Consider the following 56060-nt stretch of genomic DNA (forward strand, 5'->3'; position numbering starts at 1 on the left):
CAACGTCTCCAGACGCGTCGACGGCGTGAACTTGAAAAATGCGCTTGGCCAGATCAAGGCCCACGGTGGTAATCTGCATGGCGGATGGCTCCTTAGCTCGGGTTGCCTGACAGCAAACCCACTGTGGCACTGTGATGCCGGGAGCGGGAGCCATCCACCTCATCTGCTTTCAGGAAAGGGCGATGCTGGTTTCTACGGCCGAAATGCGGCGCAAAGCTGCCGTTCGCGTGGTGGAAGACGTAGGTCGGCTTCGGGTCAAAGGTTGACGTTCAACGGGCGAACATCCTTGCACTGACGAGGTGACCACCGACCGGCAAATCTTGCTCGCTACTCTCGGTTCCCGGCCAACTGTGCCCGTGCATCCCGGATCGAGGCGGCGTAGGTCACAAGCGGCCGTTTGACGCCGTGGTTGATCAGCATGCGCCTTGTCTGTGGCGAAGCGCCGGCGATGATGAAGCGCACGCCGGCGCGTCTGGCCTTGTGGGCCGCACCCTCGATGACATTGGCCGCCGTCGAATCGAAGAACGGCACCGCCGAGCAGTCGAGGATGAAGTTCTTGCGTTGGTCGGCGATACGGTCAAGCACTGTGCCGACGGTCGAAGCGGCGCCGAAGAAGAACGCGCCCGAGATCCGGTAGACGACGGTATCGGCATCGCTGGCCTCGCTGGAATCATAGGTGCTGGCGCTGTCTGCCACGTCCTCCGGCACCAGCGATTGATCGGCCTCGACCGCAATGCTCTTGGCCATGCGGTCGATGAACAGGATCGAGCCCAGCACGAAGCCGACGACGATGCCTTCGGTGAGATCGCGGAAGACGACGATCAGGAAAGTCGCCAGCAGCACCAGCGCGTCGCCGCGCGACGTGCGCAGCAGTGTGGCGAAGGCCTGCTTCTCGACCATGTTCCAGCACACCACCGCCAGCACGCCGGCCAGCGCTGCCAGAGGGATGTAGCTGGCTAAGGGTGCAGCCACCAACATCAGCACCAGCAGGATCACCGCATGGATCATGCCGGACACCGGCCCGTGCGCGCCGGCCCGCACATTGGTGGCAGTGCGGGCAATGGTGCCGGTGGCGCAGATACCGCCGAACAGGGCCGATGCGATGTTGGCAAAACCTTGCGCCACCAGTTCGCAGTTGGAACGGTGCCGCCGTCCGGTCATGCCGTCGGCGACCACGGCCGACAGCAGCGATTCGATCGCGCCGAGCAGCGCAAAGGCGATGGCATCCGGCAGCACGTCGATCATCCTAGCGAGGCTCACCGACGGGAAGGCCGGCCATTGCAGGCTGCGCGGGATGCCGCCGAAACGGGTGCCGATCGTCTCCGCCGGCAGCGAAAGCAGCGCCACGATGACCGAGGCCAGCCCGATGGCGATCAGCATCGCCGGCCATTTCGGCCGCCAGCGCTTCAGCAAGGCGATGGCCACGATGGTCAGCACCGCCACGAAGGTCGCTGAGAGGTTGATCGTGCCGGCCGCCTCGCCGACCGCCATCAGCTTCGGCACCAATGGCCCGGGTTCCTTGCCGGCAAGCTTCAGCCCGAACAGTTCGACGATCTGGCCGGAAAAGATGATGACGGCGATGCCGGCGGTGAAGCCGACGGTCACCGGATAGGGGATGAACTTGATGTAGGTGCCGAGCCTCAGATAGCCGATGACGAGCAGGAAGATGCCGGCCATCATCGTCGCCAGCAGCAGCCCGTCGACACCGACCCGCGCCGTGGTCGCCGCCACCAGCACGATGAAGGCACCGGCCGGCCCGCCGATCTGGAAGCGGCTGCCGCCGAGCGCCGAGATGATGAAGCCGCCGACGATCGAGGTGTAGAGGCCGCGCTCCGGACTCACGCCCGAGGCAATGGCGATCGCCATCGACAGCGGCAGCGCCACGATGGCGACAGTCAGCCCGGCGATGGCATCGGCCCTGAAGTGCTCGAGCGTGTAGCCCTCGCGCAGCACCGTCACCAGTTTGGGCGTGAACAGTTCAGAGAAAGTTGGCCGTACCGGTTGATGCGTCTTCCGCCGGATCTGATCCATGGACTGCCTTCCGCGTCTCGGAGGCGGCGGGGATCGTCGGCAGGATGTCGGCGGTCGCCGTCGCGACTTTCTTGCGGGCTCAGTTCTGTGGGTTCTGCGGCGCTGGCTTGAGGCGTACGCCCCTGCCGCCGCGCTCGCTGGCCTGGTTCTCGCCGATCAGCTCCACCCCGGCCTCGTCGAGGGCCTGGATGACCTTCATCAGCGTGTCGACCACGCCCCTGACGACGCCGTCGCTCGCTTCCATGCGCTGGATGGTCGGAAGCGAAACTCCGGCGCGCTCGGCCAGCGTCTTCTGATCGATGCCGGCCAGCGCCCTTGCGGCGCGCATCTGCGCGGCGGTGATCATCGGCCAGAACCCTTGTCTGAGTCTGCAGTGTCAATGGATAATATAAGGATCATGATGTTTCAAGCATCATTACAAACAGATGAAACATGGGTCATTCGCTATCCGTCACCGCTTTGCGCCGCTGCAGCACGCGCGCCACGAGCCAGCACAGCATGGCCCAGGCGAAGCCGGCGCACCAGCCGGCCAGCACGTCGGAGGGCCAGTGGACGCCGAGATAGACGCGACTGATGCCGACCAGCACGGTGGTCAGCACCGCGAGGCAGAGCACAAAGATCTTCGTCGTCCGGCCATGCAGGAAGCGGGCCGCCAGCGAGCCGAGCGTCAGATAGGTCACCGCCGACAGCATGGCGTGGCCGCTCGGGAATGAGAACGACGTCTCGTTGACGAGATGCGAGACGAGATCCGGCCGCGGCCGATCGATGCCGGCCTTCAGCAGGCTGGACAACACCTGGCCGCCGGCCACGGCGACGAAGATCAGCAGCGCCGTTGCCGGCCTGCGGATCATCAAGAGATAGACGATCACCGCTGCCGTGATCAGCACCAGCACACTGGCGCTGCCGAGGCTGGTGATGTCGCGCATCGCCCCTTCCAGCCACGGCGGCCCGATCGGGCTGTCGGGTTGGCCCGCCTTGCGGAAGGCGAGCAGGATTTCGGTATCGAAGGCATGCGCCGTGCTCGCCCGCGCCACCTCCATCAATTCCTCGAAACCCCACAGCCCGCCGGCGATCACCAGGCCGGCCAGCAGCACCGGGAATTCGATGCGGTTGAGCAATGCGTGAGCGAAGGTCTTCATCGGGTCCCGCTAGAGTGGTTCATCGTTTCACGGAAACGCCGAACCGCTCTTTCCCTTTGTTTTTGGCGCAATTCCGAACGGAAAACCGTTTCACACTTTTCCTGAAATTGCTCTAGAGGCGCGTTTGCAGATAGGGCCCGAGCATGATCAGCGCCACCGCCGCGACCGCCAGCACGATGCCGGTCGCCTGCAGCGCGTTGACGCGTTCGCCGAAGAACACCAGCGCCACGACATTGACCGACACCAGTTGGATCACCGCCGACAGGCTGAACGACACCGACATGCCGAATTCGCGGATCAATCTCAGCATGATAAGATTGCCCAGCGAATAGAGCGCCAGCGTCACCACGATCTTGCCCAGGCTCGGCGCCAGCCCCCATTGCTTGGCCGCCGTTGCCGCCAAGAGGAAGATCACGGTCGAAATGCCGAGCTGAAGTAATCCGGAAAGACTCACTTTTTGCCCCTGAATGACGTTTGTGGCAGCCCTTGTTTCCGAAGCGTGCCGGGACGTCAAGCAACGTCCATCGCACCAAGGTCCGGCTGGTGATTGAACCCGGCTTAAAATGTCACGAAAGTGTGATCAGCCGACTGTAAGGGTCGAACAGGTACCCATGCTCCAGCCACACCAAAAAGCCAGAGGCAAGTCTCATGACCGACGATCGCTCCCCCGACGCCCGTTTCCGCACCAGCCTGCTCGAGGAAAATGACGGCCCGGCCACCAACCCTACCGACAACCGCACCATGGGAGAGATCATAGCCTCGCGCTTCTCGCGCCGCGGTTTTCTGAAAGGTTCGCTCGCCGTCTCGGCCATTGCCGCCACCGTCAGCCCGCTGGCATTGGTCAGCGCCAACAATGCCCGCGCCGCCGAAGGTTCGGCCTTCTCCTTCGACGAGCTCGAAGCCGGTATCGACGACAAGCATCACGTAGCACCCGGTTACGATGCCGATGTGCTGCTTCGCTGGGGCGACCCGCTGTTTGCCGATTCGCCTGAATTCGACCCGACGAAGCAGTCGGCCGAGGCCCAGCTGAAACAGTTCGGCTACAACAACGACTATGTCGGCTATATCCCGATCGACGGCTCGGCCGAGCACGGCCTGCTGGTCGTCAACCACGAATACACCAACTCGCACCTGATGTTTCCGGGCATCGTGAAAATCGTCGACAAGGACGGCAAGAAGGCGCTCGAAGTCGCACCGCTCAGCAAGGAGCAGGTCGATGTCGAGATGGCAGCACACGGCGGCACCATCGTCGAGATCCGCAAGGACGGCGGCAAATGGCAGGTCGTGCGCGACGGCAAGCTCAACCGCCGCATCAGCTCCAACACCGAAATGGCGCTGTCCGGCCCTGCCGCCGGCCATGACCGCCTCAAGACCAGCGCCGACCCGTCCGGCACCAAGGTCATCGGCACCTTCAACAATTGTGCCGGCGGCGTCACGCCCTGGGGCACCTATGTCATGGCCGAGGAAAACATCCACGGCTATTTCTCCGGCGAACTGCCGGCCGACCACAAGGAAGCCACCAACTACAAGCGCCTCGGCATTCCCGAAGGTGCCTATGAGTGGGGCGCGCACTATGACCGTTTCGACCTCGCCAAGGAACCGAATGAGGCCAATCGCTTTGGCTGGATCGTCGAGGTCGACGTCAACGACCCAGCTTCGACGCCGCGGAAGCGCACCGCCATGGGCCGCTTCAAGCATGAGGGCGCCGAATCGATCGTCGCCAAGGATGGCCGCGTCGTCTTCTATCTCGGCGATGACGAGCGCTTCGACTATGTCTACAAATTCGTCACCAAGGGCACGTTCAACCCGAACGACCGTGCCGCCAACATGAACCTGCTCGACGACGGCACGCTGCATGTCGCCAAGTTCGTTGAGGACGGCTCGGTCGAATGGCTGCCGATCGTCTTCGGCCAGGGCCCGTTGACGGCCGAAAACGGTTTTGCCGATCAGGCCGACGTGCTGATCGAGACGCGCCGCGCCGCCGACCTGCTCGGCGCCACCAAGATGGACCGCCCCGAGGACATCCAGCCCAATGCCGGCAACGGCAAGGTCTATGTCATGCTGACCAACAATTCCAAGCGCAAGGCAGAGCAGGTCGACGCCGCCAACCCGCGCGCCGAGAATGCCTTCGGCCACATCATCGAGATCGTCGAGGACGGCGGCGACTTCACCTCCACCAAGGGCAAGTGGGAAGTGCTGCTGAAATGCGGCGATCCCGCGGTGGCCGAAGTCGGCGCCACCTTCTCGACGGCGACGACAGCCAATGGCTGGTTCGGCATGCCGGACAATTGCGCCGTCGATTCGGCCGGGCGCTTGTGGGTCGCCACCGACGGCCAGGGCCCGAAGGCCACCGGCCGCACCGACGGCCTGTGGGCGGTCGACACCGAAGGCACCGCGCGCGCGACGTCAAAGCTGTTCTTCCGCGTGCCGATCGGCGCCGAAATGTGCGGCCCGCTGTTCGCGCCGGACGACCAGACCGCTTTCGTCGCCGTCCAGCATCCGGGCGACGGCGGCGAGGACTGGGAGCCCTTTGGCCGGCCGTCCTACTATGAGGACCTGTCGACCCGCTGGCCCGACTTCAAACCCGACATGCCGGTGCGGCCGTCGGTGGTCGCCATCACCAAGCAGGGCGGCGGCAAGATCGCGGTCTGACACGGCCAGTCTGGAGAGATTGGACAATCGAGGAGGGATTTCGGCAACCCGAAATCCCTCCCTTTCTATTTAGGGATCTATCAAGCCTCGGGAAAGATTGGCAATTTAAGCGTGGCGCCCTAGGTCTTTATCAGGAGATCGCCATGCCGAAATCCATTTATGATCGTGGCCTGCTCAAGCCTGCTGATATCGCCAGGCTGCAACGCGTCTTTGACGAAGCCTGCCAGCGGCGCGAAGCCCATCCCGAGTCAGCCGAGGCGCGGGAAATCGCCCTGACCCTGCTTGCACTGCACAACGCCGGCATGGTCGAGGAGGACATGCTAATGGAAGCCGTTGGTTTCCGGCGGCTTGATTCAAAGTCGGCTTGATGTCCACGGGAACAGCCGCTCACGCGCCCCTATGCAGCATGTTGGACCACGGCCATATTCATCGTGCTTCTCAGCCGGAAGCCAATCGACTCGTATAGTCTTATGGCCGCAGCGTTGGTGACATAGGCATGGAGATAGGGAACTTCGCCGCGCGCCATGATCTGGTTTGCCACGAACAGGGACAGCAGCCTGCCCAGGCCGCGGCCGCGAAAGTCCGGATGCGAGCACACGCCACTGAGTTCGGTATAGCCAGGTTGCTTCATGCGGTCGCCGGCCATCGCCGCAAGTCTGCCGTCGATCTTCACGCCCCAGAAATCGCCGAGGCTCAACGCCTCAGCCGTGAACGGGCCAGGCTTGGTGACCGATGCCAGGGCGAGCATGTCGGCGGCGTCGTTTCGCGTCAGGCGTTGCACACGCTCGTCGGACACGATCGGCAACGGCTGTTCGGCTGTCATCTGCACCAGGCACGCGGTCGAAACCGCAGAAAGCTCCGCAGGCAAGACGATTGCATCCGCCTGGACCAGGATGGTGCTCTCGAGTGGGGGAATGAGCCTACTGAGCGCCTGCTGGCTTTCCACGTCGTCCGCGGCAGTGCCGGCGAAAGGAACAATTGATGGCCAGTATCGCCTAGCGAGGTTGTCGCCTTGCGCGAAAGCCTTATGTCGTGTCGCGAGCGCGCTCCATATAGGGCGGTCAAGCAGGTGCTTCATTGCACGACTGCCCCGGCCTTCTCGACACGACGGTCGATGGGAGCCGCCGCAAGCCCGTCTTCGATGGCGGCCAGTTGATCCAGAAGCGGCCCCGAAAGATCTGCACACAAATCCGCGACGGCTTTCTCGATGCGTGGCCAGACGTCGCGCTTCGCAACATCGACCAGCCGTCGACCGTCCCGGGTGAGCGAGACAATCCTGCGCCGCTGGTCGTTGTTTGACTGGCCGACTTCGACCAACCCCAATTCGGCCAGAAGCGAGACGCTTCGCGTGACGCCCGGCTGCGCAATCCCAAGAGACTGCGCCAGTTCACCGACCGGCAGCGGCCCGAGCCTGTCGAGCGCGGCAAGGAGCGGATACTGGCTCGACTGAACCGGGACATCCAGGCGATCGAGCACTCGCTGCGTATCCGCCTGCAACTGCTCGCCTAAACGCTTCAACCTGCTGCCCAGGCACAAGAAGCCAAGAGATCGAATGACGTCTTCCATGATCAATCCGTCTAGACGAAACAATAACATGTTATATAATAATGCATGGAAAGTCAAAGGCCTCTGCCGTAGGGCGCAACTCGAGCGAGTGATGGCCCAGGGAATAAGGCCGCTGCCATCCGCCGCCTTTTGGCCGAGATTGCCCTGCAGATGGCGCCGATTGCGCCCTCTATGGCGCATGCGCGATATGATCGATAAATCAGGTCGCGTCAGTGCGACTGATTCGAGGCCCGTGGGCTGGCGGGTCTTCCTTTTCGACACGCGGACCGGCCATGCCCTCCTTGCGCATCATCATCGACAGGTTTCTTGAAGGCGCAGCACCCAAGGTTCCGCGCCAGGAGCTGACGCATGTCGAGCGCCTGGCGCTGGTTCGCCGGCATGGCGATTTCTCGCTCGCCTACTCGACCGCCGTGCAGCAGAAACTGTCCTATTTCGGCGACAGCGACGGCTACATCGCCTTCGGTACCAAGATGAAGCACCATTTCGCGCTCGGCGACCCGGTGGTCCATCCGCCTGACCGGCTCGCCTACATCAGACGTTTCGTCGAAGCCGCCGGTGGCCCCTGGTTCGTGCAGATCGGTGCCGAGACCGCGCGCGTGCTGGCCTCGCTCGGCTATCAGGTCAACCGCTTGGGTATCGACACCAGGCTGCCGCTGCCCGACCATGATTTCTCGGGCAAGCGCAACGAAACGGTGCGTTACTCCGAGCGTTGGTTGCTGAAAAAGGGCTATTCCTTCGAGGAAGACAGGCGCAGCATCTTCCTCGACGAGATCGCCAGGCTTTCCGAGAACTGGCGCGGCGAGCGCATCGTCAAGCGCTGGGAGATGGGCTTCCTCAACCGGCCGTTCGCCGACCATCTCGGCATCGACATGCGCCGTTTCGTGCTGCGCGGCCCCGATGGCGAGCTCGTCGCCCTGCTCGACTTCGATCCGCTGTTCAGTGGCGGCAAGGTCATCGGCTATACCACGGCCTTCAAGCGCAAGCATGTCGACGCCACCCCGCATGCCGAGATCGGCCTGACCAAATTCGCCGTCGACCGCTTTCGCGAGGAAGGCATTTCCGTCGTCACGCTGGGCCTGTCGCCGCTGGTCGACATCGAAGCCAGCGGCTTTGCCGAATCGAACTTCTGGCGCGGCACCTTCCAGCGCGCCTACGGTTCCGCATGGGTCAATCGCTCGAAGTTCAATTTGCAGGGCCAGGCGGCGTTCAAGCGCCGCTTCCACGGCCAGGAGCAGCCGACCTATATCGCCTTCCGCAAGGGGACATTTGTCGAAATGCTGGGGCTACTGCGGCTGGTGAAGGCAATCTGAACCGGCCGACCGGTCAGTTCCTTAGCCGGTAGCCCGTCCTGAAGATCCAGGCGACGATCGCTATGCAGATGAGCAGAAAGACGACAGTCATGCCGAGGCTGATGCCGACCGAGACATCCGACTTGCCGTAAAAGCTCCAGCGGAACCCGCTGATCAGATAGACGACCGGATTGAACAGCGTCACCGTGCGCCAGATGTCGGGCAGCATGTTGATCGAATAGAAGCTGCCGCCAAGGAAGGTCAGCGGCGTGATGATCAGCAGCGGCACCAGCTGCAGCTGCTCGAAGCTCTTGGCCCAGATGCCGATGATGAAGCCGAACAGGCTGAAGGTCACCGCGGTCAGCACCAGGAAGGCGAGCATCCACACCGGATGTTCGATGTGGAGCGGCACGAACAGCGACGCCGTCGCCAGGATGATCAGGCCAAGGATGATCGACTTGGTCGCCGCACCGCCGACATAGGCAATGACGATCTCAAGATAGGAGACCGGCGCCGACAGCAGCTCGTAGATCGAGCCGACGAATTTCGGGAAATAAATGGCGAAGGAGGCATTCGAGATCGACTGCGTCAAAAGCGACAGCATGATCAGCCCGGGCACGATGAAAGCGCCGTAGCTGATGCCGTCGATCTCGGTGATGCGCGAGCCGATGGCCGAGCCGAAGACGACGAAATAGAGCGATGTCGAGATGACCGGCGAGATGATGCTCTGCAGCACGGTGCGAAAGGCGCGCGCCATTTCCACCCGGTAGATTGCCCATACTGCACGAAGATTCATGGCCGCGCGCAGGTTCATGGCTCTTGCCTCAAAAGATTGACGAATATCTCCTCGAGCGAGCTGTTTTGCGTGTCCATGTCGCGGAAATGGATGCCGGCGGCCTCGAGGTCGCGCAGAAGCGAGGCGACGCCTGGCCGATCGCTCTGGTTGTCATAGGTGTAGGTCAGCTGCTGGCCGTCCGGCGACAGCTCGAGCGCATAGCGCGAGAGCTTTTCGGGGACGGTGGCGAGCGGGCTGCGCAGCTCCACCAACAGCCGCTTGCGGCCGAGTTTGCGCATCAATTCGGCCTTGTCGTCGACCAGGATGATCTCGCCGCGGTTGATGACGCCGACGCGGTCGGCCATCGCCTCGGCCTCCTCGATGTAATGCGTGGTCAGGATGATGGTGACGCCATCCTCGCGCAGCCGGCGCACCATCTCCCACATGTCCTGGCGCAGCTCGACGTCGACGCCGGCCGTCGGCTCGTCGAGGAACAGCACGCGCGGCTCGTGCGACAGCGCCTTGGCGATCATCAGCCGGCGCTTCATGCCGCCCGACAGCGTGATCGCCTTGGCGTCCTTCTTGTCCCACAGCGAGAGGTCGCGCAGAACCTTCTCGACGAATGCCGGGTTGGCCGGCTTGCCGAACAGGCCACGGCTGTAATTGACCGTCGCCCACACGCTCTCGAAGGCATCGATGGTCAGTTCCTGCGGCACCAGCCCGATCAGGCTGCGCGCGGCGCGATAGTTCCGGTTGATATCGTTCCCGTCCACGGTGACGGTACCGGACGAGCGGTTGACGATGCCGCAGACGATCGAGATCAGTGTCGTCTTGCCGGCACCGTTCGGCCCGAGCAGCGCGAAGATCTCGCCGCGCTCGATGTCGAGGTTGATTTCCTTCAGTGCCTGGAAACCGGTGGCGTAGGTCTTGGTGACCCCGGAAATCGATATGATTGATGGCATGGCTGAAAACGGCTGCCTGAAACGCGTTGTTGAGCGGAATCCGGTGAATGTCGGTGCGCGCGGCCGGAAGTCAATGCCGCTCCTGACAGTTCTGGCCATTGACAGTGTGTACAACTGACGATTTGCAGCCGGATGCTGCGACAACGCGCCCCGCGTGACGCCAAGCCACTTTGACCCGGTCGGGCTTGCGCCCTATTCTGCAACAACAAGCAGCAGCCGGAGCCCGCCATGGACCCGCTCATTCTGTCGCGCATCCAGTTCGGCGCGAATATCTCGTTCCACATTCTGTTTCCGGCGATCACCATTGCACTTGGCTGGGTGCTGCTGTTCTTCAAGTTGCGTTACAACGCGACCGGCGATTCCGCCTGGATGCGCGCCTATTTCACCTGGGTGAAGGTGTTCGCCTTATCCTTCGCCATGGGCGTGGTTTCAGGCGTCACCATGAGCTTCCAGTTCGGCACCAACTGGCCGGGCTATATGGAAACTGTCGGCAACATCGCCGGCCCGCTGCTCGCCTATGAGATCCTGACCGCCTTTTTCCTCGAGGCGGCCTTCCTCGGCATCATGCTGTTCGGCTTCCGCCGCGTCTCCAACCGTATCCACACCTTGGCCACGGTGCTGGTCGCCGGCGGCACGACGGTCTCGGCCTTCTGGATCATCGCGCTGAATTCCTGGATGCAGACGCCGGCCGGCTTCGAGATGCGCGACGGCGTGGCGCATGCCGTCGACTGGTGGGCGATCGTCTTCAACCCGTCCATGCCTTACCGGCTCGTCCACATGCTGCTTGCCTCGGGCCTGACGGTGTCCTTCCTGATCGCTGGCCTGTCGGCGCTGCGCTATCTCTACGGCGACCGTTCGGAATCGATGTGGAAGGCGTTGCGCACCGGCGTCTTCACCGCCGCGATCCTGATCCCGATCCAGATATTCGCCGGCGACCAGCACGGTTTGAACACGCTGGAGCATCAGCCGCAGAAGATCGCCGCCATGGAGGCCAACTGGAACACCGGCCCCAACGTGCCGCTGGTGCTGTTCGCGTGGCCCGACGAGGCAGCCAGGGAGAACAGGTTCGAGCTCGCCATTCCCGACGGCGCCAGCGTCGTGCTGCGCCACAGCACCAGCGGCGTCGTGCCGGGCCTCAACGACTATCCCGGCAACCATCCGCCGGTCTTCCCGGTGTTCTGGGGCTTTCGCATCATGGTCGGCACCGGCGTCCTGATGCTGATCGTTTCCTGGTCGGCAGCCTTCTTCCTCAAGCGCCGCCACAGCCTGCCAAAACCGCTGGCGCTGCTGATGGTGCCCATGACCATCTCCGGATGGGTGGCGACGCTCGCCGGCTGGTACACGACAGAGATCGGCCGCCAGCCCTGGCTGGTCACCGGCGTGCTGAAGACCGCCGACGCCGTCGGCCCGGTCGCCGGCAGCCATGTCGCGCTGACGCTTGCCGTCTATCTCATCCTTTATGTGCTGCTTCTGATCGCCTATCTCGGCGTGCTGGTGCACCTGGCGCTGAAGGCGGCCAAGGATGGCGACGCCTCGCCGCTGCCCGGCGTCATGAACGCGGCATTGTCGCAGCCGGCTGCGGGAGAGTGACATGACCTTCGACTGGCCAACCTTGCTCCCCCTGATCTTCGCCGGCCTGATGGGCCTCGCCATCCTGATCTACGTCATCCTCGATGGTTTCGATCTCGGCATCGGCATCCTGTTCGCGGCCGCCGAAGACGCCGAGCAGGACACGATGATCGCGGCGATCGGCCCGTTCTGGGACGCCAACGAAACCTGGCTGGTGCTGGCCGTCGGCCTGCTGCTGGTCGCCTTCCCGCTGGCCCACGGCACCATCCTGACGGCGCTCTACATTCCGGTGTTCCTGCTGCTGCTCGGCCTGATCCTGCGCGGCGTCGCCTTCGATTTCCGCGCCAAGGTGCCGGCCGGCAGGAAGCGTCGCTGGAACCGCATCTTCTTCCTCGGCTCGATCATCGCCTCGCTGGCGCAGGGCTATATGCTGGGCGTCTATGTGCTCGGTCTCGATGTCGGCTTCGGCGGCGTGGCCTTCGGCGCGCTGGTGGCGCTCTGCCTCGCCGCCGCCTATGCGGCGATGGGGGCCGCCTGGCTGATCTACAAGACCGAAGGCGAAATGCAGAAGAAGGCGGTGCGCTGGCTGCGTACGGCGCTGGTGCTCGCCGCACTCGGCATGGCGGCGGTGTCGCTGGCCACGCCCTTCGCCAGCCCGCGTATCTTCGACAAATGGTTCGTCTGGCCGCAAATGCTCTATCTGTCGCCGCTACCGATCTTGTCGGCGCTGCTGTTCGTCTGGCTGTGGCGGCAGACCTTCCGTCTGCCCAGGCCGGACGACCGCCATGCGCTGACGCCGTTCCTGACCCTGGCCGCCATCTTCGCGCTCGGCTTTGCCGGTTTGGCCTGGTCGTTCTACCCGTTCGTCGTGCCCGACAAGCTGACCATCTGGCAGGCGGCGTCGGCGCCCGAAAGCCTCGCCATCATCCTCGCCGGCACGGTCGTCGTGCTGCCGATCATCATCTTCTATTCCTTCTACGCATACCGCGTGTTTGGCGGCAAGGCGACGGACCTGACGTATGATTGAGACGACAAAGGCTGGAGTCAGGGGCGGCGCATCAATACCTTCGTCATCCTAGGGTCTCCGCGACGTCGCTTCGCTCCTGCTCCGCCCTAGGATGACGAAGGGAAGGAAGGAGGGCATCGCTGCCCGCCCCCCAACCCTCAGTTACTGGCCGAAAGCACCAGCACCGGCTTTTCGCTATAAAGCTTCGGGAACATCGCCTTCAAATTCGCCACCTTGGGCAGGTCGTTGTAGACGATGTAGGGATAGGTCGGGTTCAGCGTCAGAAAATCCTGGTGGTAGTTCTCCGCCGGATAGAAGGCCTTACCGGTCTCCAGCGTGGTGACGATCGGCTTCGAAAACACCTTGGCCTTGTCGAGTTGGGCGATGTAGCTCTCGGCGATCTTCTTCTGCGCGTCGTTCTCGGCAAAGATGGTCGAGCGGTACTGGGTGCCGCTGTCCGGGCCTTGATAGTTAAGCTGCGTCGGATTGTGCGCCACCGAGAAATACACCTGCAACAGCTGGCCATAGGTTACCTTGGACGGGTCGTAGGTGATCTCGACCGATTCCGCGTGCCCGGTGCGGCCGGTGCCGACCGTCTCGTAGACGGCGTTCTCCTGGCTGCCGCCGGCATAGCCGGAAACGGCGCGGCTCACGCCCTTGACGTGCTGGAACACGCCCTGCACGCCCCAGAAACAGCCGCCGGCGAAGACCGCCTTCTCGGTGCCGCTGCTGGCCTTCTCGTCCAGTGCCGGCGGCGGGATCACCACCGCGTCCTCGGCCGAGACGGCCGGGCCCTGCCACAGCGCGGCCCCCGCTGCCGCGAGGATGAGGGCGGCCAGCGCGCCCCTGGCGAAATTGGCCGATCGCCGCGCGGCTTTTTTGTGAATGCCGGTCATGTCTGATCTCCCATGATGGTGTCCTATTATATGGCGGATCGCACCGCCCTTGTCTCACATTGCCGTGCGCCGCATTCCGGCTCGGCCCAAAAAGGCACCGTCCCTGACCTGGACAGGGAACGGCCATGGCCAGGGACGGCCGGAGGCGAGCCGAAGCTAGCTGGCCGCCCCCATCGCGTCGCAGGCCTTGGTCGCCTCGTCCTTCTTCATGGCGTCGGTTTCCATGGCGGCCTTGTCCATGCAGTCCTTCTTCATCGCATCGGTCGCCATCGCCGGTTTCATTGCGGCCGGTGCCGGCTTCATCGCGTCCGTGGCCATCGCGTTAGCCGGCTTCATCGCATCCTCGGCGCGCGCGATGCCGCCGGCAAACAGCGCCGTCGAGCAGAGCGCGAAGGCGAGTGCCGGCAGCGTCAGGCGAGAGAAATGGGTCATGGTGGTCTCCTCTGGAGGGTTGATGGCGCGAGGGCCGGGAAGTGCGCCGCCGCTCCATGCGGCGTCGCAAATTGCTAGTTGGTGGCGGCGGCCAGGATCGGCCCGCCGGGCGACTGCACCAGCACGGCGGTGCTCAGATCGCCGGAATCGGCGGGCAGGGAAAACGCCGTCGCCTCGCCCGTCCAGTTGCCGAGCTTCTTCAGCGCATGCACGACATTGGCGTGCGGCAAGGTGCGGCCGGTGTTTTCGCCGCGCGCCACCGGCACCTCGATGACGCCCTGGCGGTAGCGCACCAGCCAGACATCGGCGCGCCCGGCGGGCGCCTTGCCGGCGCCGATGGCGATCTTGCCGTTGGCGAGCGACAGCGAAGGGCCGTTTATGCGGCCGCTGCTGGCAATCAGCTGCTCGATCTCGCCGGGACGCGCACCGACCGCATCGGCATCGCCATTGACCACCACTTGCGGCGTGAACGGGCCGGATCGGCCGAGCGCCGGCTCATAGTTCACCTGGCGCTGCGTGAATTCTTCTCTGCCGAACGTGTCCTTCCAGCCGAGATAGTCCCAGTAGGTGACGTTGAACGACAGCGCCAGCACGCCGGACCGGTCCTTGACCTTGATCAGATTGGCATTGGCCGGCGGGCAGGAAGAGCAGCCCTGGCTGGTGAACAGCTCGACCACGGTCAGCGGCTGGGCAGAGACGGCACCCGTTGCGGCAAGCGCCAGCAGCACCGCACCGGCGCCAAGCCGCATCGCGCCCCTTATCGCCTTTGATCCAGTCATCTTGGGTCTCCGTTGCAAGCTGGGGCCATGACAACGGTTTCGCCGGCGCGGGGCGCTTCGTTACATCGTTCACCGCTTCGTGATCGGCGTTCTTTCCTTCTCCCCTTGTGGGAGAAGGTGGATCGGCGCGCAGCGCCGAGACGGATGAGGGGTGCTGGACGGAACGCAACGGCTGGTTAATCTGACGCCATGCCGCATCAGCCCGTTCCACCAGCCAAACGCAGCTTTGCCCGTTCACTTCGGCGCGAAATGACGGAAGCGGAAGGCAGGCTATGGCACGAACTGCGGGATCGCAGGCTCGACCGGATAAAATTTCGGCGTCAGATGCCAGTCGGAAGATACGTCGCCGATTTCGTCTGCTTCGAAGCCGGCCTGATCATCGAGATCGACGGCAGCCAGCACGCGAACTCTGATTCTGACCGGACCCGCGAAGCTGAGCTAAGGGCGAGGGGCTTTCGCGTGCTGCGCTTTTGGAATGACGATGTCCTGAAGGATTTGAACGCCGTCTGCGATACAATCATCGCCTGTGTGAGGGACATGAGCTTGCAGCCGTGGCGGTGATGGAGAGCCGCTAGCGCCAAGCTGGAACACCCCTCATCCGTCTCGGCGCTGCGCGCCGATCCACCTTCTCCCACATGGGGAGAAGGGAAGATCGGGCAGCGCCCCCTACTGCGTCAGCACCGTATCCGAAGGCCGCTGGTTGAAGTCGCACTTGCCGATCACGGTGTAGAAGAAGTCGGCGTTGGAAACCGCGGCCGGCACGGGATTGCCGCCGTCCTCCCAGGCCTGGTAGCCCGGCTCGCCGCAGGGCACGGCGGTGAAGATGTCGACGGTCTGGCCGGTTGCGATCTCGGGCATGTCGGTCGGGCTTGTGCCGATATAGAGCCGGTTGGAGGTGGCCGGATCGTTCGACTTCAGGATCTTCGGCGAGCCGGACGGCACGTCCATCTGCAGATAGAGGCTGCTCATCTGGCTGACGTCGACCACGGCGCCGGCGCCATTGGCGGGATACATCGTATCGACACAACCCTATTTGGTGCCACTCGAGTCCGTCTGGATGGCCGTTCCGGCGGGCAGGCTCTTCTGGAGGTCCTTCGTCTTGCCGACCACGCAGACCTGTTTCTGGACCGTCGTGGTGACGTCGGCGCCGCCCGAATTGGTGATGGTGTTCACAAGGGTTGTGCCGTAGCCCTTCGGATCGCCGGTGTTGCCATAGGTATAGGTGATCGTCATCAGCGGCTTGGCGGTGGTCGCACCGAACTTCGTGCCGTAGAGCGTCATCGTCTTGCCCCAGTAGCCCGACACCTTTGTGACCTTGAACGTGGTCTGCACCAGCGCCGGCCGCTTGCGCACCGCCGAGCCGACGGCGACCTGCACCGTGTCGATCCTGGCAATCTGCATGAAATTGGTCGGCATCGGATAGCTCGCCAATGCGCCGGAAGCGGCATGCCGCGCAGCCCTTCGCTGTCGCTTCGGGCGTTCGTTGTTCGGAAAGCCAAGCAGTTGGCTTTCCGTCCGCTGCGCGGACCACGCCCCACCCCGCTTGCCCCTGCAACCCGCCCCTGCTAAAGGCCGCCGCATGACCACCCCGCTCGACCACATCCGCAATTTCTCCATCGTCGCCCATATCGACCATGGCAAATCCACGCTTGCCGACCGGCTGATCCAGTCCACCGGCGGGCTGGAGCTGCGCGACATGAAGGAGCAGGTGCTGGACTCGATGGACATCGAGCGCGAGCGCGGCATCACCATCAAGGCGCAGACGGTGCGGCTGAAATACCGCGCCAACAATGGCGAGGACTATATCCTCAACCTGATCGACACGCCCGGCCATGTCGACTTCGCCTATGAAGTGTCGCGGTCGCTGGCCGCCTGCGAGGGCTCGCTGCTGGTCGTCGACGCCAGCCAGGGCGTCGAGGCGCAGACGCTGGCCAATGTCTACCAGGCCATCGACAACAACCACGAGATCGTCGTGGTGCTGAACAAGGTCGACCTGCCGGCCGCCGAGCCCGAGCGCATCCGCGAGCAGGTCGAGGAAGTGATCGGCATCGACGCCTCCAACGCCGTGCTGATCTCGGCCAAGACGGGCTTGGGCATTCCCGATGTGCTGGAAGCGATCGTCCACCAATTGCCGCCGCCGCGCGAGGGCGATGTCGCCGCCCCCTTGAAGGCGATGCTGGTCGACAGCTGGTACGACGCCTATCTCGGCGTCATCGTGCTGGTGCGCATCATCGACGGCGTGCTGAAGAAGGGCCAGACCATCCGCATGATGGGCACCGGCGCCAAATATCTGGTCGAGCGCACCGGCGTCTTCACCCCTGCCCGCATCAATGTCGACGAGCTCGGCCCCGGCGAGTTCGGCTTCTTCACCGGCTCGATCAAGGAAGTGGCCGACACCCGCGTCGGCGACACCATCACCCAGGACAGGCGCGCCACCGCGCAGGCCCTGCCCGGCTTCAAGCCGGCGCAGCCGGTGGTGTTCTGCGGCCTGTTCCCGGTCGACGCCGCCGATTTCGAGGATCTGCGCGCCGCGGTCGGCAAGCTGCGCCTCAACGACGCCTCCTTCTCCTATGAAATGGAAACCAGTGCCGCGCTCGGCTTCGGCTATCGCTGCGGCTTCCTTGGCCTGCTGCATCTCGAAATCATCCAGGAGCGGCTGGAGCGCGAGTTCAACCTCGACCTCATCGCCACCGCGCCCAGCGTCGTCTACCGCCTGGCTCTCAATGACGGCACGGTCAAGGAACTGCACAATCCGGCCGACATGCCCGATGTGGTGAAAATCTCGGCCATCGAGGAGCCGTGGATACGCGCCACCATTTTGACGCCCGACGACTATCTCGGCGGCATTCTAAAGCTCTGCCAGGACAGGCGCGGCATCCAGGCCGACCTGTCCTATGTCGGCAAGCGCGCCATGCTGACCTATGATCTGCCGCTCAACGAAGTGGTCTTCGATTTTTATGATCGCCTAAAATCGATCTCCAAGGGCTACGCCTCCTTCGACTATCATCTGACCGACTACAAGGAAGGCGACCTGGTGAAGATGTCGATCCTGGTCAACGAGGAGCCGGTCGACGCGCTGTCGATGCTGGTCCACCGCACGGCGGCGGAAAAGCGCGGCCGCCAGATGTGCGAGAAGCTGAAGGAGCTGATCCCGCACCATCTGTTCAAGATCCCGATCCAGGCCGCGATCGGCGGCAAGGTCATCGCCCGCGAGACCATCTCGGCGCTGCGCAAGGATGTCACCGCCAAGTGCTACGGCGGCGACGTCTCGCGCAAGCGCAAGCTGCTCGACAAGCAGAAAGAGGGCAAGAAGCGGATGCGCCAGTTCGGCAAGGTGGATATCCCGCAGGAGGCTTTTATCCAGGCCTTGAAGATGGGGGATTGAGAGCGGTGCACCTATTTAAAGTGCTTCTCATAAAGCTTCAGAGCGAGCTGTTTGTATTGACTCGAATGGTATTGTTTAAATGGGAACTTACCAAGGTCAGTCAGGCGGGCTTTATAGTAGTCAAAATCACCTGTCTTTCCGTTTTCAATAAGAAGTCGTAGACAAATCAGAAGGCTATTTATTGTAGTCGTGTTTAGCACTCGGCCGTCTATCGACTTATCTGTCGTCCACCTGTCCTTTTGGACAGAGGCTTTCGCCGCAGCAAGAAATATATCTATTTGCGAAGTGCAGAAAGTTACATATGCGTTAAGCGTCTCATAGTCATTGTCGGCAACCATATTACCTTTTTTTGGTTGCTTCCACAAAGAGAAAATCGAATCCGTGCCACCGGTCTTGACGAGTGGTTTGAGTGCATAGCTTACGATCGAAGTTGTTTTTAGTTTGTCCTTGTCAAAGAAGTACCGCTCAATTTGCGAAGAAAGCGGTCCCCCACTTTGATCAAGGGACTCCAACACCCTAGTTGCAATAGACTCTGCCGAAAAGGGTTCCAGGATAGCCGCAATAGCCTGTCTAAGGCTGGACTTAGCGCTTGTTTGCGTCGAGTTAATCTCAAGAAAGAGCTTGGCCTCGAATTTTTCTCTTTCATCAGCATCAGCGGTTTCCGGATAGATAATTCCAGTCACCAGAAGGTTTTGCTTGTTCCGTAGCTTGGCAATTTCTGGATCATCCGCAACCGCTTCATGGCAGGCGTATGTCCGGTGTTGACCGTCTATAATTCCGACTGAGTTAATTCGATCGGGGATCTGGATAATCACAGGTTCGGTTTTGTTTATGATAGTGTGATCAGCAGTCTTACCCTTGGCATCAGTAATATGGCAGTCAGGAGGAAGAGTGACGATTACGTTATTAACAAAAACCCTTTTGTGAGTCTTTAAATACCTTCTTGTCGAGTCAATCTTGGACTTAGAAATCATCCTCTGGTAGAGATTGTACGAACCGCGCCAGCCACCGTTCCTGAGCACATATGCGCAACGTAGCAATACACGAGGGGCAGCGTAAAATGAGACGACTTTATAACCTTTGCTGAAGTTAGAGCTAGACTCAGGCAAAAGGGAACCAGGGTAACTCTCTGTCTTTTTCCCTCCGCCGACCTTTCCGTCCTGTCCTATGTCCTCCTCGTTCAATCCAAGAAAGTCAAGAAGTTCAGGGGCCGCCGATTTCCTAATGCAATCAGACAGGTTCTTAAAATACCTCAGGTCAGGGTAGTCAAGGTAGATGGGATTGGGGACATTTTGCTTCAGTTGAGGGTCGGGCTCATTGAGCGAGCAGTACACGATTACAACTTTAACCTCAGAGGCATCGTAGTCAGAAAGCAGTTTATCACTCAGATCGGCACTCAAGTCGGAGTAGAAGGCAGCAAATTTTTCATGAGAAGCGTCGATTTTGTCGTAAACGATCTTCTTCGGCTTGAGATGTGCGGAGATGTTCGTCGCAGTCGTGTACTCTAGGCAGACGAGTATGTTCTCCAAAACGTACACGTCGTCGAAGTCAGTTTTTTGGCCTTCATATATAAACTCCTTGTCGGAGAGGTCCGGCACCCGGGCGAAACCGCTTTTGCTAAAGACACTGCGGACCAGCTTCCGATGGTCCGACTTGGTCTTGTTCGCTTTCAGTTCTTCAGGTGTTAGCTTTGGTTTTGCCTTTGGCTTTGCCTTCTTCATCTGCCCCTCCCGGAGAAGTCGTGCGACCCAACCATTCTTTGGGGGGTGTCGCTACCTTCTCGCCCCTTTTTGGCTGTCTCACGGCTTTGCCTGCCGGTCGCAACTCGAGACTGCCGGACTCGTATTTCACGATACGATCTTGAGCGATCTGAACGTATTGTTCGCTCTGCTCAATACCGACCCCCACACGGCCGTGCTTGATCGCGGCGATTACGCTCGTTCCAGCGCCAACGAACGGATCCAGTACCTTATCTCCATGATCCGTCAGTGCCAGCACGCAGCGTTCCGCGAGTTCGCTTGGGAATTGGCAAGGATGAACGGTTTTTTCAGGGTGCTTTGCCTTGACGTTCGGGATATTCCAAACCGGATTTTGCAGGAACGCTTCTTGGGGCGAAAATTCCCAAAAATCTGAGGGATTTTTGCCAAGCGGATTGCCGCTCGGTTGATCAGCCTTGTCCGGGCGCTTGCTCCCGTGCCGTTTACCTGGGTACAGCTGAGGAACTCTGACCGGGTCAAGGTGAAATTTGTATTGATCGGATTTGGAGAACCATAGGAGCGTCTCATAACGCCCGGAGAAACGTTGCGTCGCATGAAGACCAAAATTGAAATGCCAGATTATGCGATTTCGTAATTTAAAACCCTGATCAACGAACATCTTGTAGAAAAAAAGATCTAGCGGATAAACTTGTGAGTTGTTTACATAATTACCAACTTGCCAACAAATACTACCGTCATCCCTGATTTTTTTGCAAAGTTTATTAACAATTGGCTTAAGCCACTCAAGGTATTCTTCAAGGCTTCGGCGCTTATCCCTCTCATACTCTTTACCTATATTGTATGGTGGAGAAGTAACCACTAACTGAAACGAATTGTCGTCCAGGTTATCCAATTCCGCCAGCGCGTCGCCATGAACTACCGATGACAGCCGTTGCGCGTCGCTAAAAGCAAAAATTCTTTGGTTCATTTGTCCTTCCAGCGACGAATCAGTGTCGGCAAAGTGACACAAAGCATATCATGTGGCCACTTCCGCTGTTGCGATCAATCTTGTTTATTAACTGGGCCAATGAACGTCGGCTATCGTTTGCTTGCTGTCGGCCCAAAAGGCTCAGATATACGAGCGTAGTCCCGAGCGGACACTCGCCTTTGATTGGGTCCCCACCTTGGCGTATCCTTTCCCCGGCTTGGAGAGACGTCACATGCGCACCATTCTGGACACCGTCGCCGCGATTGGCCTCGCCATCGGCGGCGCTTTCGGCCTGGCCGGCACCTTCGTTTCGAGCGACGCACTCCGCGAAACGCTCTGGACCATCGACGGCGTGGCACTCGTGGTGGCGACCGCGCTGCTGACGATGAAGTACCAGCGGCTGGGCAATGATTGCGTTGCGGCCGGGTTCCTCGCCTTCGTCGCCGGCGAGAGCCTGCTGCTGTCAGGCAATGCGGCGGGGCTCGAGGCCAGCGTTCCCTCCTATGTCGGCGGCATCTCGCTCTGGGCGGCAGCCCTTATCCTGATCAGCGCGCCAAACACCTTTGCCCTGTGGATGCGGCTCACCGGCCTCATTGCCGCCATTCTGTTTGTCGTGTCGGCAAGCATGATCCTCTGGGGCGCGCCGCTGCTGCCCACCTCCGCGCCTTTGCCCGCCGCCGGCTATCCGTTCCTGGTGCTGACCTTCATCGGCTGGATCTGGACGCTGATGAAGCCCGAACGGTGAGCGGGAAAAAATGTCCACGCCGCTCGAACTCCGCAACAGCGTCACCGGCAAAATCTTTCCGGCGATCGGGCCGTTCATCATCGGCGCGATGTTCGGCGTCGGCGCGCTGCAGGGACTGGCGTCGGGCGCCGATGGCGGGCACGTGCTGGTCATCGCGCTGATGGCGGCGGCTTGCCTGGCGCTCGGCGCATCAATCGCGCGCGGCGCCTTCGACACTTCGGTCAAGGTCGTGCTGGACAGTCAAGGTTTCCGCGACCGCCGCGCCGGCGACGTGCTGGTGCCGTGGCACAAGGTGCGCAGCGTGCGCCTCACCTCCGGCAAGGGCTCGGCGATGCTTAATTTCGAGCTCACCGAGGAGCCGCCCGACGCAATCAAATACGCGCCGGCCAATGCGCTGAGCCGGATCCTGCCTTTCGGCAAGACCATCGTGCACATGGAGGTCTCCTCGCTCGATGTCCGTGGCGAGGACATGATCGACGCGATCCGGCGGTTCGCGCCGCATGTGGCGGTGACGCGGTAGGGTGGTGCGCTCTCCCTTCTCCCCTTGTGGGAGAAGGTGGCCGAGCGAAGCTCGGTCGGATGAGGCGTGTTCCGGCTTGGCGTAAATCTTTGTGCAGCCGATGCACGATGACAGCCCGCCAACGCCTCATTTCTTCCAACACCCCTCATCCGTCTCGGCGCTGCGCGCCGATCCACCTTCCCCCACAAGGGGGGAAGGGAAGAACCGTCCCGCCTGTGGCGATTACCCGCCGATCGTGCGAGCTTGCGTCTCCCTCCCCGGAACCCACCATCATGATTCGCCTCACCCTTCTTGCCCTGCTCCTCGCCACCCCGGCGCATGCCGCCGAGATGGCCTTCTTCGTCAAGAACCTGCGTAGCCAAGCGGTGGCGGTCGAGCTGTTCAGCCGCGACCGCGAGACGGTCTGGCCGGGCGGCGACAGCGTGTTCCTGATCCAGCCGGGCTCGCAGAAATCGGTGCCGATCTCCTGCAATTCGGGCGAAAACATCTGCTACGGCGCCTGGGTCAACGGCCAGGACAACATCTCCGCCGGCGTCGGCCCCGACAACGACCAGCTCTGCGACAATTGCTGCTTCATCTGCGTGGAGAAGACGACGGAGACGATTGACCTGGTGCCGTAGTGTAAGCTGCCAATCTCCCCCCTTGTGGGGGAGATGCCCGGCAGGGCAGAGGGGGGCGCTGTCCCGCCAACCTGTCAATCAATACGGCTGCGTCCTGCGGCGATTTTCGGCTGGTTGAACTCAGACGTGGCGATCCTTCGCGCCCCCCTCTGTCCTGCCGGACATCTCCCCCACAAGGGGGGAGATTGGCCGTCATCGCGGCCTTCGCCAATCTCGATCGTCGCAGTAGCCAAATCAGGATTGGATTACCCCAATCCTCGCTTCCTCGCCCCCACATCGCATGCGATGATTCACCCCTCGGCCGTGGGGGCCGATTCTCATTCCAGGGGGTTTTATGTGTTTCGCCTTTCCGCGCCGCATCGTCGTCGCGCTCTCGCTCGCGGCCCTGTTCGCGCCCGCCGCCCATGCCGGCGACGTCACCTTCGAGATCAAGAACAGCCATCCCAACGCCATGCGCCTCGAGCTCTACAGCCAGGACCGCGACTATGTCTGGCCGGGCGATGGCAAGGATTTCTATCTCGACGACGGCGAGACCAAGCAACTGCCGATCTCCTGCGAGGAGGGCGAATCGATCTGCTACGGCGCCTGGGTCGACGGCGACGAGGCGACCTATTGGGGCGTCGGCCCCAACAACAAGGAAAAGTGCGAAGACTGCTGCTACACCTGCAGCGGCGGCGAGACCGAGGAAATCGACCTGGTGGAGTAGGGCGCCAATCTCCGCCTTGAGGGGAGATGGCCGGGCAGGCCAATAATTCGCATAAGAGGGTGGAGTTTGTGGAGTAGACAGCGCTGCGGCCGAGACTGCCGATCTCCCCCCTCGTGGGGGAGATGTCCGGCAGGACAGAGGGGGGCGCCGTAGAGTGCCAACCTCAACAGCCACCGAGCATTGACAATGCCTCACACGCCATTGTCTCCAAGACACCGCGCAAACGCCAGGTCGATGCGAAGGTCATGACATCAGCCGAATTGAAGCTCTGGAATGAGCTTCGCGCGCATCGGCTGATGGGGCTTGGCTTCCGGAGGCAAGTTCCGATCGCCGGGTACATTGTCGACTTCGCTTGCCCGGAGAAGAAACTCGTCGTCGAAGTTGACGGCTCCCAGCATACGGAGGCCGATGCCGTCGCCAGCGACGAAGTGAGGACAATGCGCTTGGGACAGGATGGCTGGACCGTCCTGCGCTTCTGGAACGACGATGTCATCCGCGACATCGACAATGTCTGTCAGCATATTGTGATTGCGGCTGGGCTCGGTGGAGGGTCTTGAGTGAATCGGCTGGCTGGGCTGCAGTCACCGCAAGGTCGGCGGGACAGCGCCCCCCTCTGGCCTGCCGGCCATCTCCCCCACGAGGGGGGAGATTACGCTTGCTTGGCCCAGCGCTCGCCGCTTTATCGGCCGGGCCGTATCGGCTAAGGGCTTCGCAGCAAGAACCCTCGCTGCCCGGACCGCCACCAGAAATGACCGCCAAGCCAAAACCCCTCCCTCTGTTCCTCGGCATCGATACCGGCGGCACCTACACCGATGCCGTGCTGTGGTCGGAAAGCGGCAGCCCGCGCGGCAAGGTGCTGGCCAAGGCCAAGGCGCTGACGACGCGGCATGACCTCGCGGTTGGCATTTCCGGCGCGGTCGACGCGGTACTGCAGAAGGCCGGCACCAATCCTGCGGCGATAAAACTGGTGTCGATGTCGACGACATTGGCCACCAATGCGCTGGTCGAGGGGCAGGGCGGCCGCGTGGCGCTGGTCATGATCGGCTTCTCCGAGACCGATCTTGCCCGCGACGGGCTGAAGACGGCTTTGGGCACCGACCCCGTGGTGTTCTGCCCCGGCGGCCACGATGTCCATGGCAATGCCGCCAAGCTCGATTTGTCCGGGTTGGAAGCGGCCCTCCCCGAGCTCGGCGGCTCGGTGTCGGGCTTTGCCGTCTGCGCCTACTTTGCCACCCGCAACCCGGCGCATGAGATCGCGGCCCGCGAGCTGATCCGCGAGAAGACCGGCCTGCCGGTCACCGCCAGCCACGAGCTGTCGGCAAAACTCGGCGGCCCGCGCCGGGCGCTGACGACGCTGCTCAACGCAAGGCTGATCTCGATGATCGACCGGCTGGTGGCGGCGACCGAAGGCTTTTTGGAGGCGCGCAAGATCGCGGCACCTTTGATGGTGGTGCGCGGCGATGGCGCGCTGGTCTCGGCGGCGTTCGCCCGCCAGCGGCCGATCGAGACCATTCTGTCCGGCCCGGCCGCCAGCCTTGTCGGCGCCCGCCACATGACCGGGCTCGACGACGCGGTCGTCTCCGACATTGGCGGCACCACCACCGACGTCGCCGTGCTCGATGGCGGCCGCCCCAGGCTCGATCCGGAAGGCGCCACCGTCGGCGGCTTCCGCACCATGGTCGAGGCGGTGGCGATGCGCACCTTCGGCCTCGGCGGCGATTCCGAAGTGGCGCTGGAGGACGGCGCGCTCAACCCAAAGATCCTGCTCGGGCCGCGCCGCCTGGTGCCATTGGCGCTGGCCGGCATGGTGCATGGCGAGGCGGTGACCGTCGAACTGGAACGCCAGCTGCGCGCGTCCAACCCCGGCCGCATGGATGGCCGCTTCGCGGTGCGCACCGGTGTGCCCGAGCGGCTGGCGGCGGGACTGACCGGCGCCGAGGCCAAGCTCTACGAACTGATTGGCGCCACCCCGCTGCCGCTCGACAGACTGCTCACCTCGAACGCCCAGAACGCCACGCTGAACCGGCTGGTGTCACGTGGGCTGGTGCATATTTCGGGCTTCACCCCGTCGGATGCCGCCCATGTGCTGGGCAAACAGGCCAATTGGAACGCCGCCCCGGCCCGTCTCGGTGCCGAGCTGTTCGCCCGCAAGCGCGACGGCAGGGGACAGGCAATCGCCGCCACGCCGGAGGCGATTTCCGAGCGCGTGCTGGTGACGCTGACCCGCTGGTCGGCCGAATACATTCTTGAAACCGCCTTTGCCGAGGATGGGCTGGATGGCGCCGCCACCGTGGCGCATGCGCTGGTGCAGCGCGCCGTCGATTCCCATCCCGGCATCGCCCGCCTCAGCGTCGCGCTCGACCGGCCGGTCATCGGCCTCGGCGCCTCGGCGCCGCTGCATTATGCCGGCCTGCCGCCGCTGGTTGGCAATGGCTGCGTGGTGCCCGACGATACCGACGTCGCCAACGCGCTCGGCGCCGTCGTCGGCCAGGTCCGCGTCTCGGCCGAGGCGCGCGTCAGCCAGCCGGTGGAAGGCCTGTTCCGCCTCGCATCGGGTGAAACCGTGCGCGACTTCACCGACGAGGCTTCCGCCGTGGCGGCGGCCGAGGCCGATGTGCGGTCCATCGCCGCCAAACGGGCGAAAGACGCCGGCACCGACAGCGCCGAAATCGAAGTCGCCACCGAATTCAGCGTCTCCACCGTCGAAAGCCAGCGCATGTTCATCGAAGCGCATGTTGTGGCGGTGGCGTCGGGACGGCCAAGGATTGCGGTGTAGCCCTTCTCCCCGTTCACGGGGAGAAGGTGCCCGAAGGGCGGATGAGGGGCAGCGCTAGCCGACGCAGTTTCACTGTATCGCCAGTCCACGTAACGCCGCGCCGCCCCTCATCTGGCTGCCGCCATCTTCTCCCCGTAAACGGGGAGAAGGACGCTCTCACCGCCGGCTTCGCCAACTTGCCTAAATGTTCCCCTTCATCTTAAGCCGAATTGACCCTTGACCCCCGACATGCCAAAGCCCCCAAGCTGGCCGACAGCCGGCCTAGCCTTTCATCTGGAGACGCCCTGATGACCGATCGCGTTGAGATCGCCGGATTGCGGATTGCCCGCGAGCTGCATGACTTCGTCGTCGACGAAGCGCTGCCCGGCACCGGCGTCGCCGCCGATGCGTTCTGGAACGGCTTTTCCGCCATCGTCCATGATCTCGCACCGAAGAACCGGGCGCTGCTGGCAAAGCGCGACGCCATGCAGGAGCAACTCGATGGCTGGTGCCGCGACAATGGCGCGCCGCTCGATATGGAAGCCTATAAGACTTTCCTGAAGGAGATCGGCTATCTCGTCCCTGAGGGACCCGCCTTCAGCGTCTCCACCGACAATGTCGATCCGGAGATCGCGGTGGTCGCCGGGCCGCAGCTGGTCGTGCCGGTGATGAATGCGCGCTATGCGCTCAACGCCGCCAATGCGCGCTGGGGGTCGCTCTATGATGCGCTCTACGGCACCGATGCCGTCCCCGAAACGGGCGGCGCGGAAAAAGGCAAGGGGTTCAACCCCGTGCGCGGCGCCAAGGTGGTTGCCTGGGCCAAGGACTTCCTCGACCAGTCGGTGCCACTCACCTCCGGCAAATGGGCCGGGGTCAACGGCCTGTCGGTGGCGAATGGCGCGCTGAAGCTCAGCGCCGGCGCCGGCGGCACCACGCTGGCCGATCCGAAACAGTTTGCCGGCTATCGCGGCGATGCCGCCACCCCCGAGGCCGTGCTGCTGGTCAAGAATGGCCTGCACATCGAGATCGCCATCGACCGCGCCAACCAGATCGGCCGCACCGACCCGGCGGGGATCGCCGACATCATCCTGGAATCGGCGCTGACCACCATCCAGGATTGCGAGGATTCGGTCGCGGCGGTGGATGCGGAGGACAAGGTCGTCGTCTACCGCAACTGGCTCGGCCTGATGAAGGGCGACCTCGCCGAAGAGATCAGCAAGGGCGGCAAGAGTTTTGTCCGCAAGCTCAATCCGGATCGCGGCTACACATCGCCGAATGGTGGCCAGCTTGCGCTGCCCGGCCGTTCGCTGATGCTGGTGCGCAATGTCGGCCACCTGATGACCAATCCGGCAATTCTCGACCGCGACGGCAACGAGGCGCCGGAGGGCATCATGGACGCGGCGCTGACGGCGCTGATTGCGCTGCACGATGTCGGGCCGAACGGACGGCGGATGAATTCCCGCGCCGGCTCGATGTATGTCGTGAAGCCCAAGATGCACGGGCCGGAGGAGGTCGCCTTCGCCGTCGAGATTTTCGATCGCGTCGAAGCGTTGCTCGGCATGGCCAGGAACACCATCAAGATGGGCATCATGGACGAGGAGCGGCGCACCACCGTCAACCTCAAGGAGGCGATCCGCACGGCAAAAGAGCGCGTGGTGTTCATCAACACCGGCTTCCTCGACCGCACCGGCGACGAGATCCACACTTCGATGGAAGCCGGCCCGATGATCCGCAAGGGCGACATGAAACAGGCCGCCTGGATCTCCGCCTATGAGGCCTGGAACGTCGACACCGGGCTGGAATGCGGCCTGGCCGGCCACGCCCAGATCGGCAAGGGCATGTGGGCGATGCCGGACCTGATGGCGGCGATGCTGGTCGAGAAGATCGCCCACCCGAAGGCCGGCGCCAACACCGCCTGGGTGCCGTCGCCGGCGGCGGCGACGCTGCACGCCACCCACTACCACAAGGTCGACGTGCACGCCGTCCAGGCGGAGCTGAAGAGCCGACCCAAGGCGAAGCTCGACGACATATTATCGGTGCCGGTGGCGGTGCGTCCGAACTGGACGCCGGACGAGATCCAGCGCGAGCTCGACAACAACGCGCAGGGCATTCTGGGTTATGTCGTGCGCTGGGTCGACCAGGGCGTCGGCTGCTCGAAAGTGCCAGATATCAACGACGTCGGACTGATGGAGGATCGCGCCACGCTGCGCATCTCCTCGCAGCACATGGCCAACTGGCTGCGCCACGATGTCTGCTCGAAGATCCAGGTCATGGATGCCCTGCAGCGCATGGCGGCCATCGTCGACCGGCAGAATGTCGGCGATCCGCTCTACCAGCCGATGGCGCCCGACTTCGACAACTCCATCGCCTTCCAGGCCGCCTGCGACCTGGTCTTCAAGGGCAGTGTCCAGCCCAACGGCTACACCGAGCCGGTGCTGCACGCGCGGCGGCTGGAGCTGAAGGCGCGGGGCTGAGAGCAAAACAAAGGCGGCGGGCCGATCGATCCGCCGTCCGCTGTTCAGGCAGCAGCTGTTCGATCAGTTCAGGCCGCCGCGCAGTTTCGCTGAGCCGCCTTACGCCGCTTGCGCCATCCGCTCCGACATCATGCGGTAGGAAATCGCCTCGGCCAGATGGATGCGGCCGACCGTCTCGCTGGCGTCGAGGTCGGCCAGTGTCCGCGCCACTTTCAGCACGCGGTGGTAGGCGCGCGCGGAAAAGCCGAGTTTTTCGCTGGCGTCCTTGAGTAGCGTCAGGCCGGCAGCATCCGGCACGGCGATCTCCTCGATGATCGATGGCGAGCAATGCGCGTTCGTGGTGGCGCTGGTGACGCGTAGCCGCTCGAAGCGCTCGCGCTGGATGGTGCGGGCGCGCGCCACGCGCAGTGCCACAGCCGCACTCTTCTCCGCCTTGTCGGGCCGGATCAAATCGCCGGCCGAAACCGCCGGCACCTCGATGCGGAGATCGATGCGGTCGAGCAGCGGGCCTGATATCCGCGCCTGGTAGTCGGTGCGGCAGCGCTCGCCGCGCAGGCAGCGATAGCCGGGCTCGCCGGCCATGCCGCAGCGGCACGGGTTCATCGCCGCGACCAGCTGGATGCGCGCCGGATAGGTAACGCGGTGGTTGGCGCGCGCGATCATGCAGTCGCCGGTCTCCAGCGGCTGGCGCAGCGCGTCGAGAGTCTGCGGCGTGAATTCGGGAAACTCGTCGAGGAACAGCACGCCGTGATGGGCAAGCGACACCTCACCGGGCCGCGCCCTCAGGCCGCCGCCCACCATCGCCGCCATCGAGGCCGAATGGTGCGGGGCGCGGAACGGCCGCCGGTCGGTCAGCTTGCCTTCGCCGAGCTCGCCGGCCACCGAGGCGATCATCGAGACTTCGAGCAATTCCTTGGGCGCCAGCGGCGGCAGGATCGACGGCAGCCTTTGCGCCAGCATCGATTTGCCCGAACCTGGCGGTCCGACCATCAACATGGATCGTCCGCCGGCAATGGGTCGCCTTTTGACGCGGATCCGTTCAGTTTCGCGCGCGGAGGAACGGCAGCTTTGCGCCTCATGTCGGTCGTTGAGGCGAGCTCTGCCGCCGCCTGAACGCAGACATTCCCGTCGACCACCAGGGAGGTCGCAGTTGCGCAATCTCCGGACGTTCGTCTGGAGCCGGATCAATGATCGCTATGCGTCGAGGAACTGTCCTTTGCCCGCTAGCGGCTGCCTGCACGAATGCGCCATGAGCACGTCTCGCACAATCTGAGGCGAACCAGAGACCAGGCGGCGTGCTTTTGTGGAGCTGCACGGAAGCTGTGGACGATTGCCGGCGATGGAATGCATCACTCGGTGAGGCCAGCTTTGCGCAGGCCGTCCACAATGCGCTCGAAATCGGCAGGGTTCTTGTAGGGCAGGACTTTGCGCCTGTGCTCCAGGGAATAATCGGGATTGATCCGGAACACTTCCTCCCACTCCCCGCGCGCCTCCGCGAAGCGGCCCAAGTGACCATAGCTCGCCGCCAGCAACACACGTGAGATGTCGGTGGCTGGATTGCGGACAAGCCGTCGCGTCAGGGTGACAACGGCCTCCTCGTACCTGCCCACCTGGAACATCGCCTGCGCGTGGAAGTGCAGAAAAATGTCCGGATAATATGGGTTCAGGGCCATTGCCCGCTCGAAACAGACGAGGGCCTCGTCGGACCTGCCCGCATAGTGCAGCGCGTTGCCGAGACTCTCGTGGCCCTCGACAAGATTGGGAGCAAGCGCGATCACGCGTTCAGCCTCGCGGATGGCCACGTCAAACTGTCGCAGGTACACGTTGACGATGCCCAGCGCCCAATGTGCGTACGGATATCGATCGTCGAGCGCGACCGCCCGCGTCGCGGCCTCGATCGCCTGTTCCAGCGATTTCGACGGTGCTTGGCTCCACTGGTTGACGTACGCCAGCCCGTGCGTGACGGCGAGGAACGCGTGGGCCGGGGCGAATTTCGGGTCCAGATCGATGGCGCGTTGCAACAATTGTCGGCCCTGAATGTTCTGCTCTCTCGTCAACCGCCACATCTGTTCACGGCCCCGCAGGAAGCAGTCATAGGCTTCCAGATTTTGGGTCTGCTCGGTCGCGAGCCGCTGCTGGTCCCCGGCCGTCAGCTTGAGTTCCAGAGCGCCGACGATCTGCTGCGTGACGTCATCCTGCACCGCGAAGATATCGGTCAGGTCGCGATCGAAACGCTCCGCCCACTGATGCCCGCCAGTGGTCGCATCGATGAGCTGCGCGGTGATCCTCACCTTGTTCCCTGATTTGCGGACGCTTCCTTCCAGCACGTAGCGCACGTTGAGGCTATGGCCCACCTCCTGCACGTTCACGTTCCGGCCCTTGAAGGTAAACGACGAGTTGCGAGCGATGACAAACAGCTGCGCCAGCTTCGACAGAGCGGTGATGATATCTTCGGAGATGCCGTCGGCGAAGTACTCCTGCTCGGCATCGCCGCTCATGTTGGCGAAGGGCAGCACGGCAATCGAGAGCTCCGGCGGCAATGCGGCCGGCGCACGAGCAACGGCGCCGGCGGTCACTGCTGGCTTTGCCTGCGCGGCGGCGCCGACCTGGAGCGAATAGATTCGGATCGGCTCGGCGATGTTCTTGAGCTGCGTGTTGCCGAGATCGCTGACGGAGAGATCGAGCCTCGCCCTGACCTGGCGATAGGCGTCCTCGGACAGGCAAATGGCGCCGGGGGCCGCGATACTCTCGAGACGCGAGGCGATGTTGACGCCGTCGCCCATCAGGTCGCCATCGCTTTCCTCTACTACGTCCCCCAGATGGATGCCGATCCGGAACTCGATGCGCCGATCCTGCTGAACGCCGGCATTGCGCTCGACCATGCCGTTCTGCACCTCGATGGCGCAGCGCACGGCATCGACAACGCTGCGGAATTCGACCAGCGCTCCGTCTCCGGTGCGCTTGATGACACGGCCGTTGTGCACGGCGATGGTTGGATCGATCAGGTCGCTGCGCAGTGCCCGCAACCTTGCCAGGGTGCGATCTTCGTCCTCGCTGGCGAGCCGGCTGTATCCGACTACGTCCGCGGCCAGAATTGCGGCCAGCTTGCGATTCTCGCTCATAGAGCCGTCCCTCATCTCCACGATAGCAGGAAGACAGAGACAAGGGGAACTTCTGCTCGGAGCGATCTCGGCTGAGATCAAGTCGGTCTTGGTTCATGGAAACGCAGCCGACGTGCTGCCCCAAGAAATGACCGCTCTGACGGGCGTTCGGCCGTTCGATGCGGTCATTCCGAAAGCCCGCTTCAGGTCAGATCACGTCGACGCCCGCAACTGGCTCAAGGTCCGCTTCCAAAAATCCGAGCCTCGGAAGCCGACCGACTGCTAACGGCCCAATTGACGTCATTCCGGATCAGAAGCCGCTTGGCGTGTATCGCCAGTTTTCATCGCGATGGCGGCACGCCGTTTAATTAGCCACAATGTCAGCACGAGCGGCCCACCCGGCCCTCTGGGTGGACTACATCCCAAGGAGCAACCCAGTCGCCTGCAACCCTCAGAGCCACGTTGGCATCATCCTCAATGACCTTGCAGACCGTCATTTCGCCAGCGCTGGTGCCGTAGCGTTCGCCCGCCAATTTGAAACGATCATGGGTGGCGCGGGTAAGCTCGTTTCGTGTGCCAGTCTCCGCCATCAGCTCTTCGATCAGACCGAGGTCCTTCAGGCAGAGCGCGATCGGAAACGATGGATCGTAGTGGCCAGCGAAGATGGATGGAACGTCGTGCTGGAGCACGAAACTATCCGCTGCCCCGCCTTTCATGACCCTCCACCAGATAGCCGGCTCCAGCCCGGCGAGTTTGGCTGTCACCATCGCCTCGCCGATGGCAGCGGCATGGATTTTCCAAAGCTGGTTGTTGACGAGCTTGGCGACGTAGCCATTACCATAGCGGCCGACGCGCCGAAGTTCGCCCATGGCTTCGATCACGAGGCGCACCGCCTCGACATCGCCATCCGTGCCGCCGACGAACATTGGCATGTCGCCCCGGATCGCGGCATCCACCGATCCGGTAACGGGCGCATCGACAGGCCCACCCCCTTTCGCCTGGAATTCGCCCGCCAAGGCACGCATCAGCTTCGGGCTGCTGGTTGTCATATCGATCCAGTATTTGCCTGCACAAGAGGTTGTCAAAAACCCGTTTTCGCCTCTGACCACCTGCTCGATTTCTTTCGGGCCAAACACCATTGTCACCACGACATCGCTGCGGTCGAGTACCTCGGCCGGGCTCGCAGCCCGACTTGCGCCGACGGCGGCAAGCGCGTCCATCGACTGCGGGCGAATGTCATGGACGACCATGTCAAACCCGGCTCGGCGCACATTCAGCGCCGCATTTCGCCCCATCGTCCCAAGGCCGATAAAACCAACGATCATGATGCAATTGTCTCCCTTGACCGCGCCAATGCTCACAAGGCGGCTTACGTTTGACAAGCAAATTGTCCTTATCCCCGGGATAAGGCATGGTTATCCTGCAATGGATATCGAAGTTCGCCTGCTTAGAAGTTTCGTCGCCATATACGAACGCGGCTCATTATCGCGTGCGGCTGAGAAGCTCGCGTGCACACAGGCCGCCATGAGCATGCGGCTGAAGATATTGGAAACCGAGGTTGGTGGGCCGCTGTTCATCAGGCACCACCACCGGATCGAGCCGACATCGAAGGGCAGCGAGCTCTATGCCAAGGCTTTGGGCGTGCTGGCCGCCTATGACGAAATGATATCGACCACACGAAGCCAGAGGCCGCGCACCAAGGTCCGCATCGGCATGCCCGACGACTACGCGTTCAGCTTCCTGTCGCGGGTGATCGTGAATATGCGTGATCGAATGGCCGAGACCGAGTTCGAAATCGTTTGCGATCTGAGTGCGAAACTGGCGGCCGCTTTGCAACGACAGGAGATCGACATAGCGCTGGTGACTTTGGCGGCGAGACCGACATCCGCCCGACAACCGATCATGACCCGATTGAATTGGGTTTTCAGTGCGGATTTCCAGTCGGAAGCCAATGGCACAATTCCCCTCGCTGTCTATCCGGAGGGCTGCGTCTTCCGCCGCACGATGATCTCGGCGCTGGAGGCATCGCAACGCACTTGGCGGGTCGCGGTGCAGAGCAGTAGCCAGGCCGGGATTCTCGCTGCAGTGCAGGCGGGTGTTGCGGTCACATCGATGGCGGTAGGGACTGCGCCGACAGGGTTGGTCGAACTGATCGGCAATGCCCACTTGCCGGAGCTTGATGCGGTTCCCCTTTACCTCCTGAGCCAGGGCGACCAGGCTGGCGCTCTGGTTCGGCGCGTTGAAGACCTTATCCTGGCCGAGTTGGGAAACGAGCCTGCAAATGGCGCTTAGCGGACTTTTTGGGTCGCGATCTCGCCGCGCCGTTTGATTAGCCACAATGTTAGCATCGCAGAGCCGCCGGCGCGAACTGGCGGCGAGCCAAAGTGAACCCTGTCCGACACGTCTGGGTCGAGGCGATTTGCGCGGGGTCGAGCCGCGCCTCTAGTAATGTCGATTTGCACCACGGCGAACTACAGTGGCGGTCGCAGCACCTTGCCGGGGTTCATCATATGTTGGCCATCGAGTGCGCGTTTCACACATTCCATCGCGCTCAGCTTCGTCGGGTCTGCGGTCGCCAGCAGCGAATGGATACGCTTCGAACCGACCCCATGTTCGGCCGAGAACGAGCCGCCGATAGCGCGAATATCCTCGTATAGGACACTCTCGACCGCTGCTGCCGTGCTCTCGGCTAGCGGCCCTTGCCGGTTGAGCACGATATGGAGATTTCCGTCCGCCAAATGACCGAAAAGATAGGGGGATAGATCGGGTTCGATCGCGCAAAAGCCGGCCAGGACCCTACTGACATAGTCGTCGATTTCAGACAGAGGCACGGATACATCGTAGGATGGAGCCGCAGGATGAGTGCGATAGAGGATATCTGTGTCCTCGCGCAGCCGCCACAGGTCATTTTCCTGCCGCCTCGAACCGGCGACAATGCCCGTCGATTCTGGGAAACACTCCAGAACTTGGGCGAATATTCGCTCGAACTCATCGCACAGCGCTTCCTCCCGCCCACCGCCGAGCGACAGCAGAAGGCAGATCGGCTGGTCGAGATCAAAGCCGGGTTCCGACCAGCCATGCGCAGAGGCCGTCAGCTTGATGTAAGACCGCCAGAGCGCCTCGGCGGCCCTCAGATGGCCCGCCTCTGAATTAAGCGCCAGACGAATCGTCTCAAGCGCCGCTCCGACCGTTGGCAGTCCGAACATCGCCGTCGCGGTGGCCCGCGGCATCGGATCGAGCTTCAATACGATGCGGGTTATGATGCCGAGTGTTCCCTCCGCACCGATGAAAAGATGCTTGAGGTCGTAGCCGGCCGAATTCTTCACCACGCGCGTCAGGTCCGAAAAGACCGATCCGTCGGCCAGCACCGCCTCAAGGCCGAGCACCCGGTGACGCATAACGCCGTTGCGGAAGGCCATGACTCCGCCAGCATTGGTCGACACCATGCCGCCAATCGTGGCGGAGCCGCGCGCGGCCAGATCGATGCCCGGTTCGAGGCCTTCGTCCAGCGCCGCGGCCTGCAGCGCTGCGAGGGTGACGCCGGCTTCGACGACCGCCACCCGCTCGACGGGATCGAGCCGCTCGATGCGGTTCATGCGACCAAGCGAAAGAACGACCTCGCCGATCTTCGACACGCTGCCCCCGACGAGGCCGGTTCGCCCACCCTGCGGCACAATGGGGACCGCATGCCGACTGCAGATGCCGACGACCAACGCGACCTCGGCCGTCGATCCCGGCGCAACCACGATGCCAGCGCCGAAATTGAATTGGTTCCAGCCAGGATCGATCGCCGCCACGGCCCCGCCCGTGCGAACGTTCGCCGCGCCGACGATCGCGCGAATCTCTTCAAGTACCGCCTCCGACACCACTGCATTGGAGACTGAGCCTACGTGGAGGGGGCGGTTGCCGGGTCGTGATGTCGGACCATCGCTCATCGCTGGACCGATGATTCAAGCGCGTGAATTAGCCGATCATTTTCGGCCGGAGTGCCGATGGTTACGCGCAAATAACGCTCATATCCTTTTTCGCGCCAAGCCTTGACGATGATGCCATCCCGAAGGAGGGCGGCGGCAAGCTCTGCGCTATCGCGGCCGCAGTCGAAGAACAGGAAATTCGTCTGCGACGGCGCCGCGCGAAGTCCCAACCGGTCGAGCGTAGCGGCGACGCGCGCGCGTTCCGTGCGAATGCCGGCGACCGATGCCTTCATCCAGGCCTCGTCACCGAGCGCCGCGATGGCCGCGATCTGCGCGGCGGCGTTGACGTTGAAAGGTGTCTTCGCGGCTGCAATCACCCTTGCCAGTTCGGCGTTCGAGCAGAGGGCGTAGCCGACGCGCAACCCGGCCAGCCCATAGGCCTTGGAGAATGTGCGCAGCACGACGTAGGCAACGTCGCTTTCGCGCAAAACCTCAATCCCATCTGGACCCTCTGGATCGGCGAACTCGAAATAGGCCTCGTCGAGAACGAAAAGTGTGCCGGGGCGCACCGCATTGAGCAGCCGTTTCAATGCCGGCCGGTCTAGCGCTGGACCAACCGGGTTCCATGGCGACGACAGGAAAACGACGCGTGGCTCGGCCGCGATTGCCCGCTCTAACCCTGTGAAATCGAAATCGAGAACGGCCGTCATCGGAACCTTGACGACCATCGCTCCCGCCGCCAATGGCTCGATCTCGTGCAGGCCAAAGCTCGGGACCACCGTGACGACGGATGCATTGGGGACAAGCATGGCACGTGAGATCGCGGCGATCATCTCCTCCGACCCATTGCCGACGACTATCCGGTCCGGAGCGACCCGGAGCTTTTCGCCAAGCGCGGAACGCAGCGCCGCACAGGCCGCATCGGCGTAACGCCAAGGCTCAAATGACGGCGAGGCGAGCGCGGCGATCACGGCGGGCGAGCAACCGTCCGGATTCTCGTTGCTGGCGAGGCGCGCTATGTCGTCGCGTCCGCTGAGCGAGCGTGCCACCGCGACATTCATGCCCGCATTGTAGGGCGGCAAGGCGGCGATGTACGGGTTGAAGGACAGGCTGGCTTTCAAGACTGTTTCGATCGATTGTTCCACGCTGCCGTTCCGTCTTCGGGAGTTCAATGGGACTGATCGCGGACCCACCGGCCGTCAGATGTCGAGCACGACCGATCCTAGAGGCTTCGAACAGCACAGCAGAACGTCGCCTTCTCCGGGCTCGTCGAGCGGCTCCTCGAAATAGGTGACCTCGCCCGCGATGAGACCAGACTTGCAGGTGCTGCAGATGCCGGCCCGGCAGCTGAAATCAGGCGATAGGCCTTGCTCCTCGGCGAAAGCGAGAAGCGATTCCGCCTTGCCGTCCCACACCGCTTTCAGGCCAGACTTGCGGAATTCCACCGTCACGGCCTCGCCCGGGACTTCGGTGGGCGCGCGCCGGGTGGGAGCACTAGGGGCCACCGGCTCAAGCACAGTCGCCGGTCCAAAAAATTCATAGGCAATGCGATGCTTGGGCACGCCGAGATCGCGCATGGTCCGGTAAACGGCCTGCATAAAGGGCGGCGGCCCGCAAAGATAGACGTCGTAATCGTCGAGTGGCAGCAGGCTTTGTAGCAACTCCCGCGAAATGATGCCCTCGCTATGGTGGTTTCCAGCAGCTATGTCGCGCTCCGTCGGAAAGCGGTAGCAGAAATGCGCATCGACGCCGGTCCGCAAGGCCTTCAGCCCGTTGACCTCATCACGCAGCGCATGCACGTCGCCATTGTCACAGGCGTGGATGAAGAACACCCGGCGCTCGGTTCCGGCGGCAAGCTCATGCAGCATCGATACCATCGGCGTCAGCCCGACGCCGCCGCTGAGCAGCACGACCGGCCGCGTGCTAGATCGGTCGAGGATGAAATCGCCGCGTGGACCCGCGGCGGCCAGCAGGTCGCCGACTTCAACGCTGTCATGCAAATAGCAGGAGCTCAGCCCGTCCGGAAGGCCGGGTTCGAGCGCCGCTTCCCGCTTAACCGTGATGCGGTAGCTGCCCTTGCGGGTGGGCGAACAGGAGACGCTGTAGTTGCGCAACACAAACTTCTGCTCGCCGGCGACCGGGATGCGGAACACCAAGAACTGCCCGGGTTGGAAGGCGCGCCACCCATCCGGGTCCACCGGCTCCAGGTGAAAGGACGTGATGCTGCTGCTTTCGCGCACCTTCGCGACCACTTTCAAGTCACGAAATCCACTTCTGACCACGATATCCGATGCAACGAGTGCATTCATTCCGCAGCTGCCAATTGCTGATCTTCGCCGGCGACCAGCTTGGCGAGGTTGCGACGGAAGCGCAACGGTCCGACATCGATCTTGAGGTCGAGATTCGGCGTGCGCTTGTTTGCCATGCCCTTGTGCACGGCAGTGAGAACGGCGCGGTCCTCTTCGAAAGCGCCGCGAACGGAGGTTGCGAACTGGCGCGAAACCTCTTCGTCATCGGGCGCAAAATTGCGCATCTGGAACCAGTAATATTTGGTCTGGTTTTCATCGACCGGTGTCATGAAATTGTAGCTGTCCATGAGGAACACGTCCTCGTGATATGGCTTGCCCTCGCCACCCGTGCCGGCAGGTAAGAAAATGGCCTTGATGATCGCGTTGCTGGGATAGCGGACCTCGTAATGCTGCTTTCGGTCGCACTTGCCGGCGAATTTAAGGAAAGGCGCGTAAAAGGGCGCCGGTTCGACGTCCAGCATCCAGCGCCAGACAGTGACTCCGTTCTCGCCAACCGTCGTCTCCAGCGGAACGCCCTCGATCGCCTGCACGCCGCCGAACGAGGATTGATGCACCCACGAGACATGCGATGGATCAAGAAGATTGTCTGTCATGTAGAGATAGTTGCAGTCGAGCGTCATCGACTCGCCCTGGTTGACACCCCAGGCCGGATCGCCCCAATGGTCGACCTGGAAAATCGTCGAAGGATCGGCCTTTTCCACCTCTCCCATCCAGATCCAGATTAGCCCATAGCGGACTTCAAGCGGATAGGATTGGACGCGCGCCACGTGCGGGATCTTCTCCGCTCCCGGAACGCGCGTACACGTCCCGGTGCAGTCGAACGTCAGGCCATGATAGCCGCATTCAATGTCGTCGCCCTTGATGCGGCCCATCGAGAGAGGCAGCTTTCGATGAGGACAAGCGTCCTCGAGCGCCGCCAACGACCCGTCGCGCTTGCGGTATAGGACAATACCCTCGCCAAGGATTTTCACCGGGATCAGCTCGCGTCCAACCTCATGGTCCCATGCCGCGACGTACCAAGCGTTTCTCAGAAACATCTGCTTCCTCCATTCGGCCAGTTTCGTCGAAATTACAGCAAACGATAGGTCTGGGAAAACGATTCGAATTGCGAAATAGTTTAGAAAAGCTAAAATGGCCGCTTGAAAGAATTTGGAGGTGTGGGTGAGCAAATTGCCGCCATTGCGCGCAATCCAGGCCTTAGAGGCTGTCGGAAGGCTTGGCAGCGTAAACGAGGCGGCCAACGAACTCGGCGTCTCTCCGGGAGCCGTGAGCCAGCAACTGCGCAAGGCGGAGGAAGCATTGGGCGCCCGTCTTCTGGAGCGCAAAGGTCGAAATGTGGAACTTACAACCTGGGGGCGCCTCTATTACAGCGGGATCGCCGTTGCCTTCGAGGAGTTGAGGAACGCGCAAAACGCCCTTGCCAAGGCGCGCATGAAGAGCGGTCTGGTGGTCAGTTGCCTGCCCTCGCTTGCCATCAAGTGGATCGGTCCGCAGCTGCTGGACTGGCAGATAGCGCATTCGGGGGCCAGTATCCGTCTTGTCGGCACCGAGACCGAGCCGCGCTTGCAAGACGACCAGACGGATTTCCGTATCTCATATGGAGAAAAGCGCCGGGATTTCGAACATTATTCCGAGATGTTCACCGACTGGGTGGTGCCCGCATGCGCCCCTACCCTTCTGGCAAGACATCCGCTTTCCTCCCCAGCTGACGTGTTCGACCTGCCGCTACTCGGCATCGAATGGGACAGGGTCCATCGCTCGCCGCCAGGCTGGGCGGAATGGGCGGCCAGAATCGGCGCGACGTACAAAGGTGGAATGGGCGAAGTCGTCTTCTCGCTGTCGAGCGCAGCCATCGACGCCGCGGTCAACGGGCACGGTTTCGTCCTGGCGCAATTGGGAATGGTCGCCGATGAGCTTGCCTCGGGACGGCTCGTCGTGCCGTTCGACACAAGGATCAGGATGCCGGAACCATATTTCCTGGCCTGGAACCGGGCAGCTCTGGAAAAGCCGCATGGCGCGGAGTTCCGCGCCTGGGTTCTGGCCATTTCGAAGCGGCAACACATCTTGTCGGCGCCGCCTCCCCAATAGTTGGCGGCGGCCGTCCGCTTCGGCGACCGCGCTCAGCCCAGCACGAAGCGGGCGATGATGTTGCGCTGGATTTCGGAGGAACCTTCATAGATGCGGAAGATGCGAGCATCGCGAGCGTAGCGTTCGAGCGGCAGGTCGCGGGTATAGCCATAACCGCCATGGATCTGGATCGCCTTGTCGGTGACGCGGCAGACCATTTCCGAAGCGAAAAGCTTGGCCATCGAAGCCTCGCGCGAATAGCGCTCGCCCGCCTCGCGCTTGCGTGCGGCGGCCATGCCGAGAAGGCGCGAGGCCTCGATGTCGGTCGCCATGTCGGCGAACATCCATTGCAGGCCCTGGAAATCGGCGATCGCTGTTCCGCCAACCTTGCGTTGCTTGGCCCATTCGACCGAGGCGCCAAATGCTGCTTGTGCGATGCCGACGGCGCATGCCGCAATCTCGACGCGGCCGCCGTCGAGAACTTGCAGGGCCGTGCGGAACCCCGAGCCCTCCTGCCCGAGACGGTTTTCTACCGGAACAAAACAGTCGAGCGAAACCTCGAACACATGGCCGCCGCGCAGGCCCATCGTGCGCTCAGGCGAAGCAGTTCTGACACCCCCTGCCTTCCGGTCGACCACGAACGCAGAGATGCCGCGCGCACCCGCCGTCGGATCGGACTTGGCATAGACGACGATGAAGTCGGCCTCGCCGGCATTGGAGATGAAGTGTTTGGTCCCGGTAATGCGATAGCCGTCGCCCTCACGCACGGCTCGAGTGGTCATGTCGGCAGGATTGGACCCTGCGCCGGGCTCGGTTAGGGCGAAGGCGCCGAGGCATTTGCCGGATGCGCCGGTCAGGTGGCGATGGCGTTGGGCTTCGTCGCCGCCATAGAGGATCGAATCCGTGGCCAGCCAGTGGGCCGTGATCATCGAGGCGGTGGAGCCACAAGCGCCGGCAATCAGCGCCACGGCGTCAAACAGCGCGGTCGGGCGCAGGCCGAGACCGCCATAGGCTTCAGGGATGTTCAGGCCCATCAGTCCCATCTCGGCGAGGCTGTCGAGGTGGCATGTCGCGGAACGTCCGGTTTCGTCGATTTCGGCTGCCGCCGGCGCCAGTATCTCGGTGCAATAGCGCCGGATTGCTTCGATCAAAGCTAGATCGTCGTCATTGTGGCTTGCCATGATCAATTCTCCCTGCCGAGTTCGGCGAGGATATCCAGGCGATCCGCGTTGAGCCCCGGCGCCGGCGCTATGCCGCCGCGCGGAACGCCACTGAAACGGGCCGGCTGTTCGGGTACCCGCATGACCCCGAGCAGCGGATGCCTTGTATCCTGCAACAGTCCACGCATTTGAGCATGCGGTGAAGTCAGCGCGTCGGCCATGTCCTGGATCTCGGCGGCGGGCACGCCGGCGGCAACCAGTGCTGTGACCGCCTCCGAGACGGTGAGTGCGGACGACCAGCCTTCGATGGCGGCCCGCAACGCCGGCTCGTTGGCCAGCCGGTCCGAGTCGCTGCGGAAACGTTCGTCACCGGTCAGGTCCGGGCGTCCAATATGCTCAGCCAAAATGCCGAACAGCTTGTTGTTGAGCACGGCCAGCACGAACATGCCGTCGCGCGCCTGGAACGCACCGAAGGGCGCCGAAAGCGCGTGTCGATTGCCGACGCGATGCGGTGCATTACCAGATGCGAGATAACGCGCCACGACAAGCGGCTGGATTGCGATCATCGCGTCGAACATGGCGAGGTCGATATGCCGGCCAGTGCCGGTGCGCTGTCGCTCGACCAGCGCGGCGAGAATCGACCACGAGCCGAAGAGGCCTGCGATCACGTCTGCGATGGATTCGCCGACCAGTGTCGGCGGCCCGTCCGGCGATCCGGTCACCGACATGATCCCGCTCATCGCTTGCAGGACAATGTCATAGGCCGGCCGCACCGCGAGCGCGCCTTCCTGTCCGAAACCGGAGATCGAGGCATAGACGAGCTTCGGATTGATTTCCGACAGTTTTTTCCAGCCGATGCCAAGTTTGTCGGCGACGCCGGGGCGGAAATTCTCCACCACCACGTCCGACTTCGCCGCCAAAGCCTGTGCGATGGCGAGATCGGCCGGCTGGGCCAAATCCAGCGCGATGCTGCGCTTGCCACGGTTGATGGCGAGAAACAGCGCGCTCTCGCCTTCAATGAAGGGGCCAACGTGGCGATAATCGTCGCCTGCAGGCGGCTCCACCTTGATAACGTCGGCGCCGAGGTCGGCCAGTAGTGCGGTGCAGTAGGGACCAGCGAGGACGCGGGTGAAGTCTAGCACACGCATCCCGGCCAGAGGGCGGTTCCCGCTCATTGCCATTTCCGTGCCTGCTGTTCGTTCGTTCCAGTATTGAAAGGCGCGGTCCATCTCATGGGCCGATGCCACGGCAAATGGCGGACGGATATAAACCGACAGCGTCGCAAGCCGGGCGTTGCGCCATATGTATAGACATATCGAAGGCAAAGGCAAGGACCTGCCAAGGAAAAGCTAGCGCTACCGCGATCTTTGCGAAACCGTGACGCCATTGCTCGACAATTCAGAAACGATGATGGAACTGCCCGCCGCTTGGTAGGCTCCAGAGCACATATTGCAGATGCACCCGCGCACGCATTGCTTGCCTGCGATGCACAGTGACGAGTGACCCCGCGCCCCTTTTGTGGCGCGTTGACTCTCTTTCTCAACGCTGCCTATATGTATAGTCATATCGACCTTCCGTAAGAGGAGGCGGTATTCTCAGCAAAAGCGCCCGATCGACCGGGCAGGAACCGAAATGGGAGTTTTCAATGCAGAAGAGGTTTTTCCTCAAGGCGCTGATAGGTGCAGCGTTCCTCGTCGGCGCGACGGCAGGCGCCTATGCGCAAGACGCACTTGCCCGCGTCAAGGAATCCGGCTCGCTCAGGGTTGGAACAGAGACGGCCTTCGCGCCGTTTGATTTCATTGATGCCGGGACGCATGCCGGCCTCAACGTGGATCTCTACAACGAAATCGGCAAGGAACTCGGCGTGAAGATCGAGTGGGTGCTTTTGCCTTGGGAAGGAGTGCTGCCAGGTCTCGAGGCCGGCAAGTTCGATATTGTCGGCGGCCCCGCGACCATAACCAAGGAGCGCATGGCGCGCTATCGTTTCACGCCGCCCATCGCCGAAGCGACGGTCGCGCTCCTGAAGCGCAAGGGCGACGAAACGATCACCAAGCCGGAAGACATCGCCGGCAAGGCGGTCGGCGGCGGCAAGGCATCGGCCCAGCTCGCACAGCTCAAGGCTTTTGCCGACACCCTTCCTGGAAAGGCGGACGTGCGCGAATATCCCGGCAACAACGAGGCCTACGCGGATTTGGCGGCCGGCAGGATCGTGGCAGTCGGCAACTCGTTGCCCAACATTGCCTTCGTCGCGCAACAGCGCCCGGACACATTCGAGGTAGTCCAGCCTCCCTTCGGCACGAAAGCCTATTTCGGCTATCCCGGCCGCAAGGATGAGGACTACAAGAGTCTGATGGACGCAGTCCAAGCGGCCATGCTCAAGATCAAGGGTGATGGCCGTCTTGCCAAGATCCAGGAGAAGTGGTTTGGCGCCGCGTTCGATACCCCTGACCTGGTGGCCGATCCCGCTCTCTGACCGGCTGACGGAACGACCGCGCGCGGCTCTGGAGCAACGCGCGGTTCGAGTTCCTGAGCGCGATCACAAAAGCAAGCCCCGGGGGTAAGCCGCTCCATGTCTTGGAAACTATTCGAACTGCTGATCCAGGCATCGTTCTCTACGATCCTCATCAGCGTTATTTCGATCTCCCTGGGCCTCGCCATTGGTATGATCGTATCCGCTGTAACGCTTTCTCCAAGCCCGGCCCTGTCCATTCCAGGCCGCACCTTCGTCAGTTTTTTCCGTGGCGCGCCGCTGCTGGTCCAGCTCCTGCTGATTTACAATCTTTTGCCGGCGCTCGGCCTCAATGTGCCCAGTATCGTCGCCGCGATCACTGGCCTGACGCTTTGCACGGCCGCCTACCAGGCCGAGAACCTGCGCGGAGGGTTTCAGAGCGTGCCGCGCGGCTTGCTCGAAGCAGCTGATATGGCCGGACTAAGCCCCATGCAGCAATTCTGGCGCATCAGGGCGCCGATCGCCTTTCGTCTAGCCTTTCCGTCACTGGTGAATGAAGCGATCATGATCCTGAAGGCCTCGTCTTTGGTTTCGGTCGTTGGCATTGTCGAACTGACGCGCATGGCGCAGGATCTTGCCGCAAGCACCTACCGACCGATCGAGTTGTTTGCCGCAGCCGGCCTGCTCTACCTCATCATCAACTGGCTGATTGCCTATGGCGGGTCCCTTTTCGAACGCTCCTTCCGCTGGGGGCGACCATGAATTTCGACACAAACCTCATCATACGCAGCCTTCCCGAAATCCTGGGCGCGTTTGGAGTAACCCTTTTGATGTGGGTCGCCGGCGTGATCGGCTCCGCCGTTCTGGGTTTTCTTGTCGCCGTGGGGCGGCGCTACGGGCGGCGCTGGCTTGGCTATCCATTGTGGCTTTATGTCGAGACGATCCGCGGCACGCCCTTCCTGATCCAGCTCTTTTTGCTCTACTACGGAGGGCCGTTCGTCGGCCTGTCGCTTGAGCCCATTCCTGCCGGATTATTTGGCCTCACGATTTATGGCGCCGCTTATTTCAGCGAGATTTTCCGGGGTGGCTTCGAGGCTGTCCCGTTAGGTCATGTCGAGGCAGCGGAATGTGTGGGCTTGAATCGAAATCAGATTATTCGTCGCATTTTCATACCGGAAATGACGATGCTGGTGCTGCCGGCTTCGGTGAACATGGCCATCATCCTGTTGAAAGAAACAGCTGTCCTTTCGATCATCACGGTCCCGGAACTGACGCTGGTGATCAGCGCCATCGGTTCTCAGCAGTATGCTTTCGTTGAATCGCTCTTCCTGCTCGCGCTGTTTTACTGGGGGCTGGTGGAGCTTTCCGGGATGCTCGGGCGCTTTTTGGAAACCCGCCTCTCCAAATACAGGTTCGCAACCGCATGACGACGCCAGCCATTTCCGTAAAGGGACTGATCAAGCGTTTCGGACAGGCGGAGGTGCTGCACGGAATCGATCTCGATATCCCGCAGGGCCAAGTCTCCTGCCTCATTGGCCCTTCCGGTTCAGGCAAGAGCACGCTTCTCAGATGCATGGCTTTCCTGGAGGAAGCGACGGCTGGTCTCATTTTTATCAATGGCGAGCCACTCGGTTTTTCCGAAGGCGCGCAAGGGGTGCCGGTTCGTCTGCCTGCCGCCCGCATTCGCTCGGTGCGCTCGCAGATCGGCATGGTTTTCCAGCAGTTCAATCTGTGGCCGCACATGACCGCGCTCGGAAATGTCAGTGAGGCGCTGAAGACTGTCCATCGTGTCGGCAGACGCGAGGCGGAAGAGCGCGCCATGCTCCAGTTGAAGAAAGTCGGCCTCGAGGATCGTGCCGGCCACTACCCTTCGCAGCTTTCGGGAGGGCAACAGCAGCGCGTCGCCATCGCGCGCGCGCTTGCCCTGGAACCGAAGATTATGCTGTTCGATGAGCCGACTTCATCGCTCGACCCCGAACTCACCGGCGAGGTTCTGAATGTCATGCGCGCATTGGCTGCCGATGGGATGACAATGGTAGTCGTATCGCACGAAATCGGGTTCGCGGCGGCCGTGTGTCAACAAATTGCATTTTTGGATAAAGGCAGGCTTCTGTTGACCGGTACTCCGCAGGAAATCTTCGGCAAACCGCGTCACCCGCGACTCGAGTTGTTCCTGGACACCTATCTAGATCGTGGCGCCGCGATGTTGGTGTAAGTTCGTGGCCGGCCGATTCGCGCTGTATATCAGGGACAAACGCCATGTCCTGACATAACGTTCGGGCTAGAGAGGCATGAACATCGCCGCGAGGGAACAATCCGAAACGAGATCGCTGCATCGACGCATCATGACGGATGTAGAGGGTCGCATTTTGTCAGGCGAATGGCCGCCGGGGTATCGCATCCCGTTCGAACATGAACTCACGGCCTACTACAGCTGTTCCCGGATGACCGTGAGTAAGGCGCTATCGCAGCTCGCAAGGGCAGGGTTGATAGAGCGAAGGCGCAAGACGGGCAGTTTCGTCCGACGGCCGCATTCTCAATCGGCCGTGTTAGAAATCCGCGACATAATGACGGAGGTGCAGGCCCTCGGCCTGCCCTATTGGTTTGAAGTCGTAAGGCGCGACAAGCGTCGGGCCGGCCGGATCGATGTCGAACGACTGCGTCTCACTGAGCCAACTTTGGTCCTGGAGTTGGCATGCAGGCATTTCGCTGGAATGCAGCCATTCTGCTATGAGGAAAGGCTCATCAATCTTGAGGCTGTGCCGGAAGCGGTCGAGGAACCGTTTACGGAACTCGCGCCGGGGCCGTGGCTGGTCAATCGCGTGCCTTGGAGCGACGCTGAACATCGAATCCAGGCAATTGGCGCCACCTCCCGAGCGGCCGCTGCACTTGGTGTTGCCGAAGCGACACCCTGCTTGGTCATTGAACGGCGCACCTGGAGCGCCGAACAGCCGGTGACCCATGTTCGCCTCACCTATCCCGGCGATGGCCACGAACTCGTCGCTCGATTTGCACCGGCTCAAAGCTGATCGATCAGGCGCTCCTGACGAGCACATGGCTCTTCAGGCCCTCTTCCAGATCATGGAGAATTTTGGGCGCCTTGATGCGGTGGACCAGCAATATGAATTTGAACTGAGGGGCGACTTCCTAGGCATCAACCGGCCTATGGACTAGCTAGCATTACGCGGCGTTTAATTAGCCACAATGTTAAGAGATTGTGCCCGCCGGCCGCCGCCACCTCCAGCGCCCGCTTGGCGCTCTCCTGGCCCTTGATGTCGGCGAGGTCGGGCAGGTCGCGCGCCGAGGCGTGGATGCCGGCTTCCGGCCGCGACAGCACTTGCGTGCCGCGAAGATGATTGGCGATCGCAATCAGGCTGCGCGGTGCCAATATGTCGAAATCCTTGCCGGCCCAGGCCGCTTCCGGCCCGCAGGCGAACGGGCAGATCAGGCCCTTGCCTTCGGCATTGGCGCCGATCGCCGCCGGCAGCGCGCCGGCCACAGCGGCGATGGTGCCGTCGAGCGACAATTCGCCGAGCACCACATAGCCGGCCAGCATGTCGCCCGGAATGGCGCCAAGTGCGGCCATCAGGCCGAGTGCGATGGGGAGGTCGTAATGGCTGCCTTCCTTGGGCAGGTCGGCCGGCGCCAGATTGACCGTCACCTTCTTCGACGGCATTGACAGGCCGGAGGCATGGAGTGCCGCCTGCACCCGTTCGCGGCTTTCAGCCACCGCCTTATCGGCCAGGCCAACAATATGCATGTTGACCTTGCCCGGCGCGATCATCACCTGGACATCGACCGGCACGGCCTCGATGCCCTGGAAAGCAACCGTGCGAACCCGCGCCACCATCTTTTTCAACGCCCCCGGACCTGGCTCGCTCGAAGCCGGTGCAATCAGGCCGTGAGCGAGACCAGGCAAGACAAGCACAGATTTCTGGGTTAATCAAGAACATTACAGGAACATACAGTCGTTGTCGTCTTCCGACGAAATGTCACCGCAGCGCGCAGAACGCCATCGGACTGCCTCCGCCCGAGACAGAATTAACCAACATGGAAAGGCGGTTGGGTTTGTCACCGATCCGACTCGCATACGATGTTATGGTTGGAAGTCGGGGGACATCCGCAGCGCGCCAGGCGCAAAAGCGAGGACGACAGGATGCCGACCTTAAGCAATGGCAGTGAGCTCACCGTATGGGAAGAACCCGAAAATCCCAATCCGAGCCCTGACGCGGTGCTTTTCAGCATCACGGAAACCGACGGCGACGTGATCGGACCGATAGGGGCGAAGGCGGATTTCCCATTTGGTGGGATCGACCTGGCTTCAATCGATGTCTTCGACGGTTTCTTCACCATCACCAGCTTCACCCACGAGGGCAGGACCGAGATCTGGACGACGGTGGAAACGCAGGTCTTCGACAACGAAGGCAATTTCATCCGCACCCTGTCCGACCAGGCGGCCTACCTGTCGGCCCGGATCGTCTCGATCAACGCCGACGGCCCCGACACCATCACGGTGACATGGATCGGTGCGAACGAATATTTCGGCGGCGAAAACACACAGTACGGCCAGCATCAGATCATCCTGGAAGGCGGCGCGATTCAGCCCGACACCTTCGTCAATCATGCGCCCACGGTGGCCAATCTGAATGTGTCGGTTTCGCAGGGGCAATTTCTCGACGACATCAAGTTCAGCGCGGCGGATGCCGACTACGATCTCCTGAACTTTGCCGTCCTGGACGGGCCCGACCACGGCACCCTTGAGTCGAGCACGAGTTTCGACGGCAATTACTATCCGTTTCACCAAGGTCACGTCGGCACCAGCCTGCATTATCATGCGGGCTTTCTGAGCGACAATCTGTTCGAATACACGCCCGAGGCCGGCTTCGTCGGCACCGACAGCTTTACGGTTTACGCCACCGATGGCCAGGGCAACAGCAATGTGGCGACGATTACGATCACGGTCACACCCCCGGCCGAATCCATCACACTGACCGACGCCACGAACATCGGGAGCTATGCAAGCCACGATCATGCCGTGCTCGTCGCTGCACTGGGCGGTGGCGACCGCGTCAGCGGCACTCCGTTCAATGATGCGCTCGACGGCGGCGCCGGCCACGACCAGCTGTTCGGCGGCGAAGGCACCGACACGATCATCGGCGGTGCGGGCAGCGATTGGCTGAAGGGGGGTGCCGGCAATGACGAGATGAGCGGCGGTGCCGGTGCGGACGGCATCCGCGGCGACACGGGCGACGATGCCCTCGACGGCGGTGCCGGCACCGACGACCTGCGAGGCGGCGCTGGCGACGACATCCTCAATGGCGGTGCCGGCCGCGACCGGCTGGCCGGCGACGCGGGCAGGGATGTCTTCGTGTTCGACGCGCTTGGGCCGGCGAACCACGACAGTATCGACGACTTCAATGCGCTCGACGATATGTTCCAGCTGGACAGTTCCGTATTCGACGGGCTGTCTGCCGGCCCGCTTTTCGCCGCGGTCTTCGCGCTCGGCAACAAAGCCACCGATGACAGCGACCACATCCTTTACGACGACGCGACAGGCGCTCTGCTGTTCGATGTGGACGGGGTGGGCGGAGCGGCGGCCGTCCAGTTCGCCACCGTGCGCCCAGGCATCTCGCTCACCCCGGACGACTTCTTCGTGGTCTAGAGCAACGGATTTCCGTCAGGAATTGCGTAAAAGCAAGGAGTTAGAGGATCGCTGGGGCGCAGTTGCGTGGAACTATCGCCTCTTGTCCTCGACGCAATCCCAGAACAGGCCAGCAATATCCGCGCCACCGAAGCGCTGCACCTCGCGCACGCCGGTCGGCGAGGTCACGTTGATCTCGGTCATGTAGTCGCCGATGACGTCGATGCCGACGAGGATGAAGCCGCGTTCCTTCAGCGACGGGCCGATGCGAGCGCAGATCTCGCGCTCGCGCTCGGTTAGCTCGGTCTTCTCGGCGCGGCCGCCGACATGCATGTTGGAACGCGAATCGTGCTCGGCCGGCACCCGGTTGATGGCGCCCACCGGTTCGCCGTCGATCAGGATGATGCGCTTGTCGCCCTTGCGCACGTCCTTCAGATAGCGCTGCACGATATAGGGCTCGCGGAACATCTGGCCGAACATTTCGAGCAGCGAGGCGAGGTTACGGTCGGCCTCGTGCAGATGGAAGATGCCGGCGCCGCCATTGCCGTAGAGCGGCTTGACGATGATGTCGCCGAACTCCTTGCGGAAGGCGGCGACCTCCAGAGGATCCTTGGTGATCAGCGTTTCCGGCATCAGGTCCGGGAATTCGGTGACGAAGATCTTTTCCGGGCTGTTGCGCACCCAGGCCGGGTCGTTGACGACCAACGTCCCGGGGTGGACGCGCTCGAGAATGTGCGTGGTTGTGATGTAGTTCATGTCGAAGGGCGGATCCTGGCGGAGCAGGATGACGTCCATCTCCGACAGGTCGGTGCGCACCTTCTCGCCCAGTGAATAGTGGTTGCCCTTCTCGTCGCGGACCTGCATTTTCTCGATGCGGGCAAACACCTTGCCGTCGCGCATCGACAGCCGGTCGGGCGTGTAGTGGAACAGCTGGTGGCCGCGCCGCTGCGCCTCCAGCGATAGCGCAAACGACGTGTCGCCGGCGATCGACACCGTCGAAACATGGTCCATCTGGACGGCGATTTTCAAGGGCATCTTGGGTCTCCGGCGCGATCCTGTCGCCGATATAAGGAACTCAGCGGCTTCTGCCAATCAGCCAGAGCCTATCGGTCGAAGACCAGGCGGGAATAGCCGAGGAAGGAAAGCGCCATGGCGACCAGCGAGGCGATCGCGAGCGCCGCAAGCGGCGGCATCGCCGGCAGGGCAAACAGGATCACGCAATAAACGACATAGTTGATGATGCTGGTGGCGATGCCGACGCCGCCATAGCGAGCGCCCTCCGTTGCGATGCCACGGCTCGACGGCGAGAAGGTCAGATGGCGGTTGAACTGCCAGGTGACGGTCAGCGCAAAGCCGATCGAAAGAACGCGGGCGACAAGCGGGCCAAGCGGCGTAACGGCCAGCAGCAGCCACAATGCCGCCGCGTCGGCGACGAAACCGACGCCGCCGGCAAGAATGAAGCGGTAGAGACGGCTCACGGTTCTACGCCGCCCGGGGAGTCTTGCCCGGTGAGGGTTTCAGGGCAGTCTGCCCAGCGGCCCGTTCACGCCGTTCGACGCGGCCGGACGGCATCGACAGATAGAAGATGCGCTTTTGTTCGGCGCGGCCGCGCGATACCGAATCGAGGATCAGCCCGGTCACAACCGAAAGCATCGACAGAAGCAGCAGTCCGACGGACAGCACCCAGGTCGGCATGCGCGGCACGAGGCCGGTTTGCGCGAATTCGATCAGCACCGGCGTCATCAGAAACAGGCTCGACCCCAGGAAGAACATGGCAAAGGCGCCGAAGAAGCGCAGTGGCTGCGTCTCCTTCATCAGCATGGCGAACATCCACAGGATCCTGGCGCCGTCGCGATACGTCGACAGTTTCGACGACGAGCCCTCCGGCCGGCGGCCATAATCAAGCGCGATCTCGCTGACCGGCAGCTTGAGCTGCGAGGCATGCACCGACATTTCGGTCTCGATCTCGAAGCCGCCGGAAACAGCGGGGAAGCTCTTGACGAAACGCCGGGTGAAGACGCGGTAGCCGGAGAAGATGTCGGTGAAATCCGAACCGAACAACCGCTTGTACAGGCTGTTGAAGATGCGGTTGCCGAAGGCATGGCCGGAGCGGCCGGCATCGTCGGTGACGCCGCGCCTGGTGCCCACCACCATGTCGCAGCGCTCGGTCAAAAGCGTGTTGATCAGCTGCGGCGCGTCCTCCGGCGCGTAGGTGCCGTCGCCGTCGGCCATCAGATAGATGTCGGCCTCGATGTCGGCGAACATGCGCCGCACGACATTGCCCTTGCCCTGGCGCGGCTCGCGGATGACGGTGGCGCCGGCCGCGCGGGCTCGCAGCGCCGTCAGATCGCGCGAATTGTTGTCGTAGACATAGATCGCGGCCGAAGGCAGCGCCTCGCGAAACCGCCGCACCACCTCGGCGATCGTCGGCTCCTCATTGTAGCAAGGCAGGAGCACGGCAATATCGGGCTCGTGGCGGACTTCATGCGGCATTTTCGTCTCCGGATGCCATCTGAGGCCCTGGCCGCGCGCAAAACGCCGGCCTCGCTCAGGCGGCTTTACTATTTATTGAAGCCGTTAAGGCTAGGTTTAAGCCGCATTCCTTCCGACAAAGGTCATAACGATGAGCTCAGGCAAGGCCGGCGCTTCCTCCTGGAAGTCCGATTTGATGCTGGCGCTGCTTGCCATGCTGGTGGCGCTGGCCGTCAATGTCGGCACCGGCTTTCGCGAATTGACCGATGCCGGCGGCGACAATGACAATCTGCTGCGTCTGGTCGAGGTCCGCGACCTGCTGAGCGGCCAGGGCTGGTTCGACCTGCACCAGTACCGGATGGGACTGGAAGGCGGCTTCGTCATGCATTGGTCGCGGCTGGTCGACACGCCGATCGCCGCCATAATCCTTGTCGTGCAGGCTTTGACCGGCAGCACCGCTCTTGCCGAAGATGTCGCGCAGATTGCCTGGCCGTCGCTGCTGTTCTTTCTGACCGTGTTCTTCACCACTCGCGCGGCACGCAATGTCGCCGGCGAGAGTGCTGTTTTGCCGTCCGTCGTCGTCGGCGCCGCGGCGTATCATTTCATCGGCATCTATTCGACGGGGGCGCTCGATCATCACAACGTCCAGCTGATGCTGACCATGGCAAGCCTCTGCCTGCTGCTGGAGGCGCCGGTGCGGCGGACCGCAGCGCTTTTCTCCGGACTTTGCGCCGCGCTGACGCTCGCCGTCGGCATGGAAACTGTCCCCTATGTCGCCACCATCGGTGTCTCGGTCGCTTTGCTGTTTGCCGTCGACAGGTCGGGCGAGAGCCGGATCGCCCGGGATTTCGGCCTCGGTTTTGCCGGTGTCTCGGCCTTGGTCTTCATTGCCACCATCCCTTTCTCGGCATGGGGCCAGGCGCAATGCGATGCCTTCTCGACCGTGCAGTTTGTCGTGGCGGCACTTGCCGGAACCGGCCTGGCAGTCATCGCCTCGATCGATGCCGCCGGTCGTAGCTGGCAGCGGCGTCTCGTGTCGCTTGCCCTGCTTGCTGCAGTCATAGCCGCGGTCGTGGTGTCGCTGTTCCCGCAATGCCTGGCAGCTCCCTATGCCAATCTCGATCCGCGCCTCAAGGAATTGTGGCTCGATCACATCGACGAGGCCCAGTCGCTGTTCACGCTTCTCGCCCACGCGCCGGCCCGCGTCGCGGCCCGCTACGCCACGCCGCTGGTGGCCATCGTGCTGATGGCGATCAGCTTTAGCCGCGGCAACTGGCGGCGGCAGGAAAGCCTCGTGGCCGCGCTGCTCGTCGTTGCTTTCGTCGTCAGCGCCTGGCAGGTGCGTGGCTCGACATTCTCGATCGGCTTCGCCGTCATCCCGCTCTCGGCCTGGATCGCCAAATGGCGCCAGCGTGCCGAGGTCAGCCCTTCACGCGGCGTTGTGCTGCGCATGGCCGCAGCCTGGCTGGTGTCGGTGAACGCCGTCTGGACCGGTGCCGCGGCGGCAACCTCGGTGGCGCTCGAATCCAAGAACACTGTGGCCGCCGACAGCGAGACCGACAAGCTGTGCTACCGCATGGCGACCTTTGCGCCGCTCGGTCACATGCCTGATACCACTGTGCTGGCGATCTCCAATCTCGGCGCGCCGATCCTGGCCTATTCGGGACATCGCGTGTTCGCCGGGCCCTATCATCGCAACATCGCCGGCAACCTCTTGGCGCTCGATGCCTTCCTGGGGTCTGCCGACGAAGCGCGCAAGATCGTGGCGGATCATCGCGTCGGCCTGGTCGCGCTTTGCCGCGGCAGCGCGGAAAGCGAGCTCCTGACTGAGAAGGCGCCGCAAGGCTTTCTCGCCGGGCTGATGCACGGCAGCGTGCCGGATTGGCTCGAGCTTGTGGCGGAGACCAAGGGAGCCCCGATCGAACTCTATCGTGTCCGGCAAGGCGCCTGAAGGCATCCGCCCCTGAAAAGTCGGACAATTCATACGATCGGCGGCCTTTTTTCAGCCGGCGAAAAAATCGATTTCGCGATACGTTTCCTAAACGGTTTGCTGCCAGTCTGCGCATAAATTCAGAGGTGCAAACAGGAACACCGATGCAAACGACGTTTGGCACCGGGCAGGCAGCCAAGGAAAACACGGATCTGGCCTTCACGGATGCGCTGACCGGGCTTGGCAACCATCGCCGTTTCTTCGACAAGGTCGACCGCCTGATCAGCGATCGATCAGAGGACCCGGCGCCCTTCACCGTCGGCATCCTCGACCTCGACGGCTTCAAGCCGATCAACGATTTGTTCGGCCACAAGGCCGGCGACGACATCCTGATCCAGGTGGCGATGCGGCTGCGCGCGTCGATGGACAGCTACTCCACGGTTTGCCGCATCGGTGCCGACGAGTTCGCCTATCTCTATCCGATGGTGTTCAGCGAAGAGGCGGCGGCGGAGAAGTCGCGCATGCTGATCGAGATCCTTTCGGCGCCCTATGATGTCGGCGAACGCACCGCCAGGCTTTCGGCCTCGGTTGGCTGCTCGCTGTTCTACTCCGGCGACGAGACCACTGAGATCCTCGTCAACAAGGCCGAAACCGCGCTCTACCATGCCAAGCGCTCGGGCCGTGGCCGGGTCGTCGTCTACACCCGCGAGATGGAGGAAGCCGCCAAGCGCGTCACCCGTATCGAGCAGGCGCTGCGCCGTGCCGTTTCGGCCGGCGAGGTGGAGCCGCATTTCCAGCCCATCGTCGATCTCACCACTCGCCGCACCATCGGCTTCGAGACACTGGCGCGCTGGACCGATCGCGACCTCGGCATGGTGCCGCCGAGCGTCTTTATCCCGATCGCCGAGGAACGCGGCATCATCGGCCCGCTGTCGCAGCTGGTGCTGCGCAAGGCCACCGAGGCCGCCCGCAACTGGCCGAGCGATCTGTTCCTGTCCTTCAACCTGTCGCCGTCGCAGCTTGTCGACCAGAACACCGGCCTGCACATATTGGCAATCCTCGACCGCACCGGGTTCGATCCGCGCCGGCTGGAGATCGAGATCACCGAAACCGGCCTGATGAACGATCCGGCCTCGGCCGAGAAGATCGTCGAGGATCTGCGCCGCGTCGGCATCCGCGTTTCGCTCGACGATTTCGGCACCGGCCAGTCCTCGCTCGGACGCCTGCGCGAGTTCCATTTCGACAAGCTCAAGATCGACCGCGCCTTCGTCTCCTCCATCCTCGACGACCGGCCGTCGGAACACATCATCCGCGCCATTCTCGCCATGTGCGAGGGGCTCGGCATGGACGTGGTCGCCGAGGGCATCGAGGAAGAGGCGCAGGCCGACCGCCTCGTCCAGTTCGGCTGCGCCGGCGGGCAGGGCTATCTGTTCGGCAGGCCGGTCGATGCCGACGCCACGCTCGGCTATCTGCGCGATTCCTATCGCGGTGCCTTGCGCGCCAAGGCGATCTGACGGCGTTTGCCGCCAACGCTTTGCCTATCCGGCGGCCCCGGTGAGGGCGCTCCCTCCATTTTGTCAGACATAAGCGCCAAAATCTGTTTTTCGCCCTTGCTCGCCGGAGATCGCTGGCTAGGATGCGCGCCGTCCATAACGGAGAGAAAAAACATGATGCCATCGGCGCGCTTTGCCGACCTTGAAGGCGCCTCGGTGCTGATCACCGGCGGCGGCTCCGGCATCGGTGCCGCGCTGACCGAAGGCTTCTCCCGGCAGGGCGCGAAGGTCGCCTTCATCGATATCGCCGATGGCCCGAGCACGGCACTTGCCGATCGCATCGAAAACGAGCTTGGCCGGCGGCCGCTCTATCTCAAGACCGATCTGCGTGACGTCGAGGCGCTGCGGGCTTCAGTCGCCAAAGCGGCCGCGGCGCATGGCGATGTCACCGTGCTGATCAACAACGCCGCGCTCGACGACCGCCATGCCGTCGAGGACGTCACCGTCGAGTTCTGGGACAACAACCACGCGGTCAATC

Annotated in this window: 52 protein-coding genes and 2 pseudogenes (1 of these 54 running past the window's edge); 26 read left to right on the forward strand and 28 right to left on the reverse strand. The window is 62.5% G+C overall.

Features of this window, described 5'->3' with window-relative positions; translation table 11 throughout:
• Positions 1-327: 327 nt before the first annotated feature.
• The 4 genes from ACFX5Q_RS23950 to ACFX5Q_RS23965 all read right to left on the reverse strand — a co-directional run bounded on the left by ACFX5Q_RS23950 (position 328) and on the right by ACFX5Q_RS23965 (position 3624).
• On the reverse strand, positions 328-2031 hold the full coding sequence (locus tag ACFX5Q_RS23950) for a SulP family inorganic anion transporter (protein ID WP_404282011.1): 1704 nt from the start codon (positions 2029-2031) through the stop codon (positions 328-330).
• A gap of 79 nt (positions 2032-2110) precedes the next feature.
• Positions 2111-2377 (reverse strand): helix-turn-helix domain-containing protein, encoded by a 267-nt coding sequence (locus tag ACFX5Q_RS23955; RefSeq protein WP_192178138.1) that lies wholly within the window; start codon positions 2375-2377, stop codon positions 2111-2113.
• Positions 2378-2468: 91 nt separating this feature from the next.
• Complete coding sequence (locus ACFX5Q_RS23960) at positions 2469-3170, reverse strand: phosphatase PAP2 family protein (RefSeq protein ID WP_404282013.1); 702 nt, start codon at positions 3168-3170, stop codon at positions 2469-2471.
• 112 nt (positions 3171-3282) lie between these two features.
• A complete protein-coding gene (locus tag ACFX5Q_RS23965; protein WP_192178136.1) occupies positions 3283-3624 on the reverse strand; it encodes a hypothetical protein in 342 nt (113 codons plus the stop codon).
• Positions 3625-3818: 194 nt separating this feature from the next.
• On the opposite strand from ACFX5Q_RS23965, the gene ACFX5Q_RS23970 reads away from it, so the two are divergent.
• Positions 3819-5822, forward strand: coding sequence for a PhoX family protein (locus tag ACFX5Q_RS23970; protein WP_404282015.1), 2004 nt, complete (start codon positions 3819-3821; stop codon positions 5820-5822).
• Between the two features lie 143 nt (positions 5823-5965).
• On the forward strand, positions 5966-6190 hold the full coding sequence (locus ACFX5Q_RS23975; RefSeq protein WP_006200566.1) for a hypothetical protein: 225 nt from the start codon (positions 5966-5968) through the stop codon (positions 6188-6190).
• Positions 6191-6219: 29 nt separating this feature from the next.
• Here ACFX5Q_RS23975 and ACFX5Q_RS23980 read toward each other — a convergent pair whose 3' ends face one another.
• Both ACFX5Q_RS23980 and ACFX5Q_RS23985 read right to left on the reverse strand, forming a co-directional pair.
• Positions 6220-6900 carry a GNAT family N-acetyltransferase gene (locus ACFX5Q_RS23980; RefSeq protein ID WP_404282017.1) on the reverse strand — a complete coding sequence of 227 codons (681 nt, stop codon included), beginning with the start codon at positions 6898-6900 and terminating at the stop codon, positions 6220-6222.
• On the reverse strand, positions 6897-7388 hold the full coding sequence (locus ACFX5Q_RS23985) for a MarR family winged helix-turn-helix transcriptional regulator (protein ID WP_404282019.1): 492 nt from the start codon (positions 7386-7388) through the stop codon (positions 6897-6899). Before ACFX5Q_RS23985 ends, ACFX5Q_RS23980 begins: the two co-directional genes overlap by 4 nt.
• Before the next feature lie 272 nt (positions 7389-7660).
• Here ACFX5Q_RS23985 and ACFX5Q_RS23990 point away from each other — a divergent pair, with 272 nt between their 5' ends.
• Positions 7661-8698, forward strand: coding sequence for a phosphatidylglycerol lysyltransferase domain-containing protein (locus ACFX5Q_RS23990; protein WP_404282021.1), 1038 nt, complete (start codon positions 7661-7663; stop codon positions 8696-8698).
• Between the two features lie 13 nt (positions 8699-8711).
• Here ACFX5Q_RS23990 and ACFX5Q_RS23995 read toward each other — a convergent pair whose 3' ends face one another.
• Together ACFX5Q_RS23995 and ACFX5Q_RS24000 are read right to left on the reverse strand one after the other, a co-directional pair.
• Positions 8712-9473 carry an ABC transporter permease gene (locus ACFX5Q_RS23995; RefSeq protein ID WP_006206179.1) on the reverse strand — a complete coding sequence of 254 codons (762 nt, stop codon included), beginning with the start codon at positions 9471-9473 and terminating at the stop codon, positions 8712-8714.
• Positions 9474-9487: 14 nt separating this feature from the next.
• A complete protein-coding gene (locus ACFX5Q_RS24000) occupies positions 9488-10414 on the reverse strand; it encodes an ABC transporter ATP-binding protein (RefSeq protein WP_404282023.1) in 927 nt (308 codons plus the stop codon).
• Here ACFX5Q_RS24000 and ACFX5Q_RS24005 point away from each other — a divergent pair.
• From ACFX5Q_RS24005 to ACFX5Q_RS24015, 3 genes are all read left to right on the forward strand, one after another.
• Positions 10401-10532: a hypothetical protein gene (locus ACFX5Q_RS24005; RefSeq protein ID WP_404282025.1), complete on the forward strand. Its 132-nt coding sequence runs from the start codon at positions 10401-10403 to the stop codon at positions 10530-10532. The two genes, ACFX5Q_RS24000 and ACFX5Q_RS24005, sit on opposite strands and share 14 nt — an antisense overlap.
• 110 nt (positions 10533-10642) lie before the next feature.
• Positions 10643-12004, forward strand: a complete 1362-nt coding sequence (locus ACFX5Q_RS24010) for a cytochrome ubiquinol oxidase subunit I (RefSeq protein WP_404282027.1) — start codon at positions 10643-10645, stop codon at positions 12002-12004.
• A 1-nt stretch (position 12005) separates the two neighbouring features.
• Entirely contained in the window at positions 12006-13010 is a 1005-nt protein-coding gene (locus ACFX5Q_RS24015) for a cytochrome d ubiquinol oxidase subunit II (protein WP_404282029.1), read from the forward strand.
• A 137-nt stretch (positions 13011-13147) separates the two neighbouring features.
• Here ACFX5Q_RS24015 and msrA read toward each other — a convergent pair whose 3' ends face one another.
• The 3 genes from msrA to ACFX5Q_RS24030 all read right to left on the reverse strand — a co-directional run bounded on the left by msrA (position 13148) and on the right by ACFX5Q_RS24030 (position 15096).
• Positions 13148-13885 carry a peptide-methionine (S)-S-oxide reductase MsrA gene (gene msrA / locus ACFX5Q_RS24020; protein WP_404282031.1) on the reverse strand — a complete coding sequence of 246 codons (738 nt, stop codon included), beginning with the start codon at positions 13883-13885 and terminating at the stop codon, positions 13148-13150.
• A 156-nt stretch (positions 13886-14041) separates the two neighbouring features.
• On the reverse strand, positions 14042-14317 hold the full coding sequence (locus ACFX5Q_RS24025; protein ID WP_404282032.1) for a pentapeptide MXKDX repeat protein: 276 nt from the start codon (positions 14315-14317) through the stop codon (positions 14042-14044).
• Between the two features lie 74 nt (positions 14318-14391).
• A complete protein-coding gene (locus tag ACFX5Q_RS24030; RefSeq protein ID WP_404282034.1) occupies positions 14392-15096 on the reverse strand; it encodes a DUF1223 domain-containing protein in 705 nt (234 codons plus the stop codon).
• A 189-nt stretch (positions 15097-15285) separates the two neighbouring features.
• Between ACFX5Q_RS24030 and ACFX5Q_RS24035 the strand changes: the two genes are divergently transcribed.
• Positions 15286-15657: an endonuclease domain-containing protein gene (locus tag ACFX5Q_RS24035; protein ID WP_404282036.1), complete on the forward strand. Its 372-nt coding sequence runs from the start codon at positions 15286-15288 to the stop codon at positions 15655-15657.
• 105 nt (positions 15658-15762) lie between these two features.
• Here ACFX5Q_RS24035 and ACFX5Q_RS24040 read toward each other — a convergent pair whose 3' ends face one another.
• Both ACFX5Q_RS24040 and ACFX5Q_RS24045 read right to left on the reverse strand, forming a co-directional pair.
• The gene (locus ACFX5Q_RS24040; protein WP_404282037.1) at positions 15763-16110 is read right to left on the reverse strand and encodes a hypothetical protein; all 348 of its coding nucleotides are present in this window, start codon (positions 16108-16110) and stop codon (positions 15763-15765) included.
• 15 nt (positions 16111-16125) lie between these two features.
• Positions 16126-16512 (reverse strand): hypothetical protein, encoded by a 387-nt coding sequence (locus ACFX5Q_RS24045; RefSeq protein WP_404282039.1) that lies wholly within the window; start codon positions 16510-16512, stop codon positions 16126-16128.
• Positions 16513-16675: 163 nt separating this feature from the next.
• On the opposite strand from ACFX5Q_RS24045, the gene lepA reads away from it, so the two are divergent.
• Complete coding sequence (gene lepA, locus ACFX5Q_RS24050) at positions 16676-18481, forward strand: translation elongation factor 4 (RefSeq protein ID WP_404282041.1); 1806 nt, start codon at positions 16676-16678, stop codon at positions 18479-18481.
• Between the two features lie 11 nt (positions 18482-18492).
• Here lepA and ACFX5Q_RS24055 read toward each other — a convergent pair whose 3' ends face one another.
• Together ACFX5Q_RS24055 and ACFX5Q_RS24060 are read right to left on the reverse strand one after the other, a co-directional pair.
• Positions 18493-20202, reverse strand: a complete 1710-nt coding sequence (locus ACFX5Q_RS24055; RefSeq protein WP_404282043.1) for a DGQHR domain-containing protein — start codon at positions 20200-20202, stop codon at positions 18493-18495.
• Positions 20159-21166 carry a DNA-methyltransferase gene (locus tag ACFX5Q_RS24060; RefSeq protein ID WP_404282045.1) on the reverse strand — a complete coding sequence of 336 codons (1008 nt, stop codon included), beginning with the start codon at positions 21164-21166 and terminating at the stop codon, positions 20159-20161. The genes ACFX5Q_RS24055 and ACFX5Q_RS24060 overlap by 44 nt, the downstream gene beginning before the upstream one ends.
• A gap of 232 nt (positions 21167-21398) precedes the next feature.
• On the opposite strand from ACFX5Q_RS24060, the gene ACFX5Q_RS24065 reads away from it, so the two are divergent.
• The 7 genes from ACFX5Q_RS24065 (at position 21399) to ACFX5Q_RS24095 (ending at position 28986) form a co-directional block, all read left to right on the forward strand.
• Positions 21399-21911: a hypothetical protein gene (locus ACFX5Q_RS24065; protein ID WP_404282047.1), complete on the forward strand. Its 513-nt coding sequence runs from the start codon at positions 21399-21401 to the stop codon at positions 21909-21911.
• A 10-nt stretch (positions 21912-21921) separates the two neighbouring features.
• A complete protein-coding gene (locus tag ACFX5Q_RS24070) occupies positions 21922-22431 on the forward strand; it encodes a hypothetical protein (protein WP_404282049.1) in 510 nt (169 codons plus the stop codon).
• Between the two features lie 272 nt (positions 22432-22703).
• Positions 22704-23051, forward strand: a complete 348-nt coding sequence (locus ACFX5Q_RS24075) for a hypothetical protein (protein WP_404282050.1) — start codon at positions 22704-22706, stop codon at positions 23049-23051.
• Between the two features lie 334 nt (positions 23052-23385).
• On the forward strand, positions 23386-23757 hold the full coding sequence (locus ACFX5Q_RS24080) for a hypothetical protein (protein ID WP_404282052.1): 372 nt from the start codon (positions 23386-23388) through the stop codon (positions 23755-23757).
• Positions 23758-23879: 122 nt separating this feature from the next.
• Positions 23880-24314 (forward strand): endonuclease domain-containing protein, encoded by a 435-nt coding sequence (locus ACFX5Q_RS24085; RefSeq protein ID WP_404282054.1) that lies wholly within the window; start codon positions 23880-23882, stop codon positions 24312-24314.
• A gap of 191 nt (positions 24315-24505) precedes the next feature.
• Complete coding sequence (locus tag ACFX5Q_RS24090; protein ID WP_404282056.1) at positions 24506-26533, forward strand: hydantoinase/oxoprolinase N-terminal domain-containing protein; 2028 nt, start codon at positions 24506-24508, stop codon at positions 26531-26533.
• Positions 26534-26820: 287 nt separating this feature from the next.
• The gene (locus ACFX5Q_RS24095; protein ID WP_404282057.1) at positions 26821-28986 is read left to right on the forward strand and encodes a malate synthase G; all 2166 of its coding nucleotides are present in this window, start codon (positions 26821-26823) and stop codon (positions 28984-28986) included.
• A 99-nt stretch (positions 28987-29085) separates the two neighbouring features.
• Here the strand turns inward: ACFX5Q_RS24095 and ACFX5Q_RS24100 are convergent.
• The 3 genes and pseudogenes from ACFX5Q_RS24100 to ACFX5Q_RS24110 form a co-directional block, all read right to left on the reverse strand.
• Positions 29086-30180, reverse strand: a pseudogene (locus ACFX5Q_RS24100) (YifB family Mg chelatase-like AAA ATPase); the annotation flags it as partial.
• 155 nt (positions 30181-30335) lie between these two features.
• A complete protein-coding gene (locus tag ACFX5Q_RS24105; protein WP_404282058.1) occupies positions 30336-32108 on the reverse strand; it encodes an adenylate/guanylate cyclase domain-containing protein in 1773 nt (590 codons plus the stop codon).
• Between the two features lie 359 nt (positions 32109-32467).
• The gene (locus ACFX5Q_RS24110) at positions 32468-33412 is read right to left on the reverse strand and encodes an NAD(P)-dependent oxidoreductase (protein ID WP_404282060.1); all 945 of its coding nucleotides are present in this window, start codon (positions 33410-33412) and stop codon (positions 32468-32470) included.
• Positions 33413-33512: 100 nt separating this feature from the next.
• On the opposite strand from ACFX5Q_RS24110, the gene ACFX5Q_RS24115 reads away from it, so the two are divergent.
• On the forward strand, positions 33513-34379 hold the full coding sequence (locus ACFX5Q_RS24115; RefSeq protein WP_404282062.1) for a LysR family transcriptional regulator: 867 nt from the start codon (positions 33513-33515) through the stop codon (positions 34377-34379).
• Between the two features lie 179 nt (positions 34380-34558).
• Here the strand turns inward: ACFX5Q_RS24115 and ACFX5Q_RS24120 are convergent, their stop codons facing one another.
• The 4 genes from ACFX5Q_RS24120 to ACFX5Q_RS24135 form a co-directional block, all read right to left on the reverse strand.
• Positions 34559-35884, reverse strand: a complete 1326-nt coding sequence (locus tag ACFX5Q_RS24120) for an FAD-binding oxidoreductase (protein WP_404282064.1) — start codon at positions 35882-35884, stop codon at positions 34559-34561.
• A gap of 134 nt (positions 35885-36018) precedes the next feature.
• A complete protein-coding gene (gene hisC, locus ACFX5Q_RS24125) occupies positions 36019-37146 on the reverse strand; it encodes a histidinol-phosphate transaminase (protein WP_404282065.1) in 1128 nt (375 codons plus the stop codon).
• 54 nt (positions 37147-37200) lie between these two features.
• On the reverse strand, positions 37201-38253 hold the full coding sequence (locus ACFX5Q_RS24130) for an FAD-binding oxidoreductase (protein ID WP_404282200.1): 1053 nt from the start codon (positions 38251-38253) through the stop codon (positions 37201-37203).
• Between the two features lie 53 nt (positions 38254-38306).
• Positions 38307-39347, reverse strand: coding sequence for a Rieske 2Fe-2S domain-containing protein (locus tag ACFX5Q_RS24135; RefSeq protein WP_404282067.1), 1041 nt, complete (start codon positions 39345-39347; stop codon positions 38307-38309).
• Positions 39348-39465: 118 nt separating this feature from the next.
• Between ACFX5Q_RS24135 and ACFX5Q_RS24140 the strand changes: the two genes are divergently transcribed.
• Entirely contained in the window at positions 39466-40398 is a 933-nt protein-coding gene (locus tag ACFX5Q_RS24140) for a LysR family transcriptional regulator (protein ID WP_404282202.1), read from the forward strand.
• 32 nt (positions 40399-40430) lie between these two features.
• Here ACFX5Q_RS24140 and ACFX5Q_RS24145 read toward each other — a convergent pair whose 3' ends face one another.
• Together ACFX5Q_RS24145 and ACFX5Q_RS24150 are read right to left on the reverse strand one after the other, a co-directional pair.
• Positions 40431-41558, reverse strand: a complete 1128-nt coding sequence (locus tag ACFX5Q_RS24145; protein ID WP_404282069.1) for an acyl-CoA dehydrogenase family protein — start codon at positions 41556-41558, stop codon at positions 40431-40433.
• Between the two features lie 2 nt (positions 41559-41560).
• The gene (locus tag ACFX5Q_RS24150; protein WP_404282071.1) at positions 41561-42712 is read right to left on the reverse strand and encodes a CaiB/BaiF CoA transferase family protein; all 1152 of its coding nucleotides are present in this window, start codon (positions 42710-42712) and stop codon (positions 41561-41563) included.
• 470 nt (positions 42713-43182) lie between these two features.
• On the opposite strand from ACFX5Q_RS24150, the gene ACFX5Q_RS24155 reads away from it, so the two are divergent.
• The 5 genes from ACFX5Q_RS24155 to hutC all read left to right on the forward strand — a co-directional run bounded on the left by ACFX5Q_RS24155 (position 43183) and on the right by hutC (position 47015).
• Complete coding sequence (locus ACFX5Q_RS24155) at positions 43183-44010, forward strand: transporter substrate-binding domain-containing protein (RefSeq protein ID WP_404282073.1); 828 nt, start codon at positions 43183-43185, stop codon at positions 44008-44010.
• A gap of 96 nt (positions 44011-44106) precedes the next feature.
• On the forward strand, positions 44107-44748 hold the full coding sequence (locus tag ACFX5Q_RS24160) for an amino acid ABC transporter permease (protein WP_404282075.1): 642 nt from the start codon (positions 44107-44109) through the stop codon (positions 44746-44748).
• The gene (locus tag ACFX5Q_RS24165) at positions 44745-45413 is read left to right on the forward strand and encodes an amino acid ABC transporter permease (protein ID WP_404282077.1); all 669 of its coding nucleotides are present in this window, start codon (positions 44745-44747) and stop codon (positions 45411-45413) included. The genes ACFX5Q_RS24160 and ACFX5Q_RS24165 overlap by 4 nt, the downstream gene beginning before the upstream one ends.
• Positions 45410-46201, forward strand: a complete 792-nt coding sequence (locus ACFX5Q_RS24170; protein WP_404282079.1) for an amino acid ABC transporter ATP-binding protein — start codon at positions 45410-45412, stop codon at positions 46199-46201. The genes ACFX5Q_RS24165 and ACFX5Q_RS24170 overlap by 4 nt, the downstream gene beginning before the upstream one ends.
• A gap of 76 nt (positions 46202-46277) precedes the next feature.
• A complete protein-coding gene (gene hutC / locus ACFX5Q_RS24175; protein WP_404282081.1) occupies positions 46278-47015 on the forward strand; it encodes a histidine utilization repressor in 738 nt (245 codons plus the stop codon).
• Positions 47016-47194: 179 nt separating this feature from the next.
• Here the strand turns inward: hutC and ACFX5Q_RS24180 are convergent.
• Positions 47195-47836 (reverse strand): annotated as a pseudogene (locus ACFX5Q_RS24180) (magnesium chelatase domain-containing protein); the annotation flags it as partial.
• Between the two features lie 306 nt (positions 47837-48142).
• Here ACFX5Q_RS24180 and ACFX5Q_RS24185 point away from each other — a divergent pair.
• Complete coding sequence (locus ACFX5Q_RS24185; RefSeq protein WP_404282083.1) at positions 48143-49648, forward strand: Ig-like domain-containing protein; 1506 nt, start codon at positions 48143-48145, stop codon at positions 49646-49648.
• 72 nt (positions 49649-49720) lie between these two features.
• On the opposite strand, the gene gshB is transcribed toward ACFX5Q_RS24185, so the two are convergent.
• The 3 genes from gshB to ACFX5Q_RS24200 form a co-directional block, all read right to left on the reverse strand.
• Positions 49721-50662 (reverse strand): glutathione synthase, encoded by a 942-nt coding sequence (gene gshB, locus ACFX5Q_RS24190; protein WP_404282085.1) that lies wholly within the window; start codon positions 50660-50662, stop codon positions 49721-49723.
• Positions 50663-50730: 68 nt separating this feature from the next.
• On the reverse strand, positions 50731-51105 hold the full coding sequence (locus ACFX5Q_RS24195; RefSeq protein WP_404282087.1) for a GtrA family protein: 375 nt from the start codon (positions 51103-51105) through the stop codon (positions 50731-50733).
• 4 nt (positions 51106-51109) lie between these two features.
• On the reverse strand, positions 51110-52120 hold the full coding sequence (locus ACFX5Q_RS24200) for a glycosyltransferase (protein ID WP_404282089.1): 1011 nt from the start codon (positions 52118-52120) through the stop codon (positions 51110-51112).
• Positions 52121-52250: 130 nt separating this feature from the next.
• Here ACFX5Q_RS24200 and ACFX5Q_RS24205 point away from each other — a divergent pair, with 130 nt between their 5' ends.
• From ACFX5Q_RS24205 to ACFX5Q_RS24215, 3 genes are all read left to right on the forward strand, one after another.
• On the forward strand, positions 52251-54050 hold the full coding sequence (locus ACFX5Q_RS24205) for a GtrA family protein (protein ID WP_404282091.1): 1800 nt from the start codon (positions 52251-52253) through the stop codon (positions 54048-54050).
• Positions 54051-54193: 143 nt separating this feature from the next.
• Positions 54194-55543: a putative bifunctional diguanylate cyclase/phosphodiesterase gene (locus ACFX5Q_RS24210; protein ID WP_404282093.1), complete on the forward strand. Its 1350-nt coding sequence runs from the start codon at positions 54194-54196 to the stop codon at positions 55541-55543.
• A 153-nt stretch (positions 55544-55696) separates the two neighbouring features.
• Positions 55697-56060: the start of an SDR family NAD(P)-dependent oxidoreductase gene (locus ACFX5Q_RS24215; protein WP_404282095.1), read on the forward strand. The gene runs 404 nt beyond the window's last position; 364 of the gene's 768 nt are visible here — the first part of the coding sequence; the start codon lies at positions 55697-55699; the stop codon falls past the right edge of the window.

It is taken from the genome of Mesorhizobium sp. IMUNJ 23033 (genome assembly GCF_044778005.1).
Lineage (GTDB): Bacteria > Pseudomonadota > Alphaproteobacteria > Rhizobiales > Rhizobiaceae > Mesorhizobium > Mesorhizobium amorphae_A.

Excerpts from the sequence above, each read along its gene's own strand:
- ACFX5Q_RS23950 (WP_404282011.1), bottom strand. The coding sequence starts at position 2,031 with ATGGATCAGATCCGGCGGAAGACGCATCAACCGGTACGGCCAACTTTC.
- ACFX5Q_RS23955 (WP_192178138.1), bottom strand. The coding sequence starts at position 2,377 with ATGATCACCGCCGCGCAGATGCGCGCCGCAAGGGCGCTGGCCGGCATC.
- ACFX5Q_RS23960 (WP_404282013.1), bottom strand. The coding sequence starts at position 3,170 with ATGAAGACCTTCGCTCACGCATTGCTCAACCGCATCGAATTCCCGGTG.
- ACFX5Q_RS23970 (WP_404282015.1), top strand. The coding sequence starts at position 3,819 with ATGACCGACGATCGCTCCCCCGACGCCCGTTTCCGCACCAGCCTGCTC.
- ACFX5Q_RS23975 (WP_006200566.1), top strand. The coding sequence starts at position 5,966 with ATGCCGAAATCCATTTATGATCGTGGCCTGCTCAAGCCTGCTGATATC.
- ACFX5Q_RS23980 (WP_404282017.1), bottom strand. The coding sequence starts at position 6,900 with ATGAAGCACCTGCTTGACCGCCCTATATGGAGCGCGCTCGCGACACGA.
- ACFX5Q_RS23985 (WP_404282019.1), bottom strand. The coding sequence starts at position 7,388 with ATGGAAGACGTCATTCGATCTCTTGGCTTCTTGTGCCTGGGCAGCAGG.
- ACFX5Q_RS23990 (WP_404282021.1), top strand. The coding sequence starts at position 7,661 with ATGCCCTCCTTGCGCATCATCATCGACAGGTTTCTTGAAGGCGCAGCA.
- ACFX5Q_RS23995 (WP_006206179.1), bottom strand. The coding sequence starts at position 9,473 with ATGAATCTTCGTGCAGTATGGGCAATCTACCGGGTGGAAATGGCGCGC.
- ACFX5Q_RS24005 (WP_404282025.1), top strand. The coding sequence starts at position 10,401 with ATGATTGATGGCATGGCTGAAAACGGCTGCCTGAAACGCGTTGTTGAG.
- ACFX5Q_RS24000 (WP_404282023.1), bottom strand. The coding sequence starts at position 10,414 with ATGCCATCAATCATATCGATTTCCGGGGTCACCAAGACCTACGCCACC.
- ACFX5Q_RS24010 (WP_404282027.1), top strand. The coding sequence starts at position 10,643 with ATGGACCCGCTCATTCTGTCGCGCATCCAGTTCGGCGCGAATATCTCG.
- ACFX5Q_RS24015 (WP_404282029.1), top strand. The coding sequence starts at position 12,006 with ATGACCTTCGACTGGCCAACCTTGCTCCCCCTGATCTTCGCCGGCCTG.
- msrA (WP_404282031.1), bottom strand. The coding sequence starts at position 13,885 with ATGACCGGCATTCACAAAAAAGCCGCGCGGCGATCGGCCAATTTCGCC.
- ACFX5Q_RS24025 (WP_404282032.1), bottom strand. The coding sequence starts at position 14,317 with ATGACCCATTTCTCTCGCCTGACGCTGCCGGCACTCGCCTTCGCGCTC.
- ACFX5Q_RS24030 (WP_404282034.1), bottom strand. The coding sequence starts at position 15,096 with ATGACTGGATCAAAGGCGATAAGGGGCGCGATGCGGCTTGGCGCCGGT.
- ACFX5Q_RS24035 (WP_404282036.1), top strand. The coding sequence starts at position 15,286 with ATGCCGCATCAGCCCGTTCCACCAGCCAAACGCAGCTTTGCCCGTTCA.
- ACFX5Q_RS24040 (WP_404282037.1), bottom strand. The coding sequence starts at position 16,110 with ATGTATCCCGCCAATGGCGCCGGCGCCGTGGTCGACGTCAGCCAGATG.
- ACFX5Q_RS24045 (WP_404282039.1), bottom strand. The coding sequence starts at position 16,512 with ATGCCGACCAATTTCATGCAGATTGCCAGGATCGACACGGTGCAGGTC.
- lepA (WP_404282041.1), top strand. The coding sequence starts at position 16,676 with ATGACCACCCCGCTCGACCACATCCGCAATTTCTCCATCGTCGCCCAT.
- ACFX5Q_RS24055 (WP_404282043.1), bottom strand. The coding sequence starts at position 20,202 with ATGAAGAAGGCAAAGCCAAAGGCAAAACCAAAGCTAACACCTGAAGAA.
- ACFX5Q_RS24060 (WP_404282045.1), bottom strand. The coding sequence starts at position 21,166 with ATGAACCAAAGAATTTTTGCTTTTAGCGACGCGCAACGGCTGTCATCG.
- ACFX5Q_RS24065 (WP_404282047.1), top strand. The coding sequence starts at position 21,399 with ATGCGCACCATTCTGGACACCGTCGCCGCGATTGGCCTCGCCATCGGC.
- ACFX5Q_RS24070 (WP_404282049.1), top strand. The coding sequence starts at position 21,922 with ATGTCCACGCCGCTCGAACTCCGCAACAGCGTCACCGGCAAAATCTTT.
- ACFX5Q_RS24075 (WP_404282050.1), top strand. The coding sequence starts at position 22,704 with ATGATTCGCCTCACCCTTCTTGCCCTGCTCCTCGCCACCCCGGCGCAT.
- ACFX5Q_RS24080 (WP_404282052.1), top strand. The coding sequence starts at position 23,386 with ATGTGTTTCGCCTTTCCGCGCCGCATCGTCGTCGCGCTCTCGCTCGCG.
- ACFX5Q_RS24085 (WP_404282054.1), top strand. The coding sequence starts at position 23,880 with ATGTCCGGCAGGACAGAGGGGGGCGCCGTAGAGTGCCAACCTCAACAG.
- ACFX5Q_RS24090 (WP_404282056.1), top strand. The coding sequence starts at position 24,506 with ATGACCGCCAAGCCAAAACCCCTCCCTCTGTTCCTCGGCATCGATACC.
- ACFX5Q_RS24095 (WP_404282057.1), top strand. The coding sequence starts at position 26,821 with ATGACCGATCGCGTTGAGATCGCCGGATTGCGGATTGCCCGCGAGCTG.
- ACFX5Q_RS24105 (WP_404282058.1), bottom strand. The coding sequence starts at position 32,108 with ATGAGCGAGAATCGCAAGCTGGCCGCAATTCTGGCCGCGGACGTAGTC.
- ACFX5Q_RS24110 (WP_404282060.1), bottom strand. The coding sequence starts at position 33,412 with ATGATCGTTGGTTTTATCGGCCTTGGGACGATGGGGCGAAATGCGGCG.
- ACFX5Q_RS24115 (WP_404282062.1), top strand. The coding sequence starts at position 33,513 with ATGGATATCGAAGTTCGCCTGCTTAGAAGTTTCGTCGCCATATACGAA.
- ACFX5Q_RS24135 (WP_404282067.1), bottom strand. The coding sequence starts at position 39,347 with ATGTTTCTGAGAAACGCTTGGTACGTCGCGGCATGGGACCATGAGGTT.
- ACFX5Q_RS24145 (WP_404282069.1), bottom strand. The coding sequence starts at position 41,558 with ATGGCAAGCCACAATGACGACGATCTAGCTTTGATCGAAGCAATCCGG.
- ACFX5Q_RS24150 (WP_404282071.1), bottom strand. The coding sequence starts at position 42,712 with ATGAGCGGGAACCGCCCTCTGGCCGGGATGCGTGTGCTAGACTTCACC.
- ACFX5Q_RS24155 (WP_404282073.1), top strand. The coding sequence starts at position 43,183 with ATGCAGAAGAGGTTTTTCCTCAAGGCGCTGATAGGTGCAGCGTTCCTC.
- ACFX5Q_RS24160 (WP_404282075.1), top strand. The coding sequence starts at position 44,107 with ATGTCTTGGAAACTATTCGAACTGCTGATCCAGGCATCGTTCTCTACG.
- ACFX5Q_RS24165 (WP_404282077.1), top strand. The coding sequence starts at position 44,745 with ATGAATTTCGACACAAACCTCATCATACGCAGCCTTCCCGAAATCCTG.
- ACFX5Q_RS24170 (WP_404282079.1), top strand. The coding sequence starts at position 45,410 with ATGACGACGCCAGCCATTTCCGTAAAGGGACTGATCAAGCGTTTCGGA.
- hutC (WP_404282081.1), top strand. The coding sequence starts at position 46,278 with ATGAACATCGCCGCGAGGGAACAATCCGAAACGAGATCGCTGCATCGA.
- ACFX5Q_RS24185 (WP_404282083.1), top strand. The coding sequence starts at position 48,143 with ATGCCGACCTTAAGCAATGGCAGTGAGCTCACCGTATGGGAAGAACCC.
- gshB (WP_404282085.1), bottom strand. The coding sequence starts at position 50,662 with ATGCCCTTGAAAATCGCCGTCCAGATGGACCATGTTTCGACGGTGTCG.
- ACFX5Q_RS24200 (WP_404282089.1), bottom strand. The coding sequence starts at position 52,120 with ATGCCGCATGAAGTCCGCCACGAGCCCGATATTGCCGTGCTCCTGCCT.
- ACFX5Q_RS24205 (WP_404282091.1), top strand. The coding sequence starts at position 52,251 with ATGAGCTCAGGCAAGGCCGGCGCTTCCTCCTGGAAGTCCGATTTGATG.
- ACFX5Q_RS24210 (WP_404282093.1), top strand. The coding sequence starts at position 54,194 with ATGCAAACGACGTTTGGCACCGGGCAGGCAGCCAAGGAAAACACGGAT.